The 57,671-nt window shown below is 61.5% G+C and carries 48 protein-coding genes (2 of these 48 running past the window's edge); 26 read left to right on the top strand and 22 right to left on the bottom strand.

All coding sequences use genetic code 11. From position 1 onward, the window contains the following. The 5 genes from ABH945_RS27300 to ABH945_RS27280 all read left to right on the top strand — a co-directional run. Nucleotides 1-2,245, top strand: part of the annotated coding region (locus ABH945_RS27300) for a YadA-like family protein (protein ID WP_429252610.1) (this coding region is incomplete at its 5' end). Its footprint begins 2,978 nt before the window's first position; 2,245 of its 5,223 annotated nt are in view. Between the two features lie 110 nt (nt 2,246-2,355). Then, complete coding sequence (locus ABH945_RS27295; RefSeq protein WP_429252609.1) at nt 2,356-3,516, top strand: DUF2827 domain-containing protein; 1,161 nt, start codon at nt 2,356-2,358, stop codon at nt 3,514-3,516. After that, on the top strand, nt 3,513-4,667 hold the full coding sequence (locus ABH945_RS27290) for a DUF2827 domain-containing protein (protein ID WP_429252608.1): 1,155 nt from the start codon (nt 3,513-3,515) through the stop codon (nt 4,665-4,667). Before ABH945_RS27295 ends, ABH945_RS27290 begins: the two co-directional genes overlap by 4 nt. After that, nucleotides 4,654-5,331: a hypothetical protein gene (locus tag ABH945_RS27285; RefSeq protein WP_429252607.1), complete on the top strand. Its 678-nt coding sequence runs from the start codon at nt 4,654-4,656 to the stop codon at nt 5,329-5,331. The genes ABH945_RS27290 and ABH945_RS27285 overlap by 14 nt, the downstream gene beginning before the upstream one ends. A gap of 152 nt (nt 5,332-5,483) precedes the next feature. Further along, complete coding sequence (locus tag ABH945_RS27280) at nt 5,484-6,611, top strand: DUF2827 domain-containing protein (protein WP_429252606.1); 1,128 nt, start codon at nt 5,484-5,486, stop codon at nt 6,609-6,611. Nucleotides 6,612-7,005: 394 nt separating this feature from the next. Here ABH945_RS27280 and ABH945_RS27275 read toward each other — a convergent pair whose 3' ends face one another. Further along, entirely contained in the window at nt 7,006-7,689 is a 684-nt protein-coding gene (locus ABH945_RS27275) for a response regulator transcription factor (protein WP_083380005.1), read from the bottom strand. 296 nt (nt 7,690-7,985) lie between these two features. Here ABH945_RS27275 and ABH945_RS27270 point away from each other — a divergent pair, with 296 nt between their 5' ends. Then, nucleotides 7,986-11,498, top strand: coding sequence for an ATP-binding protein (locus ABH945_RS27270; protein WP_429252605.1), 3,513 nt, complete (start codon nt 7,986-7,988; stop codon nt 11,496-11,498). Nucleotides 11,499-11,681: 183 nt separating this feature from the next. Here ABH945_RS27270 and ABH945_RS27265 read toward each other — a convergent pair whose 3' ends face one another. Continuing rightward, a complete protein-coding gene (locus ABH945_RS27265) occupies nt 11,682-12,401 on the bottom strand; it encodes a FadR/GntR family transcriptional regulator (protein WP_429252604.1) in 720 nt (239 codons plus the stop codon). Nucleotides 12,402-12,687: 286 nt separating this feature from the next. Between ABH945_RS27265 and ABH945_RS27260 the strand changes: the two genes are divergently transcribed. The 5 genes from ABH945_RS27260 (at nt 12,688) to ABH945_RS27240 (ending at nt 19,090) form a co-directional block, all read left to right on the top strand. Next, nucleotides 12,688-13,710 carry a zinc-binding alcohol dehydrogenase family protein gene (locus ABH945_RS27260; protein ID WP_429252603.1) on the top strand — a complete coding sequence of 341 codons (1,023 nt, stop codon included), beginning with the start codon at nt 12,688-12,690 and terminating at the stop codon, nt 13,708-13,710. A gap of 17 nt (nt 13,711-13,727) precedes the next feature. Then, the gene (locus ABH945_RS27255) at nt 13,728-14,849 is read left to right on the top strand and encodes a mannitol dehydrogenase family protein (RefSeq protein ID WP_429252602.1); all 1,122 of its coding nucleotides are present in this window, start codon (nt 13,728-13,730) and stop codon (nt 14,847-14,849) included. A gap of 90 nt (nt 14,850-14,939) precedes the next feature. Then, entirely contained in the window at nt 14,940-16,226 is a 1,287-nt protein-coding gene (locus ABH945_RS27250) for an MFS transporter (RefSeq protein WP_074767123.1), read from the top strand. A gap of 37 nt (nt 16,227-16,263) precedes the next feature. Continuing rightward, on the top strand, nt 16,264-17,811 hold the full coding sequence (locus ABH945_RS27245) for a UxaA family hydrolase (RefSeq protein WP_429252601.1): 1,548 nt from the start codon (nt 16,264-16,266) through the stop codon (nt 17,809-17,811). Between the two features lie 43 nt (nt 17,812-17,854). Continuing rightward, the gene (locus tag ABH945_RS27240; protein WP_429252600.1) at nt 17,855-19,090 is read left to right on the top strand and encodes an alpha-hydroxy acid oxidase; all 1,236 of its coding nucleotides are present in this window, start codon (nt 17,855-17,857) and stop codon (nt 19,088-19,090) included. A gap of 123 nt (nt 19,091-19,213) precedes the next feature. Here ABH945_RS27240 and ABH945_RS27235 read toward each other — a convergent pair whose 3' ends face one another. After that, nucleotides 19,214-20,341, bottom strand: a complete 1,128-nt coding sequence (locus ABH945_RS27235; protein ID WP_429252599.1) for an aminotransferase class V-fold PLP-dependent enzyme — start codon at nt 20,339-20,341, stop codon at nt 19,214-19,216. A 348-nt stretch (nt 20,342-20,689) separates the two neighbouring features. Between ABH945_RS27235 and ABH945_RS27230 the strand changes: the two genes are divergently transcribed. Both ABH945_RS27230 and ABH945_RS27225 read left to right on the top strand, forming a co-directional pair. Then, nucleotides 20,690-21,412 carry a helix-turn-helix transcriptional regulator gene (locus ABH945_RS27230; RefSeq protein ID WP_429252598.1) on the top strand — a complete coding sequence of 241 codons (723 nt, stop codon included), beginning with the start codon at nt 20,690-20,692 and terminating at the stop codon, nt 21,410-21,412. A gap of 32 nt (nt 21,413-21,444) precedes the next feature. Next, nucleotides 21,445-21,819 (top strand): VOC family protein, encoded by a 375-nt coding sequence (locus tag ABH945_RS27225; RefSeq protein ID WP_429252597.1) that lies wholly within the window; start codon nt 21,445-21,447, stop codon nt 21,817-21,819. Nucleotides 21,820-21,853: 34 nt separating this feature from the next. On the opposite strand, the gene ABH945_RS27220 is transcribed toward ABH945_RS27225, so the two are convergent. Next, complete coding sequence (locus ABH945_RS27220) at nt 21,854-22,750, bottom strand: LysR family transcriptional regulator (RefSeq protein WP_074767135.1); 897 nt, start codon at nt 22,748-22,750, stop codon at nt 21,854-21,856. 161 nt (nt 22,751-22,911) lie between these two features. Here ABH945_RS27220 and ABH945_RS27215 point away from each other — a divergent pair, with 161 nt between their 5' ends. From ABH945_RS27215 to ABH945_RS27205, 3 genes are all read left to right on the top strand, one after another. Beyond that, nucleotides 22,912-23,733 carry an enoyl-CoA hydratase/isomerase family protein gene (locus tag ABH945_RS27215; protein WP_429252596.1) on the top strand — a complete coding sequence of 274 codons (822 nt, stop codon included), beginning with the start codon at nt 22,912-22,914 and terminating at the stop codon, nt 23,731-23,733. Nucleotides 23,734-23,749: 16 nt separating this feature from the next. After that, nucleotides 23,750-24,646 carry an alpha/beta fold hydrolase gene (locus ABH945_RS27210; protein ID WP_429252595.1) on the top strand — a complete coding sequence of 299 codons (897 nt, stop codon included), beginning with the start codon at nt 23,750-23,752 and terminating at the stop codon, nt 24,644-24,646. Between the two features lie 65 nt (nt 24,647-24,711). Then, nucleotides 24,712-25,479: an alpha/beta hydrolase gene (locus ABH945_RS27205; protein ID WP_429252594.1), complete on the top strand. Its 768-nt coding sequence runs from the start codon at nt 24,712-24,714 to the stop codon at nt 25,477-25,479. Between the two features lie 151 nt (nt 25,480-25,630). On the opposite strand, the gene ABH945_RS27200 is transcribed toward ABH945_RS27205, so the two are convergent. Further along, nucleotides 25,631-26,452 (bottom strand): LytR/AlgR family response regulator transcription factor, encoded by an 822-nt coding sequence (locus ABH945_RS27200; protein WP_429252593.1) that lies wholly within the window; start codon nt 26,450-26,452, stop codon nt 25,631-25,633. Continuing rightward, nucleotides 26,449-27,540: a sensor histidine kinase gene (locus ABH945_RS27195; RefSeq protein WP_429252592.1), complete on the bottom strand. Its 1,092-nt coding sequence runs from the start codon at nt 27,538-27,540 to the stop codon at nt 26,449-26,451. The genes ABH945_RS27200 and ABH945_RS27195 overlap by 4 nt, the downstream gene beginning before the upstream one ends. A gap of 883 nt (nt 27,541-28,423) precedes the next feature. On the opposite strand from ABH945_RS27195, the gene ABH945_RS27190 reads away from it, so the two are divergent. From ABH945_RS27190 to ABH945_RS27180, 3 genes are all read left to right on the top strand, one after another. Beyond that, nucleotides 28,424-28,774 carry a DUF4148 domain-containing protein gene (locus tag ABH945_RS27190; protein ID WP_429252591.1) on the top strand — a complete coding sequence of 117 codons (351 nt, stop codon included), beginning with the start codon at nt 28,424-28,426 and terminating at the stop codon, nt 28,772-28,774. A gap of 149 nt (nt 28,775-28,923) precedes the next feature. After that, nucleotides 28,924-29,718 (top strand): alpha/beta hydrolase, encoded by a 795-nt coding sequence (locus ABH945_RS27185; RefSeq protein ID WP_429252590.1) that lies wholly within the window; start codon nt 28,924-28,926, stop codon nt 29,716-29,718. Nucleotides 29,719-29,830: 112 nt separating this feature from the next. Next, nucleotides 29,831-30,583: an alpha/beta fold hydrolase gene (locus ABH945_RS27180; protein WP_429252589.1), complete on the top strand. Its 753-nt coding sequence runs from the start codon at nt 29,831-29,833 to the stop codon at nt 30,581-30,583. Nucleotides 30,584-30,649: 66 nt separating this feature from the next. Here the strand turns inward: ABH945_RS27180 and ABH945_RS27175 are convergent, their stop codons facing one another. After that, complete coding sequence (locus ABH945_RS27175) at nt 30,650-32,542, bottom strand: ABC transporter ATP-binding protein (protein WP_429252588.1); 1,893 nt, start codon at nt 32,540-32,542, stop codon at nt 30,650-30,652. A gap of 433 nt (nt 32,543-32,975) precedes the next feature. On the opposite strand from ABH945_RS27175, the gene ABH945_RS27170 reads away from it, so the two are divergent. Further along, the gene (locus ABH945_RS27170; RefSeq protein ID WP_429252587.1) at nt 32,976-35,387 is read left to right on the top strand and encodes a sensor domain-containing protein; all 2,412 of its coding nucleotides are present in this window, start codon (nt 32,976-32,978) and stop codon (nt 35,385-35,387) included. Between the two features lie 85 nt (nt 35,388-35,472). Here the strand turns inward: ABH945_RS27170 and ABH945_RS27165 are convergent, their stop codons facing one another. The 10 genes from ABH945_RS27165 to ABH945_RS27120 all read right to left on the bottom strand — a co-directional run bounded on the left by ABH945_RS27165 (nt 35,473) and on the right by ABH945_RS27120 (nt 44,705). Continuing rightward, on the bottom strand, nt 35,473-35,751 hold the full coding sequence (locus tag ABH945_RS27165; protein WP_429252586.1) for a hypothetical protein: 279 nt from the start codon (nt 35,749-35,751) through the stop codon (nt 35,473-35,475). Nucleotides 35,752-35,956: 205 nt separating this feature from the next. Beyond that, the gene (locus ABH945_RS27160; RefSeq protein ID WP_429252585.1) at nt 35,957-37,360 is read right to left on the bottom strand and encodes an NAD-dependent succinate-semialdehyde dehydrogenase; all 1,404 of its coding nucleotides are present in this window, start codon (nt 37,358-37,360) and stop codon (nt 35,957-35,959) included. 93 nt (nt 37,361-37,453) lie between these two features. Further along, on the bottom strand, nt 37,454-38,323 hold the full coding sequence (locus tag ABH945_RS27155; RefSeq protein ID WP_429252584.1) for a helix-turn-helix transcriptional regulator: 870 nt from the start codon (nt 38,321-38,323) through the stop codon (nt 37,454-37,456). A gap of 323 nt (nt 38,324-38,646) precedes the next feature. Beyond that, nucleotides 38,647-39,387 (bottom strand): SDR family oxidoreductase, encoded by a 741-nt coding sequence (locus ABH945_RS27150; RefSeq protein WP_074767158.1) that lies wholly within the window; start codon nt 39,385-39,387, stop codon nt 38,647-38,649. After that, a complete protein-coding gene (locus ABH945_RS27145) occupies nt 39,384-40,547 on the bottom strand; it encodes an alkene reductase (protein WP_429252583.1) in 1,164 nt (387 codons plus the stop codon). Before ABH945_RS27145 ends, ABH945_RS27150 begins: the two co-directional genes overlap by 4 nt. Nucleotides 40,548-40,724: 177 nt before the next feature. Then, a complete protein-coding gene (locus ABH945_RS27140; protein ID WP_429252582.1) occupies nt 40,725-41,414 on the bottom strand; it encodes a type 1 glutamine amidotransferase domain-containing protein in 690 nt (229 codons plus the stop codon). Between the two features lie 118 nt (nt 41,415-41,532). Beyond that, nucleotides 41,533-42,138, bottom strand: coding sequence for a TetR/AcrR family transcriptional regulator (locus ABH945_RS27135; RefSeq protein WP_429252581.1), 606 nt, complete (start codon nt 42,136-42,138; stop codon nt 41,533-41,535). Between the two features lie 237 nt (nt 42,139-42,375). Continuing rightward, nucleotides 42,376-43,092, bottom strand: a complete 717-nt coding sequence (locus tag ABH945_RS27130; RefSeq protein ID WP_429252580.1) for an SDR family oxidoreductase — start codon at nt 43,090-43,092, stop codon at nt 42,376-42,378. A 41-nt stretch (nt 43,093-43,133) separates the two neighbouring features. Then, on the bottom strand, nt 43,134-44,015 hold the full coding sequence (locus tag ABH945_RS27125) for an NAD(P)H-binding protein (protein ID WP_429252579.1): 882 nt from the start codon (nt 44,013-44,015) through the stop codon (nt 43,134-43,136). Between the two features lie 117 nt (nt 44,016-44,132). Then, nucleotides 44,133-44,705 carry a TetR/AcrR family transcriptional regulator gene (locus tag ABH945_RS27120; protein ID WP_429252578.1) on the bottom strand — a complete coding sequence of 191 codons (573 nt, stop codon included), beginning with the start codon at nt 44,703-44,705 and terminating at the stop codon, nt 44,133-44,135. 285 nt (nt 44,706-44,990) lie between these two features. On the opposite strand from ABH945_RS27120, the gene ABH945_RS27115 reads away from it, so the two are divergent. Continuing rightward, nucleotides 44,991-47,519, top strand: a complete 2,529-nt coding sequence (locus ABH945_RS27115) for an ATP-binding protein (protein ID WP_429252577.1) — start codon at nt 44,991-44,993, stop codon at nt 47,517-47,519. A gap of 412 nt (nt 47,520-47,931) precedes the next feature. Here the strand turns inward: ABH945_RS27115 and ABH945_RS27110 are convergent, their stop codons facing one another. The 3 genes from ABH945_RS27110 to ABH945_RS27100 all read right to left on the bottom strand — a co-directional run bounded on the left by ABH945_RS27110 (nt 47,932) and on the right by ABH945_RS27100 (nt 50,730). Further along, nucleotides 47,932-48,534 (bottom strand): helix-turn-helix transcriptional regulator, encoded by a 603-nt coding sequence (locus ABH945_RS27110; RefSeq protein WP_074767182.1) that lies wholly within the window; start codon nt 48,532-48,534, stop codon nt 47,932-47,934. Nucleotides 48,535-48,743: 209 nt separating this feature from the next. Next, nucleotides 48,744-49,205, bottom strand: coding sequence for a response regulator (locus ABH945_RS27105; RefSeq protein ID WP_429252576.1), 462 nt, complete (start codon nt 49,203-49,205; stop codon nt 48,744-48,746). A gap of 262 nt (nt 49,206-49,467) precedes the next feature. Next, entirely contained in the window at nt 49,468-50,730 is a 1,263-nt protein-coding gene (locus ABH945_RS27100; RefSeq protein WP_429252575.1) for an MFS transporter, read from the bottom strand. A 317-nt stretch (nt 50,731-51,047) separates the two neighbouring features. On the opposite strand from ABH945_RS27100, the gene ABH945_RS27095 reads away from it, so the two are divergent. Next, nucleotides 51,048-51,608 (top strand): flavin reductase family protein, encoded by a 561-nt coding sequence (locus tag ABH945_RS27095; protein ID WP_429252574.1) that lies wholly within the window; start codon nt 51,048-51,050, stop codon nt 51,606-51,608. A 161-nt stretch (nt 51,609-51,769) separates the two neighbouring features. Here ABH945_RS27095 and ABH945_RS27090 read toward each other — a convergent pair whose 3' ends face one another. After that, nucleotides 51,770-51,904: a hypothetical protein gene (locus ABH945_RS27090; RefSeq protein ID WP_290439523.1), complete on the bottom strand. Its 135-nt coding sequence runs from the start codon at nt 51,902-51,904 to the stop codon at nt 51,770-51,772. A 177-nt stretch (nt 51,905-52,081) separates the two neighbouring features. Continuing rightward, the gene (locus tag ABH945_RS27085; RefSeq protein ID WP_429252573.1) at nt 52,082-52,870 is read right to left on the bottom strand and encodes a hypothetical protein; all 789 of its coding nucleotides are present in this window, start codon (nt 52,868-52,870) and stop codon (nt 52,082-52,084) included. A 548-nt stretch (nt 52,871-53,418) separates the two neighbouring features. Here ABH945_RS27085 and ABH945_RS27080 point away from each other — a divergent pair. The 4 genes from ABH945_RS27080 to ABH945_RS27065 all read left to right on the top strand — a co-directional run. Beyond that, nucleotides 53,419-53,973: an N-acetyltransferase family protein gene (locus ABH945_RS27080; protein WP_429252572.1), complete on the top strand. Its 555-nt coding sequence runs from the start codon at nt 53,419-53,421 to the stop codon at nt 53,971-53,973. Nucleotides 53,974-54,172: 199 nt separating this feature from the next. Continuing rightward, nucleotides 54,173-54,520 carry a DUF6916 family protein gene (locus tag ABH945_RS27075; RefSeq protein ID WP_074767191.1) on the top strand — a complete coding sequence of 116 codons (348 nt, stop codon included), beginning with the start codon at nt 54,173-54,175 and terminating at the stop codon, nt 54,518-54,520. Nucleotides 54,521-54,584: 64 nt separating this feature from the next. Beyond that, nucleotides 54,585-55,193 carry a phage tail protein gene (locus ABH945_RS27070; protein ID WP_074767194.1) on the top strand — a complete coding sequence of 203 codons (609 nt, stop codon included), beginning with the start codon at nt 54,585-54,587 and terminating at the stop codon, nt 55,191-55,193. A gap of 171 nt (nt 55,194-55,364) precedes the next feature. Beyond that, nucleotides 55,365-57,671, top strand: the 5' portion of a protein-coding gene (locus ABH945_RS27065; protein ID WP_429252571.1) for a DUF4347 domain-containing protein. It continues 5,571 nt past the right edge of the window; 2,307 of the gene's 7,878 nt are visible here — the first part of the coding sequence; it begins with the start codon at nt 55,365-55,367; its stop codon lies beyond the right edge, outside the window.

Below are 57,671 nucleotides of genomic sequence, written 5' to 3'. Positions count from 1 at the left end.
GGCGTCGCTGTCCACGGGTCTGGACGACACGAACAACAATGTCACGTCGCTGTCGACCTCGACCGAAACGGGCCTGAGTTCGCTGTCCACAGGAGTGGGCTCACTGTCGACGGGCCTGAGTACGGCCAGCAGCAGTGTGGTATCGCTGTCGACGGGTCTGGATGACACCAACAACAATGTCACGTCGCTGTCGACCTCGACCGCAACGGGTCTGAGCTCGCTGTCTACAGGAGTGGGTTCACTGTCGACCGGCCTGAGCACGACCAGCAGCAATGTGGCGTCGCTGTCGACGGGTCTGGATGACACGAACAACAATGTCACGTCGCTGTCGACTTCAACCGCGACGGGCCTGAGTTCGCTGTCTACGGGAGTGGGTTCGCTGTCCACAGGAGTAGGTTCCCTGTCGACGGGCCTGAGCACGGCTAACAGCAATGTGGAGTCGCTGTCCACGGGTCTCGATGACACGAACAACAATGTCACGTCGCTGTCGACCTCGACCGCGACGGGCCTGAGCTCGCTGTCCACAGGAGTGGGTTCGCTGTCGACCGGTCTGAGCACGGCTAACAGCAATGTGGAGTCGCTGTCCACGGGTCTGGACGACACGAACAACAATGTCACGTCGCTGTCGACCTCGACCGCAACAGGCCTGAGCTCGCTGTCCACAGGAGTGGGTTCCCTGTCGACCGGTCTGAGCACGACCAGCAGCAATGTGGCATCGCTGTCGACCTCGACCGCAACGGGCCTGGTCTCGCTGTCAACAGGTCTCAACACGACCGCCAGCAACATCGCATCGCTGTCCACCATAACGTCAACGAGCCTGAACTCGCTGTCGACCACGCTCAGCACAACCAGTAGCACTATGGCGTCGCTATCGACAGGCGCGAGCAACGGCTTGATGTACGACGATGCAGACCGCACCAGCATTACGCTTGGAGGTACCGGGTCGAACCCAGTCACGCTGACCAACGTCGCGAATGGCGTAAACCAGTACGACGCGGTGAACTTTGGTCAGTTGAGCTCGTTGTCGACCACGACCATGGCGGGCATCTCGTCGCTGCAGTCGGGTCTGAGCACGACCAACAACAATGTCGCGTCGCTGTCGACTGGCCTGAACACGACGGATAGCAACGTCGCCTCGTTGTCGACTAGCCTGACCAACGCCAGCGGCAACGTGACGGCACTGGCGAGCGGAATCGCCAACGGCTCGATCGGCCTTGTGCAACAAGTCGGCGGAGTACCGGGCAACGGCACGATCACGGTCGGTGCCAATACCGGCGGCAACACGGTCGACTTCACGGGCACGTCGGGCGCACGCCTGCTCACCGGCATCGCCGCAGGCGTCGCGGCGACTGATGCGGTGAACGTCAGCCAGTTGCAGTCGGTCGCTTCGCTGGCGAGCAACGCCGTGCAGTACGACAACGCCGCGCGTACGAGCGTCACGTTCGGAGGCACGGGCGCTGCCGCGGTGACGCTCACCAACGTCGCCGCAGGGGCGGTGACGGCAAGCAGTACCGATGCGGTCAACGGCAGCCAACTGTTCGCGATCGAGTCCAGGGTGGGTTCGATCGACCAGCAGTTCCAGCAATTCTTGCAGACACCCGTGAACAACGTGATGTCGCCGTCGTTCGATTCGACAAATTCGACCGGCAGCGGAGCTAAAGCGTCCGGCAGCGAATCGGTTGCGATGGGCGGCAATTCGCAGGCAAGCGGCGCCAATACAATCGCGATCGGCTCTGCCGCGCAGGCATCGGGGACGAACTCGACGGCGATCGGCGTCAACGCAGTCGTGTCCGCCGCGGACTCAACGGCGTTGGGCGCTAATACGGTGGTGTCGGGCGCGAACTCGGTGGCGCTGGGAGCGGGTTCTGTTGCAAGCGATCCGAACACGGTTTCGGTCGGCTCGCCAGGCAACGAGAGAACTATCTCCAACGTTGCGCCGGGCGTGAATCCGACCGATGCGGTGAACGTTTCACAATTGCAGGGTCTGCAGCAAAACGTGAACAACGTTGCACGCTACGCCTACTCGGGTGTCGCGATGGCCGGTGCACTGGCCGCGCTGCCGCAGGTCGAGCCGGGCAAGACGGTCCAGCTCAGCGCCGGCGTCGGTAACTACGCAGGGTATTCCGCACTTGCGATTGGCGGCAGTGCCAGAATCGCCCAGAACACGATCGTCAAGTTGGGCGTCAGCGCCACAAGCGGTGCCAATCGTGTGCTGGTCAACGCTGGTGTGGGCTATTCTTGGTGATACGCCGTCACGCGTCATAGCAGGGGTGTGCTAGGGCCGCCCGTCAGGGGCGGCTCACAAACGAACCCTCGTGATAAGCGAGGGTTCGTTTGCTTATCTGGTGAACAAACATGCGTATCGGAATTTCCGTTGTGACCCACGAGGGCCAGAATATCTGGCAGAACGGCCTGGGACAGAACGTCATTTTTCTTGCCGAGCTATTTCAGCGGTTGCCGTTCGTGCAGTCTGTCTCGTTGATTGACGTCGGCGACCAGCTTGCCATGCCGTCACAGGTCGACATGAGCTCGCGGAATCTGCGCATCATGAGGATTCCCGACGCAACCGACGAAGTCGACGTGATCGTCGAAATGGGCGGTGCGCTCGACATCCAGTGGCTCGACCTGATGCGTGCGCGCGGCAGGAAGGTGGTGTACTACTGCTGCGGCCAGCCGTTCGCCGGGCTTGCCGAGCCGGCCCTGTTCAACAGGTCCAACGTTTGCGCTCGTCCTGACAGTTTCGATGAAATCTGGTTGCTGCCGGAGTATCAGGACTTCGTTAGTTTTCAGCGAGTGATGTATCGCTGTCCGGTGCATGTGATTCCGTATTTATGGCATCCGCAATTTATCGAGCAGCGTGTGCAGGAAGTAGCCGGCGTGCTGGGGGTTCGATACGGTTACATACCCCGCGTCGCAGGTGATGCCGGCGAGCGGGCCGGCCTGCGTATTGCGATTTTCGAGCCGAACATTTCCGTTGCAAAGACCTCGATCATCCCGATGCTGGTCTGCGATGAGGCTTACCGGGCTGATCCCGCCACGGTAGCGGCCATCCACGTGCTCAACACGTTACACGTGAAAGATCATCCAACCATGCTCCATTTCGCCAACTCGCTCGATCTGGTGCGTGAGCACAAGGCGACCTTTCATGGACGGCACGATATTGTCGGCTTCATGACACAGTATGCGGACGCAGTGGTGTCGCATCAGTGGCAGAACAATCAGAACTACAGTTATATGGACGCGCTTTATGGCGACTACCCGTTGATCCACAATTCTCCGTGGCTTGGGGAGGCGGGCTACTACTATCCCGAGTTCGACGCGCAGCAGGGTGCGGCGCAACTACGCCGCGCGGCGGCCGAACACGACAGCAATCTCGACGATTACCGCGCCCGCGCGCGCCGCGTGTTCGATGCCGTCAATCCATTCGGCCAGCACAATCTCGACTCGTACGCCGCCAGGTTGTTGCACTTGTGCCGCGACGCGAATTTTACCGATCATGCTATGAGTCGCCCATGAACATCGAAAAAAACGTGGCGTCCCGCCCCCGCAAATTGCGCGTCGGCGTGTCGATTTATGTTCGCAAGGGCGAGCAGTCGGTGTGGGAAAACGGCATCTACCAGAACTGTATTTTTCTCGTGATGCTGCTTATGCGCTCGCCGCTTGTCGAGGCGACTTTCCTGGTGGCAGGCGGTGGTGACGGCGAACCCGCGGATGCGAAGAATTTTCTCGCCGACTCCCCCGTGCCGCTCATCGACATGAACGAAGCCGCCGCGACGCTCGACGTGATGATCGAGATGAGCGCGCAACTCGGACGCGAGTGGGTGGTGGCGTTTCGCGAACGTGGCGGCAAGATCGTGTCGATGCGGGTCGGCAATGACTATGTGATCGATATTGAGCGCATGGTGTTCGACAAGTCGCACGGACTGCTGATTACGAGTGCGCCCTATCACGAGGTATGGACGCTGGCGGAGTATGAAAACACCTGCGTGCCCTATTTCCGGAGCACATTCCGCTGTCCGGTACGGACGATGCCTCATTTGTGGAGTCCGCTCGTGTTGTTGCGCGAAGCGGCGCGTCTGCCGGATGGCGTCAGCTTCGGCTATCGCCCCGGACGCAGGCGCTGGCGCGCGGGCATCTTCGAGCCGAACATCTGTATGGTGAAGACGAGTTTCATCCCGCTGCTTGCCTGCGAGGCCGCACATCGCGCCAATCCCGACATGCTCGAACATGTATGGGCTTACAACACGTTCCATATGAAGGAGCACGTGGGCTTCAACGACTTCGCCCGCAAGCTGGATATCGTGAAGCATGGCCTGGCTTCGTTCGAGGGGCGCTTTCCGTTCTGCCGGGTCGTGGCCGCCGACGTCGACGTGGTGGTCAGCCATCATTGGGAAAACGCGCAGAACTATGTCTACTATGAAGCGCTGTACGGCGGCTATCCGCTTGTCCACAACTCGCACCTGATCGATAACTGCGGATATCGTTACCACGGATTCGATTGCGAGGAAGGGGGGCGCGCGTTGCAACAGGCGTATGCTGCGCACGACGCAAACTTCGACGCTTACAGGCAGAACGCGCAGACGTTCCTCGCGAAACTTGATCCCGAGAGCGACGCCAATGTGCGGATTTACACCGATGCGATTGCAGCGCTGTATGAAAACGCCTGAACGCATGCGGGTTTTACTGGCCGACTTCGAAGCTGCCGGTAGCGCGCACCTTATCGATGGCGTATCACCATTGGGCGCGAGTGCCGTGGTGAACCCCTTTCGTACATCAATACGCATGGCGTGCCAACTGGTTATAGCGGGCCTGGCTTTGCTGACGTCCAGCACTTATGCGCAAGGCGTGCTGGCTCCGCAGGCGCAGACTGGTTCAAGCAATTCGCTGGCGCTCGCTGCGACGGCGGCCGGGGTCAGGCAGTGTCTGCCGGCGCTGACCGCGCTCTCCGCGCTCGGCGTGCAGGGGGCGAGCCAAAACGATGTCCTGTTCGACTGGGACCGCACTCGAACGGGTAACAGCGTGGTTTTCTCGTTGATCGGTCTGGGGTTGCCGACCGGTAATGCCGCGCTGTCGATAACCGGCGTGCCGGAGGCGGACGGTTCCTGTTCGGTATCGGCGGAACGTATTTCGGTTGCGCCGATGGGCTGTCCGGCGGTCGCGAAAAAGGAACTGGCCGGCTATCAGTCGACCCGACTGCTGCCCCATATGACGGTCTACACCGACGCGAAACAGCCGGGCTCGTCGGTATCGCTTATCGATTCGCCGGCAAGCTGCCTGGTGATTCGCCGCTACGTGAAGTTTTCGGCGGGCAGTTCGGCGCCGGTGAGATAACTGGCTAGCCATGCCTGCCTGCGCAGGCTCCTCCGGTCCCGATGGACCTGACGGAATTCTCTGGAGACGATCACCCAAATGCCCCAAATGATTCCCCAACTGGCGACGCACTGCCCGCTTGCGGCCACCTCCATGATCCAGATCGGCTAACCATGAACGGACTACGCATCGGCATCACAATAGGGCTCCATCAGGAGGCCGAAACGTTGTGGAACAATGGGATAAAACAGAATGCCGCATTTCTCGCCGAAGCCTTGCGGCATTGTCCGCAAGTGGCTGGAGTCGTGCTGGTCAACACGACGCAGGTGCCGATTACGGCGGCGTTGCCGTGGGATCAGGCGCGCTTTCCGACGTTGTCCTTCGATGCAGCCAAAGACGCCATCGACGTACTGATCGAACTCGGCGGCCAGATTGACCCGATGCAGACTGCGTACCTCAAACTGCGTGGCGTGCGGCTCGTGTCGTATTGCTGTGGCGTCGAGTATGTTAATGCGATGGAGTCGGTGCTGTTCCGCAAGCCGATGTGGGGCGAGCATCTGTTCGTCAACCAGCGCTATGACGATATCTGGATCATTCCGCAGGTCGCGAATATCAGCCGCTCGTACTTCGAGGTCTTGCGCCGGATAACGGGGCGGGTTGTGCCATTTGTCTGGAGTCCGATGTTTCTCGATGAGCGCGTCAAGGACATGCCGGATGAAGGCGAGTACCGGCCGCGAGAAGGCGCAAAGCGCCTGAGCGTGATGGAGCCGAACATCAACGTCGTGAAGTTTTGCCTGTACCCGGCGCTCATCGCGGAGCTGGCATATCGTCAGCGGCCGGACAGCATCGCCATTCTGCAGGTGACCAACGCCGATCAGATCGCGCGTGACAGCCTCGACTTCGTCGCGCTGATGAACCAGCTCGATATCGTGCGCGCGCATAAAGCGGTTTTTTTGGGCCGTCATGAAACACCGCTTTTTTTGGCGCAAAACACGGATATTGTTATCTCGCATCAACTGGAAAACCCGCTCAACTATTTCTATCTCGAGGTGTGCTGGCAGGGTTACGCTCTCGTGCACAACGCGCATCTTTGCGCGGATCTCGGCTACTACTACGCGGACAACGACGCGCAAGATGGCGCGCGCCGCGTGATTGAAGTGATCGACACGCACGACGCGCAGGCGTCGTGGTATCGCGAGCGGCAACGCATGGAGATTGCGCGGTATCTTCCGGACAACCGGCAACTGGTGGCCGCTTATGTCGCGCTGCTCGACGATTTGATGGCGAGGTCTGTTCGCTAGAAGAGGCGCGCTGGTGCAATGCCTCCGTTCTGGCCGTCAACCCGTTGCGCGCCTTTCGGGCGACCGGGCTTTTTTCGAACAATATCCGTGTTCGAGGGGCGGGCTTCGATTATTTGCGGCGCCGGCTTTTGGCCATTTTCATGACCTTCCTGACTGTGACAAGCGGCTTGCGTTACCACTGGAACTGAACGCGAAGCATTTTCATTCGACGGTACTACCAGGTGTACCCGCTCGTCCCTGATGCTGGGCAAGCTGGCTGCGCATGCGGGAAAACTCCATGACGACCTGCCCGGTTCGGAAAGCTTCGTCGCGCGGCATCGAGATCCGGATGCGAATCAAATTGCCACGCGAGCGCGACCGAGCCGCGCAGGCACAAACGTGACGACTAGTCCAATCAGCCTTCCGGCTGCGACCCATCGGTTGTTACCCCGAGTCCCACTTCGAATGCAAAACGAAATAGATCGGCGTCCCGATCGATGCCGAGTTTTCGCATGGCGCGAGTCTTTTGGGCACTGATTGTCTGTTTGGTGCGATGCAGTCGCTCGGCTATTTCATTTATTGACAGCCCTGACACAAAAAGTCGAATGACTTCTGTCTCACGTGTGCTAAGGGTTTGTACGCGAACGTTTCTTGAAAGCGGGGCTGCGGGAACAGCGTCTTCGGCTCCGCGCGATGCCGCACGAAAGTACGTGGCGCCCGCGTAGACCGCATGAATCGCGGAGATCAAGTGGCTTGTGTCATGCGCTTTGCTCAACACCGAATGCACCCCAAGTTTCGACATTTCGCGGGCGATAGCGGGGTTCTCGATGGTCGTGAAGACCACGATTTTGAGTGCCGGATAGGTTCGCCTGAGATAGGAAAGAAGCGTCAAGCCATCTCCAAACTCGCCACCGGGCATCGCGTAATCGGTAATGAGGACATCACAAGGAACGCTCCTGAGCAGCTTGACAAGTTCACCGGAGTCCCCTGCTGTGCCCATGACTTCCAGCGTAGGCACTATGGAAAGATCATGCTTGATGCCTGAAATCAATGCGGGGTGGTCGTCGGCGAGCACGAGGCGAATTTTCAATTTGCTCATGCAAACCTCCGCGAAAATTAGATGACTCGGGGCGCGACGGCGAGCTGGATGTGTCCTGAATTTACCTGAAACTGGCTCAACTGAAAATACGGTCGCCAACCAGGACACAACTTCGAAGAAATGGTTGAATTTTTGACTGGTCCGATAGCCGCTGAATTTTTGTCGTATGCGTCCGATTCGTAGCGCTTATTTGCGTGAGGCCGCGTTCTCGCCGTGATAATGAGCTTTATCCAGTGCGCCGTGCCCGCGGCATATCTAGCGCGCTGCCAATTCACGGAAATGAACCTGGTGTCTCCATGTTGTCCAGCTCGCAACAAGATGTCTTGAGTCAGTTGCACCGCTACAAGAGACTCCTTGTGTTCGGCGGCGGAGTGGCCTCCACGCTCATGATGCTTTTGGCGTTTGCACTTGCATCGTTGTCGACGGTGCGCGAGTACCTTGCTCTGGAGCGGCAGACTTTCATCGTCGGCCGAACCCAGGTCATGGACGAAATCAACGCTAGCGAAGAATTGTTCCGCTCCGCGCTGGTCGGCGCGGAACAGACGTGGCTAGAGGGAGAGCGGGCTGCACCCGGACTCGTAGAACGCTATCGCAAGCAGGGATATGAACTGACGTATCCGCTGACACTTTCCCATACGCCACAGCATCGCTTGCTGTTCGGCATGCCTAACAATTCACCGTCGAACGACGAGTTGCGTCAATATTTCGGGCTTGCCGCACAACTCGGGCGTGTCAGCGCAGTAAATTCGCTGGTGCGCGGACGGCAGGCCACCCGCTATTTCTATGGCGCGCAGCGCAATATCGCCGGAATTCTGACTTTGCCTTCGTCTCAACAGGCGTTGACTCCTGGGACGCCCGCCGAGCGTGAGCTTCTGCTCGCGGCCTTGGGCGACGGGCTCGATATTTTGAGTGCGATTCATGCGGGCAGGCAACTCGATCAACCGCGATTGGTGTCCTGGATGCCGCCTGCCGTCAGTCCGCTGACAGGGGCGATGGCGATCCGTATCGCCGCGCCAGCGTTTCACGCCGGGGCGCCGTTTGCGATGCTGGTGACGGAGTATGGCCCGGAGATCCTGACTTCGCCTCTGGGCGAAGGTGGTTTTGACGGTACCTATATGGTCGTGTCGGACGCGGGGGAAGTCGTAGCGAGCACAGCCGGGCCTAAGGTGAATCCCGCACTGATTGAACGCATGCGGACGTTGGGCATTGAGCAGACGAGCGAGAAGGCGCGGCGCGAAATCTGGCGCGACGGCGTATTCACGATCTCTGATCGTTTGGGCGATACGGGCTGGGTGCTGGTCTACGCAGTCACATGGCGCGACGTCTTCGCGGGAATTGGCGCGCAGATTGGTATCAGTGCGCTGATCATCATGACGATAGTCGTGGTGATATGGACACTTTTAATCTATTTCAATCGCCACATATTCCGTCCGGTTCTTGAGCGCTCGCGTCGGGTCTTCGAGAGCGAGCACCTGAGTCGTACGCTGGTGGAGACCGCGCCGGTCGGGCTGGGTTTGATCGCGGTGCAGAACGGCGAACCGCTGCTGCGCAGTTCGGCGATGATCAAGGCGACCGAACAGATAGCCGTGCCGGCCCGAACCCTGTCGGAGGAGCTGGTCCGGCGTTACGGACCGCGCAGCGGGGCATCCGCGGAGCAAGGCGTGACCCGGGAGGAAGTGACTCTGCCCACGCGCGAAGGCGGGACGGTGGACCTCTCGGTAAGCGTGGTGCCGGCGCGCTATCAGGGCCATGACGTGCTGGTGACGGCATTCACGGATGTGACCGCGGAACGGCGTCTGGAGCGGCAGTGGCGGGAGGCGAAATGGGCGGCCGACAAGGCTAACGCGGCGAAATCGGCGTTTCTGGCGGCGATGAGCCATGAGATCCGCACGCCGATGAACGCGCTAATGGGAAATCTGGAGTTGCTGTCGCACACGCCGCTTGATGCGTTGCAGCAGGACCGGCTCAAGACCATCCGGAGTTCGTCGGATGGTCTGCTTGCGATCGTCAGCGACGTACTGGATTTTTCGAAGATCGAGGCCGGGGAGATGACGCTGGAGCGGCTCGTGTTCGACGCGCAGGCGGTGGCCGCGCGGGTGCTGAGGATGTTCGAGCCGGTGGCGCGGGCGAAGGGGTTGAGGCTGTGGGGGGAGTTCGGCACGTCGACGACGCAGCCGATGCAGGGCGACCCGACCCGGCTTGGCCAGGTGATGAACAATCTGCTGTCGAATGCGATCAAGTTTACGGAGCGCGGCGAGGTGACGCTGCGGCTGTCGGTGCAGCTGTCGGTGCAGGCGGGTCAGGGCGCTCAGGGCGCTGAGGGCAGCGAGCTGGTGATCGAGGTGGAAGACAGCGGGATCGGGATGTCTGCCGGACAGCAGGCGTTGCTGTTCCAGGCGTTCAGCCAGGCCGACGCAACGATCAGCCGGCGCTTTGGGGGGACCGGTCTGGGGCTGGCGTTGTGCGCGCGGCTGACGGAGGCGATGGGCGGCACGATCGCGGTGCGCAGTGAGCCAGGCGAGGGCAGTGTCTTTACGGTGCGGGTGCCGCAGGGGGATTGTGGAAGCGAGCCGGGCGCGCCCGGGGCGCAATTCGCGGGGGAACGGGTGCTGTTCGTGGCGGCATCACCAGCATGGCACGCGTATGCGGTGGCGGCGCTGGAGGGCTGGGGGCTGCAGGTGCAGGCGTACCGGCATCCGGCGCAACTCGATCAGGCGATGCTGGAGGAGGCGGACACGCTGATCCTGTGTGGCGAGCGCAATACCTGGCATGCTGATGATGAGGCGCGTCTGGTGGAAGAGTCGTCGTGGGTGATCGACTGCAGTCCGGAAGGCCCGGCGACACCTGTGGCGACGGGCCGGGTGGTGAGGGTCTCTGGCTACGGGCTGAAGGGGCTGGAGGCGGCGCTGCGCTACACGTTGCAGGCCGAGCCGCTGGAGGTGGGCCATGAGGCGCAGGGGGTGTTGTCGCGCCGGTTGAAAGTGCTGGTGGCGGAAGACAACGAGGTGAACCGGCAGCTGTTCGAGGAGCAGTTGAAGCTGCTGGATTGCGAGGTGCGGTCGGCGCAGGACGGGCAGGAAGCGCTGGCGTGTCTGTCGCAGGAGCGTTTCGACGTGCTGGTGACGGATCTGGCGATGCCGGTGCTGGATGGCTACGGACTGGCGCGCGAGGCGCGGGCGCGCTGGCCGGAGATGCCGATCGTGGCGGCGACGGCGAGCGCGACGCTGGAGGAGCGCACGCGGTGCGAGGCGGCGGGGATCACGCGGGTGGTGACCAAGCCGCTGCAACTGGATGATCTGCTGACGACGCTGTCGGAGGTGAGCGGGGTGCCGCGCATGGCGGCGGAAGCGGCGGGTCCCGAAGGTCCGCGTGATGGCGTCCTTGGCGGGCGGGACGTGCCGGAGCACGTGCGAGCGGCGTTTCTGCGCTCGTGCGAGAGGTCGCTGGGGGTGCTCCATGCGGCGTCACGCGATACCGATGGAGCGGCACGGGTACTGGCGGAACTGCATTCGCTGCGGGGGGCGCTGGCTGTGTTCGGCTATCAAGCGCTCGCGGATCGGTGCGCTCAAATGCAGGTCGCGATATCGACGAATGGTGTCCAGAGAGCACAGCACATGATTGATGCGTTCGACATCCATCTGCGCGCAGAAGTCTTGGCCGACACGACTAGTTTGCGTGAAATCCTCGCGCGAATTGTCGAGCTTGCGGAGCGTGCAGACGTACTCCCGGAAATCGTCCGTCTCGTGCGCATGAGGTTGCCGCTGGCCGATCTACGCGACGCGGAAGACGCGGCGAGTACCGGTGCGTGAGTGCGACGGCAACGTGTCAAGCATAGGACAACCGATTGACTGTTCAGCGCGGGTCAAGACAATTGATGAACATCGACAAGCAGATGTGCACAGAAGATAAATCGTGCGCAGCTTCCGCGCGTCTGAAAGACGAAGACTTCACGACGCGCAGGCACCCGGCACTCGCGTGCATCCGCCGTATCGTCAGCGCGGCTGTGCGCTGCGCAGGCCGCCCGCGATGACCCGTTCCAGCGACATCTTCAGATGGCGCTGCATGCTCGCCTGAGCCTGGATAGGGTCATGCGCCTCGAGCGCTTCGAGGATCACCAGATGCTCATCCGGGACCGCGCCCCATGTGCTCTCGTTCTCGAAATGTCCGCGCAGCTTTTCCGACAGCGGACTGTGCCGCGCGTCGAAAAGCGTACTGACGGTACGCACCAGCACCTCGTTGCCGCTCATCTGCGCGATCGCGAGATGGAAGGCGCGGTCGGCAGCGACCGGGATTTTCCCCGCGGCGACTTCGCGCTGCATCTCGTTGAACAACTCACGCAGTAGCTTCAGGTCCTTCGCTTTGCAAAAAGGCGCGACGCTCGCGGCGATCGAACCTTCGATCACGCAGCGCGCGCCCATGATGTCGAGCAGGCTGTCGCCGAGTTCGGCGTGCGACAGCGATGCCTCGCCGTGAGTCTGCGGCGTTGCGCACACGTAGACGCCGGAGCCCATGCGAATTTCAACCAGCCCCTCCAGTTCGAGCGCGACCAGCGCCTCGCGGACCGACGGCCGCGACACCGCGAGCGTCGCCGCGAGCGCGCGCTCCGAAGGCAAGCGGCCGTTCGGTGCGAAATCCGGTTGCGCGATCAGACCGCGCAGCTTTTCCGCGATCTGCAGATACAGGCGGCGAGGGTCCGCGGGTTTGTCGTTCACAAGCGTTCCTGGCGAGATGGCGCGGTCAGGCGCAATGGTTGCGAGCGCCGATTGTAGATCGAAGCAGGCCGCCCGCAAACAGCGCGGCTCGGCGCAATAGCGAGCCGTCGATGCCTTCCGCGCGTCCCGGGGATTTCCCGAATATACCTAAAATTGGCTTGACCAATATCGACTGGCATTTTAATTTGGCGAACTGGTAAGGCCAGATGGTAAGGCCAGACAAATGCGGCGCACGGCTGTGTCCGTCGCGTCGACCGCTTCCACCCCACGTCCCCAACCACCATCGATGAAGACCGTCATTTGCGAACAACCCGGCCGGCTGGCCGTTGCCGAGCGCGCGATGCCGAGCGCCGGTCCCGACGACGTGCTGATCCGCATCAAGCGGGTCGGCGTTTGCGGCACCGATCTGCACATCTTCACAGGCAATCAGCCGTACCTCGCTTATCCGCGCGTGATGGGCCATGAACTGGCCGGCATCGTTGAAGCCGCGCCGGAGGGAGCGCGCGTGAAGGCGGGCGACCAGGTGTATGTGATGCCGTATCTGTCGTGCGGGCACTGCATTGCCTGCCGCAAGGGCAAGAGCAACTGCTGCATGAACATTCGCGTGCTGGGCGTCCATACCGACGGCGGGATGGCCGAATATCTGGCGGTGCCGCAAGACTTCGTCTTCAGCGCCGCAGGCGTCACGCTCGACGAGGCCGCGATGATCGAGTTCCTCGCGATCGGCGCGCACGCGGTTCGCCGCGCGGACGTGCAGTCCGGTGAGCGCGTGCTGGTCGTCGGCGCCGGGCCGATCGGGATGGCCGCGATCATCTTCGCGAAGCTGCGCGGCGCGGAGGTCAGCGTGCTCGACGGCCGGTCCGACCGGCTCGCGGTATGCGCGAACGAGTTGCACGCGGATCACACGGTGCTGCTCGACACCACCGCCGCGGGAACCGATGCGGCGCAACTCGCAAGCCTGACCAACAACGAGTTTTTCGACGCGGTGTTCGACGCAACGGGCAACGTCAAGGCGATGGAGCGCGGCCTGCAGTTCGTCGCGCACGGCGGCAAGTACATCCTGATCTCGATCGTCAGTGACCGCATTTCATTCGCCGACCCCGAATTTCACAAGCGCGAAACGACCTTGCTGGCGAGTCGCAACGCGACGGTCGCCGATTTCGAAACCGTGCTGGATGCGATGCGCGCGGGCAAGATCCCGACCGCCGCGCTGAACACGCACGTACTCGAACTCGGCAATCTGCCGGCCGAATTCCCACGTCTTCTCGATCCGGATGCGGGCGTCATCAAGGCGCTCGTCGCGTGCTGAGCGAGGAGAAAAGAGCGATGACGACGGGCAACCCGATTCTCCAGTTCGGCACGAGCCGCTTTCTGCAGGCGCACGCCGACCTGTTCGTCTCCGAAGCGCTCGCGGCCGGCCGCGCACTCGGGCACGTGACGGTCGTGCAGACCACGGCCAACCCGGAAAGCGTCGCGCGTATCGCGGCTCTGCGCGAGTCGAGCCATTACGACGTGCGGATTCGCGGCGTGCGCCGCAAAGAGGTGATCGACACGACGACGCAATGTCATGCGATCAGCGAGGCGCTGAACGCCGACACCGACTGGCCGATGGTCGTCGAACGCTTTGCGCGCCACGCGCGCACGGTGATCTCGAACACCGGCGACCGCGGCTACGAGTGTTTCGCCGACGACACCGCCGAGTTGCTGCAAGACGCAGCGCGGGTGCCGCGCGGCTTCGCGGCGAAGCTCGTGGTGCTGCTGCACGCACGCTTCGACGCCGGAGCCGCGCCGCTGACATTGATGCCATGCGAACTCGTATCGCGTAACGGCGATACGCTGCGCTCGCTCGTGGCTCAACTTGCGCGCGATTGGGGAACCGGTCCCGCTTTTGTCAGCTATATCGAGCACACGTGCATCTGGGTGAATTCGCTGGTGGACCGCATAGTGTCCGAGCCGATTCAACCGATTGGCGCTTACGCCGAGCCTTACGCGTTGTGGGCGATCGAGCGGCGCGCGGGCATGGTGTTGCCGTGCGAGCACGAAGCGATGACCGTCACCGACGACCTGCCGCGCTACGAGCGCCTGAAGCTGCTTCTGCTGAATCTCGGCCACACCTGGCTCGCCGAGCGCTGGCAGGCCGATGCCCGCGCGGCGGACGAAAACGTAGTGCATGCGATGCGCGATCCGGTGCTGCGCGACGGTCTCGAAACGCTTTGGCGCGACGAGGTACTGCCGGTCTTCGATGCGCTCGGCCACGGCAACGAAGCACGCGCATATCTCGACGACGTACGCGAGCGCTTCGAAAACCCGTTCCTCGATCATCGACTCGCCGATATCGCCCGCAATCATGAGCAGAAGAAAGAGCGGCGCTTCAGGCCGGTGATCGAGCTGGCGCGAGAACTGGGGCTGGCCATCGCGCAGCCGCGGCTCAAGGCGGCGCTCGGCTGACACGAAGCGGTGCCACGGAGTCCGCCTGCCAGGCATCGGGCTGGACCGATACATCAATACGACAGATGCCGGAAACGGAGGAGACGAGTGATGCGCAAGATGCGTTGGGTGGTGATCTTTCTGTGCTTTCTGGCTATCGCGGTGAATTACATCGATCGTGCGAATCTTGCGGTCGCCGCGCCGCAGATCGAAAAAGCGCTGGGCATCGGGCCAGCCGAAATGGGCTTCATCCTGAGCGGCTTTTTCTGGACCTACGCGTTGATGCAGATGCCGTTCGGCTGGTTCGTCGATCGCGTCGGCGCGCGTATCGCGTTGCCGCTAGCGGTCGGCTGGTGGTCCGTGTTCACCGCGATGACCGCGGTGACCAGCAGCGTCGCCGGGATGTTCGGCTGCCGGCTGCTGCTGGGCGTCGGCGAGGCGGGCGCGTATCCGTCGTGCACGAAGCTCGTGAGTCAGTGGTTCCCCGTCAAGGAGCGCGCGATTGCGACCAGCATCTTCGATAGCGGTTCGCGGGTCGGCTCCGCCCTGTCGATTCCGGTCGTCGCGCTGATCATCAGCTCGGTCGGCTGGAAAGCGGCGTTCGTCGTGACCGGCCTGCTTGGCCTGGTGTGGATTCTCGGCTGGTTCGTGATTTACCGGAACCCGCAGCCCGTCGAGCCGAATAGCGCGACAGCCGCCGCAGCCGCGTCGCGCGCGAAAGAAGAACGCAATCGCGTGACATGGGGCTCGCTGTTTCGTCACCGCACACTGTGGGGCATGATGCTCGGCTTCTTTTGCCTGAACTTCGTGATCTATTTCTTCATCACGTGGTTTCCGAGCTATCTCGTGCAGACGCGCGGCTTCTCGCTGAAATCGCTCGGCACGCTCGGGATGATCCCGGCGCTGATTTCAATACCGGGCGGCTGGCTCGGCGGCTATGTATCGGACGCACTGTTCCGGCGCGGCTGGAGTCTGACGGCTGCCCGCAAGACCTGCATGGTCGGCGGCATGCTGCTGTCGTCGGTGATTACATTGTCGGCATTCACGTCGGACATCTACCTGATGCTCGCTTTCTTCGGCATCGCTTACGGCAGTCTCGCGTTCGCTGCGGCCAGCATCTGGTCGCTGCCGGCCGATGTCGCACCGACGCCGGACCATGTCGCGTCGATCGGCGGCATTCAGAACTTTGCGTCGAACCTCGCCGGCATCGTCATCACGACTTTCACCGGTGTGATGGTCGCGATGAGCAAAGGCTCGTTCACGATTCCGCTCGTCGTCGCCGGCGGCTTCTGCTTTCTCGGCGCGTTCAGCTATCTCGTGATCGTGGGCCGCATCGAGCCGCTGCCGATCGCACCCGATACGGGCAAAGTGCCGGCGCGCGCCGGCTCGGCGATCTGATGCATCGCCACTCATTCCGACCTTCGAGGCATTTTTCATGTTGACTCAAACTGGCAGCGCGCCCACGGTGATTCGCCTGCATCCGAACGACGATGTGATCATCGCGACCCGGCAGTTGATGCCGGGCACGCGTATCGACGCGGAACAACTGGTGGTGACCGGCCTCGTTCCGCCCGGCCACAAGGTCGCGACCCGCGACATCGCGAAGGGCGAGGCGGTCAAACGTTATAACCAGATCATCGGCGTTGCGCGCGAAGCGATCGCGCGTGGGCAGCATGTGCACGTTCACAATCTCGGCATGTCCGAGTTTGCGCGGGAACATGCGTTTGGCGTCGATACCCATCCGACCGACTACGTCGACGAGCCCGCGCATTTCATGGGCATTCGCCGCGATGACGGGCGTGTAGCCACGCGTAATTACATCGGCATCCTGACCAGTGTGAACTGCTCCGCGACAGTCGCGCGCGCAATTGCCGATCACTTCAGGCGCGACGTGCGTCCCGAAGCGCTGGCCGACTTTCCGAACGTGGACGGCGTCGTCGCACTGACTCACGGGCTCGGCTGCGGGATCGACACGCTGGGTGAGGGCATCGCCGTGTTGCGTCGCACGCTGGCGGGCTACGCGGTGCATCCGAACTTTGCATCGGTGTTGTTCGTCGGTCTCGGTTGCGAGACGAACCAGATCGACGGCGTGCTCGACGCTGCCGGCCCGGCCGGCAGCAAGTTGAAACTGCGCAGTTTTACGATTCAGGACAGCGGCGGCACCCGCAAGACGATCGACCGCGGCATCGAGATGGTGAAAGAGATGCTCGCCGATGCAAACCGCGTCCAACGCGAGCCGGTGCCCGCGTCGCATCTGTGCGTCGGCTTGCAGTGCGGCGGCTCGGACGGCTATTCGGGGATCTCCGCGAATCCCGCGCTCGGCGCTGCGGTGGACCGGCTGGTGCGGCACGGAGGCACCGCGATTCTTTCGGAAACGCCCGAAATCTACGGTGCCGAGCATTTGCTGACGCGCCGTGCGGCGAGCCAGGCCGTCGGCGACAAGCTGCTCGCACGAATCCAGTGGTGGCAGGACTATTGCACGCGCAACGGCGGCGCGCTCGACAACAACCCGTCGGCCGGCAACAAGGCGGGCGGCTTGACGACGATCCTCGAAAAATCGCTCGGCGCGGTGGCGAAGGGCGGCACGACGAACCTCGTCGAAGTGTACGAATACGCGCAGCCGATCAATGCCAAAGGCTTCGTGTTCATGGACTCGCCGGGCTACGACCCGGTGTCCGCGACCGGTCAGGTCGCTTCGGGCGCCAATCTGATCTGCTTCACGACAGGACGAGGCTCCGCCTACGGTTGCGCGCCGTCGCCGTCGCTGAAGCTCGCGACCAACACCGCGCTGTGGGAACGTCAGGAGGACGATATCGACCTCAACTGCGGCGGCGTTGTCGACGGGACCGCGAGCATCGACGAACTGGGCGAAGCGATCTTCCGCATGATGCTCGACTGCGCGTCCGGCACGCGCTCGAAGAGCGAACTGCATGGCTATGGACAAAGCGAATTCGTGCCCTGGCAGGTCGGCGTCGTGACCTGAGAACGGCATGTGATAAACGGACAGATAGAACAGGAGAATTGCATTGAAACGCCGCCTTTATTCCGGCCGTGACGTGAACCGCGCGCACAGCATCGACGATCTACGCGCGATGGCGCGCAGGCGGCTGCCCAATTTCTGTTTCGAGTACGTCGAAGGCGGCGCGGAGGACGAGGCGACGCTGGGCCGCAATCGCAACGTATTCAATGAAATCGCGTTCCTGCCGCGCACGCTCGTCAATGTCGAACATCGTAACCAGAGCCGGATGCTGTTCGGTCAGCGCATTGCGTCGCCGTTCATGATCGGCCCGACCGGCTACAGCGGACTGATGTTTCGCGAGGGCGATGTGAAGCTCGCGAGCGCGGCGGCCGCGGCCGGTGTTCCGTTCGTGCTGAGCAACGTGTCGACGGTCGCGCTGGAGGATGTCGTGCGCCGCGCGGGCGGTCGCGTGTGGATGCAGGTCTACATGTATCGCACGCGCGAGTTCCTCGCGAAACTCGCGCAACGCTCGCAGGCGGCGGGTATCGAGGCACTGGTCGTCACGACGGACAGCGCGGTGTTCGGCAAGCGCGAATGGGATCTGCGCAACTACATCAAGCCGCTGATGCTCGACTGGCGCAATAAATTCGACGTGCTGCGCCATCCGCGCTGGATGAGCAACGTGCTGTGGCCCAGCGGAATGCCGCGCTTCGCGAATCTCGGCGACCTGTTGCCGCCGGGGCAGAACAGCGTGAAGGGCGCGTCGATCACGTTGGGCCAGCAGCTGGACCCCTCGCTGTCGTGGGACGACATCCGCTGGCTGCGCGATCTGTGGCCGAACCGGTTGATCGTCAAGGGCGTGCTCGGCGCGCAGGATGCGGTGCGGGCGGTCGAGGCGGGCGTCGACGGGATCGTGCTGTCGAACCACGGCGGGCGGCAACTGGACGGCGCGGTGTCCGCGATGGACGTGCTGCCGGACGTCGTCGACCAGGTGCGCGGCAGGCTCAGTGTGATGCTCGATGGCGGATTTCGACGCGGCACGGACATCCTGAAGGCCGTGGCGTTAGGTGCCGATGCGGTGCTGCTCGGCCGGGCGACGACTTACGGTTTAAGTGCTGGCGGCCAGCCCGGCGCGGCGCGTGCGCTGCAGATTTTGCAAACCGAGGTCGATCGCGCGTTGGGCTTGCTCGGTTGCAGCGACATTGCCGCGCTCGACCGCAGTTATCTGCGCTGGCCGACGCTGAGTCCGGCGTTTGCGCGCTCGCACGCAGAAGGCGAGCAGGACGCCGTATCGCTCGTTTAATCACGACGAGTCCTTCGATGCAGCAAGGCGCTGCTGGAAGGACGCGCCGCGCACAGCGTGTCCGTCAGATGCCGGGTTCCGCGATGACAAGCGGCACGCGCTTCCGCAAACAGAAATAACGCTTCAGACGATACTGTCCAGTGCTTTCGCGAGCCTGGCCACCGCACCTTCAACGTCATGCAGTTTGTCCAGGCCGAATAACCCGATGCGGAAGGTCCTGAAATCGTCAGGCTCGTCGCACTGAAGCGGAACGCCAGCCGCGATCTGCAAACCGGCCTCGGCGAACTTCTTGCCGGATCGAATTCCGTCATCGTCCGTATAGCTGACGACGACACCCGGTGCCTCGAAACCTTCGGCCGCCACGCTTCTGATGCCGTGTTCCGCGAGAAGTGAGCGAACCCGCTTGCCGAGTTCAAGCTGCTCCGCTCTCACTTTATCGAAGCCATATGCTTCGGTTTCCTTGATGACGTCGCGCAACGTCGCGAGACCGTCCGTTGGCATCGTTGCATGGTAGGCGAAGCCGCCGTTCTCGTAGGCTTCCATGATCTGCAGCCACTTGCGAAGGTCGCAGGCAAAACTGGTGCTGGTGGTATCGTCGATTTTTTTGCGGGCAAGCGGGCTGAGCATGACCAACCCGCAGCACGGTGATGCACTCCATCCCTTTTGCGGCGCGGTGATCAGGACGTCAACGCCGCTCGCTTGCATGTCGACCCAGACCGTGCCCGAGGCTACGCAATCCAGTACAAACATGCCGCCGACGGCGTGCACGGCGTCGGCCACTGCGCGCAAATAGGCGTCGGGGAGCATGATTCCCGATGCGGTTTCGACATGCGGCGCGAAGACCAGATCCGGTTTTGTTTCCGTGATCGCGGCGACCACCTCTTCGATCGGCGGCGGTGCATAGGCGGCCTGTCTCCCTGGTTCGACGGGGCGGGCTTTCAGCACGATCGATTCAGACGGAATGTCGCCCATGTCGAAAATCTGCGACCAGCGAAAGCTGAACCAGCCATTGCGGATCACAAGACACTTCCTGTTCGTTGCGAACTGCCGGGCGACGGCTTCCATGCCGAACGTCCCGCTGCCGGGGACGACAATGGCCGAGTTCGCGTTGTAGACCTTTTTCAGCGAATCGGAAATATCGCGCATGACGCCCTGGAAGCGCTGCGACATGTGATTGATTGATCGGTCGGTGTAGACGACTGAATATTCGAGAAGTCCATCGGGGTCGACATCGGGAAGTAAGCCTGGCATGTTTGTCTCCGGTTATGGATCCAATTAAGGATTGGAGACATTCTAACGAAACCACCTGGGGCCGATGCAGGACATCAAGGGCTACTGCTGCGAGCCGCAGCATTCCGGTAACGCGGCTTGAACGAAACACCGATGTGAATTGTTCGATCACATGCCGTCACGGCGCTAGTGTGAGCCTCACACATCTTCGCCTCAGGCACCTCGCTCGTCACCGTGTGCGCCAGGCTGCCGTCGTCAGCAGCGAGCGAATCATCAATACAATGTCCGACTAACCACCATCCCCTCACCCGGATCGGAATAACCGACAACCTCGTCGATTCAATCCAGTGTCGATATCAGGATTCACGTATGTCCCGCTCCGAACGTCTCCTTCATCTGCTGCAAGTGCTACGCCGTTATCGCCGTCCCGTAAGCGGTCAAGCTTTGGCCGACGAACTCGGTGTGAGTATCCGCACGCTGTATCGGGACATTGCCAGTTTGCAGGCGCAAGGGGCAATGATCGAGGGGGAGCCGGGCATTGGCTACGTGATGAAACCGGGTTTCATGCTGCCGCCAATGATGTTCCGCTCAGAAGAACTCGACGCTCTGGTTCTCGGTATGCGCTGGGTGGCTGATCGCTGCGACAGGACGCTATCGGCCGGTGCGCTGAGCACGCTTGCGAAGATCGCCGCCGTCCTGCCCGCTGAACTGCGTCGCGAGCTGGAGGAGTCGTCGCTGCTGGTTGGCGCGCCGTTGAAGAGACCTGTCCACACAGTCTCGCCGGACCTTCTACGTGCTGCAGTCCGGGCAGAGCAAAAGCTGAATATTAGTTACGTGGACGGCAGCGGTATCCACACGCAACGTGTAGTTTGGCCCTTTGCGTTGGTGTATTTCGACCAGGCCAGGGTGCTGATGTGCTGGTGCGAGCATCGGGCGGCTTTTCGAAATTTCCGTTCGGACCGGATCTCGAATGTCGAGCAGCTGGAACAGCGTTACCCCAAAAGACGCTCGACCCTGCTTCGTGAGTGGCGTGCCCTCAATGGTGCAGCCAGTCGCACCATACTGCCAGAAACTGACAGTATCGATCATTAGACTGAGCTTCTTTTTACTGGCGAGGAGCTCAAATGAAGTTTGCATCGGTTCGTATTGTTACGCGGGATCTCGACAGGCTCATCGAGTTCTATCAGAGGCTTTCCGGCATCGAGGCTGCACGTCCGGCCGACGGCTTTGCCGAATTGCGATTCGAAGGCGCAACGCTGGCGATCTCGTCCGAGCGTCTTGTCGAGCTTTTCAATGCCGGTGCTGCCACCGCAGCCGCAAATCACTCTGCGATTCTGGAGCTGGAGGTGGAGGACGTCGACGCAATTTTCGAACGGATGAATGCCTTCGGGACGAACATCGCAATGGTCCCGACATTGATGCCGTGGGGTAATCGTTCACTGTTGCTGCGCGATCCCGATGGGAATCTGGTCAACCTGTTTTCGCGACCCAGGCGCTGAGGAAAACCGCCGTCACGACTGCCGGCCGCACCGGCTATCCGGCGAGTCGCGCCTTCAACCTCGGGGCCGCAAAGTCCAGAAAGACCCGCAACTTGAGCGGCACCTGACGTTGCCCTGGATAGATCAAGGTCACCGGCGAGGTGCCCAGTTCATATTCATCGAGCAGCGTCACCAGCGAGCCCGTCTTCACCTGCTGATCGATCTGGTACGACAGCACCCGCGCGATACCGGCGCCTTGTTCGGCAGCCACGACGGCGCCCTCGATGGAATTGACCATCATCCGCCAGGCCACCGCAATGCTGTGCAACGCGCCGTCACGGCGGAAGTCCCACTTCGTGCCGATAGCCACTCCCTCATATCCCACGCAGTGATGGGACGCGAGGTCAGCAGGCGTGGCGGGGGTGCCCCGGGCAGCCAGATAGTCGGGGCTCGCGCAGAGCACCTGGCGCACCTGTCCGACTCGCACCGCAATCATGCTGCTGTCCGGCAACTCGCCGGTGCGCAGCGTCACGTCGACATGCTCGTCGAGCAGGCTCACATTCCTGTCGGTCAGTTGAACCCGCGCGCGGATGTCCGGGTACGCGCGCAAAAACTCCGCAATCACCGGCAGCCCGTGAATCCGTCCCATCACCAGCGGCAGGCCAATCACCAGTTCGCCCTGAGGCGCGTGATATTCGCCCGTGGCCGTGCGCTCGACATCGGCGAGGTCTTCGATGATGCGACGGCATGAATCTGCATAGGCGCGGCCCGCGTCGGTCAGCGCGAGCCCGCGGCTACTGCGTAGCAGCAGCCGGATTTTCAGATGCGCCTCCAGCTCGGCCACGCGCCGGCTGACGGTCGCCAGCGGAATCCCCAGTTGGCGGCTCGCCGCGGAAAGGCTGCCGTGGTCCACGGCGGCCAGCAGGATGGTCATTGCTTCAAGTCGGTCCAAGCCTCTCTCCTATGGAAGGACGCCTCCCGAATTTACCGTCTATTCGTCGAATTCGGAAGGGGATAAATTTTGTCCCAAGCCGGGCTGATGTTGTTCGAACGGCCCGGAGCGCGGCGATCGACGCCGCGCCTAATCCTTTCACTTTCCTGCAGAGGCGTTCCATGGATATGAAAACCCTCACGGTTCAGCGCGAAGGCGCCGTGCTGTTCGCAACCATCATGGCCCCGCCCATGAACCTTCTCGGACCGGAACTCGTTCGCGATCTGGTGTCGTTTGTCTCCGAAGCAGAGGCCGACGAGGCGATCCGCGTGATCGTCTTCAAAAGTGCCGACCCCGACTTTTTCATCCCTCACGTCGACGTTGGGCAGATCAAGGCCTATCGGGACGAAGCCGCGAAATTGACCGGCGAGGCGTCCATCGCGGTGCTGTTTCGCTACCTCAGCGAAAGCCGCCTGGTGAGCATTGCGCAGGTCGAAGGCCGCGTGCGCGGCGCCGGCAGCGAATTCGTCATGGGATGCGACATGTGTTTCGCGGCCACAGAGACGGCGATCTTCGCGCAGATGGAGGCCGCCTTCGGCGTCGTTCCCGGCGGCGGCGGTGCGCAGCACCTGGTGCGACTGATGGGCCGCTCGCGCGCTCTCGAAGTCATGTTGAGCGCCGACGACTACAACGCCGAGCTGGCCGAACGCTACGGCTGGATCAACCGCGCGTTGCCGGCGGCCGCGCTGGATGACTTCGTCCGGTCGCTGGCTCATCGGATCGCACAGTTTCCGGGCAGCGGCCACGTCGCCGTGAAGCGCCGTGTCAATGCAATCGCGCTCGCCCCGATCGAGGACTTTCGCCGCGACTCGGATCTCTTCGGCGAAGGCGTTCGTGAACCGGGCGTGCAGAAGCGGATTCAGGACGCTATCAAGCGCGGCTTTCAGACCCGCGACGCCGAAATGGATCTCGCCCGCCTGCTGGGCCAACTGACTAACGACTGAATCGAACGAGGACATCATGACATTTAGCAAACAGGACATTCGCTTCCCCGTCGAGGGTGGTATCGAACTGGCTGCATGGCTGTTCGTACCGGAGCAGCGTAGTGCACCGCTGCCCGCCATCACCATGGCTCACGGCTACGGCGGCACGCGCTATCACGGCATCGAAAAGATGGCCACGTTCTTCGCCGAAGCAGGATTCGTGGTGCTGTTGCACGATCACCGCGGATTCGGCGATAGCGGCGGCCAACCGCGGCAGGACATCAACCCGTGGCAGCAGATCACCGACTGGCGTCGCGCGATTTCGTACTTGCAGACCCGGCCCGAAGTGGACGAAGCACGCATCGGACTGTGGGGAACCAGTTATGCCGGTGGCCACGCGATCGTGCTCGGCGCCACCGACAGGCGGCTCAAAGCGATCGTGTCGCAGGTGCCGACGATCGACGGCCATGCGGCGAGTCTGCGGCGCATCACGCCCGATGCCGTTGCGGCCCTGGAGGCCCGCTTTGATGCGGACGAACGTGCGCAACTTCGCGGCGAAGCACCGGCGACCCAGCAGATCGTAAGCGAAGACGCGAGCCGTCCTTCGACCTATCAGGCAGCGGACGTCGTGAGCTTTTACCTGCAACCCGTACCCGAAGGCGTGTGGGAAAACCGCGTCACGCTGCGTTCGACCCGATGGGCCCGGATGTACTCGCCGGGGGAATTCATCCGGCGCGTATCGCCGACGCCGTTGCTGATGGTGGTCGCTGAACACGATCACACGGCAGCGACCGACCTCGCGCTCCAAGCCTACGAAAACGCGTTGCAGCCGAAGCAGTTGCTCATGATCAAGGGAGGGCATTTCGACCCCTACCTGAGCGAGTTCGAAAACGCATCACGCGCCGCAGCCGACTGGTTCAAAGCGCATCTTTGATTGACACGCAAACGACAGCGGTCACGCCGTGGCCGCACTCAAACTGAAATAACGGGAGATTAACCATGAAAACCGCTTCGAAACTCGGCCGCGTGGCCGCCGCACTTGCCCTCTCCGCTGCCGTGTTCGGCTCTGCTGCAGCAGTAGCAGCGCCTGTGAAGAACGTCGTTCTCGTGCACGGCTATTTCGCCGATGGCTCGGGATGGCAGAAAGTCGCGAAAATTTTGACGCACGACGGCTACAACGTGTCGGTTGTGCAGGAACCCGAAACATCTTTCGCCGACGATGTTAAGGCGACCACCCGCGTCGTCGATTCCCAGAACGGGCCATCGATTCTCGTGGGTCATAGTTACGGTGGCGCTGTGATCACGGAGGCGGGCAACGATGCCAAGGTCGCAGGACTGGTTTATGTTGCTGCGTTCCAGCCGGATTCAGGCGAAAGCCCGATGGATCTGGCCAAAAAGATCCCGTCGGCGTCCACGGCGATCAAGGCGACCGCCGACGGCTTCCTCTATCTCGACGCGGCACACTTCCATGCCGATTTCGCGGCCGATTTGCCGGCTGCCGAGGCCGCGTTCATGTCCACGGCCCAGGTCATGCCCGCTGCGGCATCCTTCGGCACCCCGGTTTCTACAGCCGCATGGAGAACCAAACCGAGCTGGGCCGTCGTTGCGACCGCCGATCGCGCAATCAATCCCGATCTCGAACGGTACATGACGAAACGCGCCGGCAGCACCACCATCGAACTCGATTCGAGCCACGTCGCGTACATGTCGCATCCTCGCGAAGTTGCGAAACTGATCGAGCAGGCGGCGGAGAAGTCGGTCCAATAAAGGTGCGGCTGCCTGGGATGGGAGTCGCGAGGCGCGGTTGCTCATACCCCTTCCCAGGCGCGAACGGAAATTGTCAATATGGCTTGTTCGGCACGCGCAGTCGATCGTGCTGAACCGACCGGTCGATTGAGCAAAGCCGACCGTCACTGCGTCACATTCCCCTGAACAGTTCAGCGTACACCCGGCTCACGACCAGTCGCGCGGGATTGCCGCGCAGGGTCAGCGTGAGCTTTCCGGCCTCGTCGCGCTCGGCGGTATCGATAGCGTCGCATCGCACGATCGTGCCGCGATGAATCTGCCAGAAGCGTTGCGAATCGAGTTGTTGTAGCAGCTCGCGCAACGACATTCGTATCAGGTGCTCACGGTTCGCCGTGACGACCCGAACATATTTGTCGGCAGCTTCGAAGTAGCAGACCTCGTCGACCGGGACCATCGTGATCGTGTTGCCGGCGCTAGCCTGAATCACGCGTAACGGCGTGCTGATAACCGGCGGGGGCGTCGTGTCGCGGCGTCCGGCAGCCAGCAGTTCGCGCATCTGATCGACCACCTTGCCGAGCGACGCCTCGTCCGGTGGCGGCGCGTTGTCGTCCGCGAGACGCGCCTTGAGCCGCGCGCACGTCTTTGCAAGCCGCTCGGGTTGCACCGGTTTCAGAACATAGTCGAACGCGGCCCGTTCGAAGGCCTGAAGGGCGTACTCGTCGTAAGCGGTCACGAACACGATCAACGGAAAATGCCTGCCATGCGCGGGCCAGTCTTCGGCGAGCGCCTGAGCGCATTCGAGGCCCGTCATGCCGGGCATCCGGATGTCGAGGAACATCACGTCGGGCTGTACGCCCAACGCGGATTCGACCGCGGTTTCGCCATCGCCGACGCTCGCGACAATGTGCAATTCAGGCCACAACTTCAGTAACTCGGCTTGCAGGTTAGCTGCGAGTAGCGGTTCGTCTTCGGCAATCAATGCGGTGATTTTCATGGCGTGGAAGATCGGGAATAGGGCAGGGTGACGGTGACGAGCGTGCCGCCTTCGTCGTCGGCGGCGGGCGAAAGGTCGAGGTGGCCGGCCGCGCCGTACAGCGTCGCGAGCCGCTCGCGAACCTGCTGCAAGCCGAAGCGCGCGCCATGTTCGGGCCGTGCGTCGAGGCCGACGCCGGTGTCGCGCACGCTTAGCGTCAGCGTGCCGGGACCGCGTGTCGCGGCGACATGCACGCGGCCGCCGCGCACTTTCGGTTCGAGCCCGTGCTTGATCGCGTTTTCGACCAGCGGCTGCAGCAGTAGCGGTGGCAGGGGGGCATCGGCGAGACTTGCGGGCAGGTCCAGTTGAATATGCAGACGGCTGCCCATGCGGATCTGCATCAACTGGAGATAGTCGGAAATGCGTTCGAATTCCGACGCCAGCGGGTGCGAGCCCGAGCGCGACGCCGCGAGCGTGGCGCGCAGATAAGCGATCAGATGATCGAGCATGCCTTGCGCGCGCAACGGGTCGCTGCCGATCAGCACGCGCAGATTCGCGAGCGTGTTGAACAGCATGTGCGGCTCGAGTTGCGCCTCCAGCAGCTTGAGCTGATTCTCGGCGGCACTGCGCAACGCCGCCTGCGTGCGCGTTTCCATCGACGCCATCCTGCTGCGCGCATAGAAAAAGTAGGTGATGCAGATTGCGGGCACCACGGCGACCGTCACGCTCAGAAGCAGTGTGCGCAGATTCGGTTCGATGACGATCGGCGTGTGCGGTGTCTGGGTCAGCAGGTCGACGAGCGTCACGCCCGCAAGGTAGCCGATGACCACCGAGACGATCACCCACGGCGCCATCAGGCCCCAGCCTGGCCAGTTGCGCCGGGCATCGAGATTGTCGGGATAACGCCTGCGCAGCCAGAACGCCAGGCCGTGGCGACCGGCGGCGATCAGCGTCTGCGTCAGGCAGACGACGACCAGCGCATAGACGAGATCTTTGGCGAACGACTCACGGTAGATCGTGCTGTAAAGCCACGCGCAGCCGATGGTCGTCAATACGGTGACTCTGAGAGGGCGCCAGAGCCGTCGGGCGAGTATCTGAATGGAAGGCATGGGCGGCATCGTCGGTCGGAATCCAGGGTGAGGGCGAAGTGAACTGCCATGCCGCTATCTTCAGCGCGGGCGCGACCGGTCGCCAGTGCATTGCGACGAAATGGCGGCGATGTTCGCGAATCGACGCTGGGAAGGTGCGAACCGTATGCGTCCCCAGGTTCCTCGCGCGCCATCACAGAAAGCTTCCAATTCAATTACGAAATGGCTCTCCCTGCGGGTTCTCCGTAAACATCGCCGGCTGCGTGCATCGTACCTCGTAGTGTCGCCATGACCGATTTGATTCTTTTTCCCTATTTTCCCTATTTTCCCTTTTGGGAGCGGCTCGCATCAAAGGGTGCTAGAGCATTTTCGACGCTCCAGGCCTCTAGAGAACACAGTTTCGCCATTCTGAAAGGCGCACAGCCGGATTTCGCAGGATGTGCCGCATGGAGCGGCGACGCAGCCCGGCGCATTTCGCGACCGGTCTGATGCATTTCACGCCGCGTGGAGTCGATTGGTCGCAAACCGCTGGAGACGCAGACCCGACCGGGCGAATATTTGCCTGTCGCAAGAAATTGATGCCGGTCCTGCTCAGTCAGGCATGACCGGGATGCGAACAAAACTTTTCGGGCAATTTGAATGGAGCCTGGAATAAACACCGAAGTCCGGTGTTCGCCTTCATGTAGACAGAAGCAGAGATATTGAGCCGCTGCCGGATACGAGAGTAACGAGATTGATCTCACATCCAGTCGCGACAATGAAGTGTTGTTAAGTTAGGAATCCAATTAAATTAAAGCAGTGTTCGGCGATAACGAATCGTCGTGATCTGCTGATTGGTTTTCATCCCGTACCGCTAGCCGCTCGTGTGGCCTGGCACCCTGAATTTACTTATGGAGTTTTAATCATGTCGAAGATTCTTGCTGGTCTCGCTCTCGCCGTTGTCACCCTTGGTGCTCCGGTTCTCAGTTTCGCCCAGTCGAATGCTCCGTTGACGCGCGCAGAAGTGCGGGCCGATCTGGTTCGTGTCGAACACGCAGGGTACAACCCGGCACGCGGCGGCGACGTCGACTATCCGGCTGATATCCAGGCGGCCGAAGCAAAGGTCGCGGCACAGAACGATCAGCCGCTGAGCACGCAAGCTTTTGGCGGTGTCGCACAGAACGGTACTTCTGCATCGGGTGCGCCAGCGCATATGGCGATGTCCTCGAACTGCGTTGGGCCGGTTAGCTTCTGCAACCTTTACTTCGGTAGCTAAGTGACGCATGGCGGATTCCGCGCGCGTTACGCCGATGCGCGGAATCCCATTCAATTCGATTCGCAGAAGTAGGCGGCTTGATCGACGAGTGAATCGCACATCAAGCCAGCTATCTCTCATACCTCTATTCTTATCAAGTGAGTTTCATCATGAAAATTTTGCCCTTCGCAGCATCGGTTCTCGCCTTGTCGGCTTCAGTGTTCGTCTCCACGAACGTCATGGCGCAAGATGTCCAACCTGCCACGACGCCGATCAAAAATATTGTTCTGGTTCATGGCGCATGGGTCGACGGATCGGGCTGGAAGCCGGTCTACGACATCCTCACTAAAGACGGCTATCACGTCACGATGGTGCAGGAGCCGCTGACCTCGCTCGACGATGACGTCGCCGCGGCAAAGCGCACAATCGATCTGCAGGACGGCCCCGCCATTCTCGTGGCGCACAGCTACGGCGGCTCCGTAATTACGGAAGCAGGCGTCGATCCGAAGGTGGCAGGTCTCGTGTACGTCGCGGCACATGCGCCGGCGGTCGGCGAAGACGAGAGCGATCTGGGCAAGAAAATGCCCAGCTATACGTCGCAGCAGGCGGGTGCCATCAAGAAAACGGATGACGGCTATACCTACCTGAATCCTGCGGATTTTCCGAAAGATTTTGCGGCCGACCTGCCGCTGAAGCAGGCGCAATTCGAAGCCCGCTCACAGATCCTCACGGCGGCGAAAGTCTTTTCCGCACCGATGACGGTCGCGGCCTGGACCACCAAGCCGAGTTGGGGCATCGTGGCAGCGGACGACAAGATCATCAACCCGGATCTCGAGCGCTTCTATTACCAACGTGCGCATAGCCATACCACGGTATTGGCGGGCGCGAGCCATTCGGTTTATGAGTCGCGTCCGAAAGAAGTTGCGGCGGTGATCGAAGATGCGGCGAAGCACGCACAGCAATAACGCGTGTGGGAGCGGCACCGCTGGCGCGTTTTGTCACGTTCGCCGTGCAGCAATGCCGGCGGCGACTTAGAATTGGCTACCGTTCTCCGTCTCAACTCTCACCAATTTCAGAATGCGCGTTGTCCCCTTAACTACAGGTCGATCGGATTCACCGACACTGGTGTGTCTACCCGGCGCAATGTGCAGTCCGCTCGTCTACGCGAGAACTGCCTCGGAAGCTGGCCTCAATGCATTTGCTTTGGCGTGGATGGAAGACGAGGGTCCGTTCGACCTGCATTCGATTGCAAACCGTATCGTCGACGCCATCGCCGGCGAAGGCAACGTTATCCTCGTCGGACACTCTCTCGGCACTCCGCTGTCGGTCATCGCGACTCTTGCGGCGAGCCGGCGACCGGATGTGCGCATCAGCGGCCTTGTTCTGGCTAATAGTGGAGCAAACACGAAAGGCCATGGCGATGCTTCGGCCATCGTCAGGCGCATCGAGGAGGATTGGGGAGATTCGATGTGGCGTGCGTTTGCCGCACGTTGCTTTTACACGCCGCCGTCGGGCGCACTGCTTGACGAGGTACTCGGATATCCCGGTCGCATTCGAAGCAGCGCCGTCGCGGCGGCAATCCGCAGTCAGATGGAAACCGACCTGCTTCCGCTGCTGGGACAATTGCCGGCCATCCCGGTCGCCGTCGTGCACGGGAAGCACGACGTGGCCCGAACTCTGGCGCATGCGGAAGAACTGGCCGGCGCCATATCGGGAGCGACATTGCATGTTCTTGATACGGGCCACACGAGTTGTGCCGAAGACCCCGTCGCATTCGCCGCGATACTGCGCGCCGTCGCTGAGCGCAAAGCTGGTGAACAGGAGCGGTGAAGGGGTTACACGCACGATTGCGGAGTATCTGCGCCGCTCCAGCAGCATCGCGTCGCAGACTCCGACTTACTTATAGCCTTGTGCCTGCAAATCAAAAAGATGCGCGTAGCGCCCATTTTGTTGCAGCAATTGCTCATGACTGCCGCGCTCGAGAATCCGCCCCTGGTCCAGCACGATGATGTGGTTTGCGCCTCGCACACTGGAAAATCGATGCGATATCAGGATCGACATGCGCGAGCCTGCATGGGCCTGGAACTGCTCGAATACACCTGCTTCAGCCTCGGGGTCCAATGCGGCCGTGGGCTCATCGAGAATAAGAATGTCAGCGTTCTGCCGCATATAGGCTCTCGATAACGCAATCTTCTGCCACTGCCCGCCCGATAGATCCTGGCCACCCGCGAACCATCGTCCGAGCTGGGTTTCATAGCCGTTTTCCATCCGCTCGATGAAAGCAGCCGCCATCCCTTTTGTCGCTGCTTCAGTCCAGCGTGTCCTGTCCGAAAACGCTTCGATGTCGCCCACGCCGAGGTTCTCGCCGGCCTTGAACTGATACCGGATAAAGTCCTGGAAGATGACGCCAATGCGGCGTCGTAGAGCGTACTCGTCCCATTCCTGAAGGTCCGAGCCATCAAGCAGGATGCGGCCCGATGACGGGGTGTATAGACGCGTCAGAAGTTTGATGAGCGTAGTCTTGCCCGAACCGTTCTCGCCTACCAGCGCCAACGTTTGCCCGTGCATCAGATGGAAGCTGACATCGGATAAAGCAGGCCGTCTCGCGCCGGGATAAGAAAATGAAACGAGTTCGAAACGGAGTCCGTCCCCGGGTTGCGTGCCGGTTGTCAGGTGTCCCGTACTCGTCGTTTCAGGCTGCGCCAGATACTCGAAAAGGTCGCTCAGATACAGGCCGTCTTCGTAAAGTCCGCCTATCGACGACAGGCTGCTGCTCACCGCGCTTTGTCCCTGCTTGAAAAGTACAAGGTACATGGTCATCTGGCCGAGAGAGATAGTGCCGCTGACGGTCTCCAGCACGATCCACGCATAGGCCGCATAGAACGCAACTGTGCCAACCACGCCCAGCAGAAAGCCCCAACCGTCACGTCGCAATGTCAGTGCGCGATCTTCTGCATAGAGCTTTTCAAACGTGTCGCGATAGCGTTGCAGAAGAAGCGGCGCAAAGCCGAACAGCTTGACTTCCTTGATGTGCGCTTCATGCGAAAGGAGCGATTCGATGTAGTTCTGCTGGCGACTTTCCGGCGTCCTTTTTCCGAATAGACGGAATGCACTGCCGGAAAAACGCGCTTCTGAAATAAAACTTGGAATAGCTCCCACGACGAGAATCACGAGCGCCCACGGCGAAAACCGCACGAGCAGTACGGCAAAGGTTGTCACGGAAATGAGGTTCTGAATAAGCCCGAGTGACTTCATCACCAGCGACAGCGGTCGCGATGATGCGTCACGCCTTACTCGTACGAGGCGGTCATAAAACTCCGAGTCCTCGAACTGCAACAGACTCAGCTTTTGGGCCTTCTCCAGAATCAGCAGATTGACCTTCTGTCCAAGACGCGCGCGCAGCAAAGTTTGCAGCAACGACAGCGCCCGCTGGCAGGCGGCCAGCGCAATGAGAACCAGGGCCTCGAGCAGAAGATATCGTGCAACTGACCAATGCAAACCGTCTGCGGGGTGACGAGCCGCAACCACGACGGTATCGACGATGCGTTGACCGATGAACGCGGCGACCGCCGGAAGGACGCCGGCAATAACGGTTGCCGCCAGAAGGCCGATAAGAAAGAGGGGAGACGTGCCCCAGACGAGCCCGAGAGCGCGGGCAGCTCGTCCGAAGAATTCGCGGCACTGACGCAGTATTTCCATGACGATGGCGTTTGGGGAGTGAGGTGTTTCGTTGTTGGCACCTGTCGTGCATACAGCAGACAAATAAAGTGAAGAGCGCAAAGTATACATGCGCGACATCGTGCACAACTTGTGTTGAAACCGGCGGGGACGGTGGAACGCGTTGCTTCATCGAGCCGACTCTACAACGGAGACTTAACGGCCATGCGCTCCACGCAACGCGAAACATCAAACAACGGAACGGTATTCACTTTATTCGTTGCGCCTCGATTCGCAATCGTTAGCGTCCCGGTAAGAATCGGGAATGCTGGAGAGCATTGGACGCCTGTAGGGTTTCTGGACCCGATGCGGATTTGTATTGGGCACATAAAACCGAACCGGTTTTCGCCGCTACATCACTCGCTACTCATTCCTCATATCTGCTCGCCGTCCGACCATGGTCGGGTTTTCGCGCATTAAAGATTCGTGAATCCAGACCGTAATAACAAAGATGTAGTGACAGACAGCGGTCGAGAGGTCACTCAACAGGGAGTCGGAGAGCAGCGTGAGATTCAAGGCCATATGGCACCCTAAAAAATTCAATCCGAATCGATCTGAGAGCGATCCGGACACCGACGGCGGCGTACGACCAGCCAGGAACCAGCGGTTCCTTTCCTATTTCCTTTCCAGATATGGTCAGCGAAAGGCCTTGCCTATTGCCGCCCTGTCGATTGCCATGGCGGCCGGGCTTGGCGTAGCTGCTCTGGTGCATTACGCGACCAGCGAAGCGGTGATGACCTTACGGTTCGCACTGTCCATTGCGGCAGGCGCGGCCGGTTTCGCGGCGGTTCGTCAAAAGCTTCGCTCTGATCACGCTCGTCAATGCGCCGCCACCGCGCTGGCAAGTGGGCTTCTGAATTCGAATCGCGACTGTCTCAAGGTGCTCTCTGCCGATGGAAAAATACTCCGGGTGTCGGAGTACGGCGCTGAGTTGATGGAAGCGAGATCTCCGGAGCAACTCGCCGGCGCGGACTGGCTGAGTTTCTGGACCGGAGACGCCGGTGCCGCAGCCGAAAACGCATTGACGGGCGCTCTTGAAGGCGCGAGCACATCGTTCACCGGAAGCTGCGCCACGACGAAGGGGCACAACAAATGGTGGAATTCCACGCTCACTCCGGTGACAGGAGAAAGCGGCGCAGTGGTCGCGCTTCTTTGCGCTTCCGAGGACGTCACCCAGCAATGTGAGTTATTGAAGACCCTACGCGATCGCGACGAGCTGATGCACGAGATGGAATCACACGTACATCTCGTGTTCTATTCATATAGCTCGGATTTCGAGCGTATTCATCACGTAAGTGCAGGGGTCGAGCGCGTGTTCGGCATTACGCCGCAGGTGCTTGCGAGAGAGCCTTCAGCATGGCTCGAACTGGTGGTCCCTGAAGACGCGGAGCCTTTGCGCGCCGAGATGCGCCGCATCGTGTCGGAATCGGCCGAGGGTCGCTTCGAATATCGCATCCGGCGCGCCGATGGTTCGCTGCGCTGGATTCGCAGCACCGCCTACCCGGTGCGCGACGAGTCTGGGAACGTGGTGCGCATCGTTGGCGTCAGCGAGGACATTACGCTGGAACAGGAGCGCCTCGCAGCGCTCGACCGTTTAGCTCACACGGACGGATTGACGGGCCTGGCCAACCGCAGCGCGGTCGTCCGGCGCATGAAGTCGCTTTGCAGCCGTAACGTCCCGTTCGGTCTCATGTTTATCGACCTGGACCGGTTCAAGGTACTCAACGATACGCTGGGCCATACGGCTGCCGACCGGCTGTTGAAAGGCATCGCGGAAGCGATCCGGGAAGCCCTTCCTCCCGATGCCTGTGTGGCCCGCCTTGGTGGAGACGAGTTCGCGGTAATCATCAGCGATGAGACCGACAAGCACGTGTTGGCGACGTTGGCGCAATCTCTGCTCGACGTGTTTTCGAGCGACGTCAGGAGAGATCACAGCGAGCCATTCGTCACGGCGTCTATCGGCATATCCATGTGTCCCGAGCACGGGCGGGACCACGAGACGCTACTCACGAGCGCCGACATCGCGATGTATGAGGCCAAACGGGGAGGCCGCAACGGTTTCCGTTTCGCCGACAAGGCATCCAGCGATGTACTCGGCGATTTCGAACTCGAACGCAGTCTGCCCATGGCGCTGGCGTCGGGGCAATTCGTGCTGCATTTCCAGGGGATTCACGAGCCGGCTTCGCTCGCGATGAAAGGCGTTGAAGCGCTCATGCGGTGGAATCATCCGACGCGAGGCATGGTGGGACCCGGCAGTTTCATCCCGATCCTGGAAGAAAGCGGGTTCATCGTCGAAGTCGGTGCATGGGTGGTGGATGCGGCCCTCGCGCAACTGGCGAACTGGCGGACAGCGGGAAAAACAGGGCTTTGCGTGTCGGTGAACGTGTCGGCGCGTCAGCTCAGGGACGACACCATCGTCGCCGTCGTCGACCAGGCATTGCGCAAGCATAAGCTGCCGCCACGCTGCCTTGAAATCGAACTCACTGAAAGCGCGCTGATGGATAACCCGTCGCTTGCACAGGAAACGCTGATGGCGCTCAAGCGGCTGGGCGTACGCATTGCCATCGACGATTTCGGAACCGGCTATTCGAGTCTGCGCTATCTGGCCGATTTTTCGCCGGACATCGTAAAGATAGACCGTTCGTTCACGGCGAAACTCGGTCGCGATGCGGCAACGGCGTCGATAGTGCGAGGCATCATTCAGATGTCGCACGAACTCGGGATGAAGGTGACCGCCGAAGGTGTCGAGACCGAGCAGCAATTACATACCTTGCGCGATGCAAGTTGTGACTACGTTCAAGGGTATTTTCTGACGAAGCCCACTGAAGCAGGGAAGCTCATGGACGCGAGCCGCTCTGTTCTGATGCAGCACGACCAGGGTTCTCTGTCACTGCTGGCGACGGATGCTCCCGATTAATTGGTGCAACCGGTTCGGGTGTGAGAGACAACATTAGCGTGGGTCAACCGGCGAGGACGCGAGGTCCGCTGAAGCGGCGGACTCGCTAGCCTCCACGGAACTGCGGAGAAATACTGTCGCGTTCACGCCCGTGGTCGATTTGCGGCTGTGACTTTGACGGGTGTCCTTGTACGGGATTGTTCAGTTTCACAATCCCGCTTCCGCGCTGCGAAGATGACGGCGATTTGCCGATTGCGGGCTTTGTCGCCGCCGTTTTTTGCGCGCAGAACGTGCCCGCTTTTTTGCAGGACGCCGCCTCGCCAGATGAACTTAACATGGCCGCGCCGACGACCAGCAGGCCAATAGCCACATTCCTCGCGCTCATGATGACCTCCGCGTTCCCGTTGGGTTGACGTCGCGAGCGGGAGGCGTGTCGTGTTTGCTGTCCCGGTCGTGCTGACGTGATGACGAACATCAGAAAGACGGGGCAGGCTGTTCATTTTGAATTCGATTCAGACGCGACGTGATGCGCGGCGTTAGCTGCTATGAAAGCCAGCTAACGTTCGTTGCCTGAAAGGCAAACCGGCAGATCAATCGACCGTCTTCGCCCACACGGCCTGTGCATTGGTGAACTCGCGCAGACCGAAATGCGACAGCTCACGTCCGTAGCCGCTCTTCTTCACGCCGCCGACCGGAATACGCGGGTTCGAAGCCGGGAATCCGTTGATGAACACACCGCCCGTTTCGAGACGGCGTGCGACTCGCTGGGCACGCGCAACGTCGCTGGTCCAGAGGCTGCCGCCGAGGCCGTAGTCGCTGGTATTGGCGAGTTCGATCGCGTGTTCGGCGTTATCGGCAACGGTGATTGCCGCGACCGGACCGAAGGTTTCTTCATCGAACGCGGCCATGCCGGGGGCGACATCGGCGAGTACGGTCGGCTCGTAATAGTTGCCGACACCCTCGACCTTGTTGCCGCCGAGCAGCAGCGTCGCGCCAGCCTTTATCGTGCGTTGCACCTGGTTGTGCAGTTCGTCGCGCAAGTCGGGACGCGCCATCGGTCCGATCGTGCTGACCGGATCGAGCGGATCGCCTGCCTTGATCTGCGCGGCAGCGGCGACGAACTTGCGCGTGAACTCTTCCGCAATCGGTCGTTCGAGGATGAAGCGCTTCGCCGCCAGGCAAACCTGACCCGCGTTCTGGAAACGCGCCTCGATGGCCGCCTTGACGGCGAGGTCGACATTCGCGTCGGCCAGCACGATGAACGCGTCGGCGCCGCCGAGTTCCAGCAGGGTCTTCTTCAGCGCCTTGCCCGCCGTCGCCGCCACAGCCGACCCTGCACGCATGCTGCCCGTCAGCGTGACCGCCGCGACCCGGGGATCTTCGATCACGTGCGCCACGGTTTCGTTGTCCGCGTTCAGGTTCGTGAACAGGCCGGCCGGAAAGCCTGCGGTTTCGTACACGTCCTGCAATGCATACGCCGATCCCATCACGTTGGTCGCGTGCTTGAGGATGAATCCGTTGCCCGACAGCATGATCGGCCCCGACGCGCGAATCACCTGCCACAGCGGGAAATTCCACGGCATCACCGCGAGGATCGAGCCGATCGGCAGGTAGGAAACGTGAACTTCGTCATCGCCATCGACGGGGGCGGCTTCATCGGCGAGGAACGCGGGGCCGTGCTCGGCGATCCATTCGACCGTGGCCGCGCACTTTTCGACTTCGGCACGCGCGGCGGCGAGCGTCTTGCCCATCTCGGCGGTGATTACCGAGGCCAGTTCTTCGGAGCGTTCGCGCAACACGGCGGCGAGGCGGCGGTAAGTCGCGACGCGCTCCGTCATCGGCGTGGCGCGCCACAGGCGGAAGGCTGCGGCGTTGTTCTCGAGCATGCGTTCCACTTCGTCGGCGGTCTGGAACGGATAGTGGGCGATCAGCTCGCCGGTGGCAGGATTACGCGACGTTGCGCCGACGGTGAAGGGAGTGTTCAGGTTCGACATGATTGCCTCGGTGACGTGAAAGACAGTGGGAAAGTTGCTGCACTGGGGTCACTTTAGGCAAATCGAACCGGGTGAAGAAGGCGTGTTGTGATCCTATGAGTGGGAGTCACTGGCAGACATTCGCGGAATATATGTCACGAGCGACAGGTCCGGCCGGCCCGTGGGCGTCAGCGCCACGTAGGTGAACTCGATGTGGCCGCCCTCGGGGTGGCGCAGCCGCTTGTCGCCCTCGTCGAAGCCTTTGACGTCGGTGTCCTGCCACCACGCACGAAACTCGGGGCTCAGCTCAGTGAGTTCGTCGACGAGGCTGTCGAACGGCGCTTTGTCCTGCGCCTGCGCACGTGCGGCGCGAAACGCGGAAATCATGCCCCGTGTCATCTGTTCCCAATCGAGAATTCGCGTGCGGTAGGGCTTGTAGAGAAACAGCAGGCGCAGCGTGTTGCGCTCGTGCGGCTCCAGCGATCCGTAATCGACGAACAGGTCGGCAATCGCGTCGTTCCACGCGAGGATGTCGAGCCGCGTGTTGCGCACGTAAGCGGGCACGTTGATCGACCGGACGAGCAGTTCGAGTCCTTCACTGACGCCGCTGCCGGTCGCGACCTGCGAAAGCTCGCGCGACGACAGCGCGAACAGGTGCGCCGACTCCACGGTGTCGAGCTTGAGCACGCCTGCGATTCTGCGCAGCGCATCGGCGGACGGTTGAATGTCGCGTCCCTGTTCGAGCCACGTGTACCAGCTGACGCTGACGCCCGCGAGCACGGCGACTTCCTCCCGCCGCAAGCCTGGGGTGCGGCGAGCGCCTTCTGGCAGGCCGAAATCGGCGGGCTGCAAACGGGCGCGGCGGCTGGAAAGAAACTTGCCCAGCTCGCGTCTTTGTTCAGGAGAGGGTCTTCTCGACATAGGGTCTTGGGTAACGAAAAAATCGACGGGCTGGCCGACAAAATGGGCATCGCCGGAAGTCATGAAGATCACGACCGATGCAAAGGAAGATAGCGCCGAGTTGGCTCAACCGTGAATCCGAACGCTATCACGGCGAGAATTTCGATGCTGGGTGGGGCGAGTATCGCCTGATGGAAACGAAGGCGTTATTGCGATGCGGGCGGTCGATACAGCCGCCACGCGGCACCGGGTGCAATGCCTGTGGTTGGCGCTAGCGGATCGCAGCATGGCGACCGCGAGTATGTCGGGCCGCTGAAAGAATCGTGAGACGAGACAGGGCAGGCAGGACGAGATAGGGCGACGCGGGGCGACTGGATCCGGTCACACGATTCCAGCCGCCCGATCTTTCAGAATTCCTGACTGGTCGGACGCAGCACGATCTCGTTGATGTCCACATCGTCGGGTTGCTCGATCGCAAACGCGATGGCTCGCGCCACCGAGGCCGCCGGAATGGCTTGCCGGTAGAAGTCGAGCACGGTCTCTTTCGCGGTGCCGGACGTGCTGAACTTGAGGTCGCTGTCCACGGCGCCCGGCTCAATGGACGTCACGCGAATCTTCTCGCCGACCTCCTGCCGCAGCCCTTCCGAAATCGCCCTGACCGCGAACTTGGTGCCCGAATAAACCGTGCCGCCCGGCGCGAACACCTTCACGCCGGCAACCGAGCTGAGATTGATGATGTGGCCGCTCCCTTGCGCAATGAAGCGTGGCAGCGCGGCGGCGATGCCGTACAGCGTGCCCTTCAGGTTGACGTCGATCATCGCGTCCCACTCATCGGTATTGACCTCGGACATCGGCCGGATCGGCATCAGCCCGGCGTTGTTGATCAGCACGTCGATCCTGCCGAAATCGGCGACCACCGCCGCGGCAACCGACTCCATCTGCTTCTTGTCCGTGACGTCCAGCGTGTATGCGCTAGCGATGCCGCCCGCAGCCTCGATACCGGCGACGACCTCGGCAAGCTTGTCCTTGCGACGCGCGGCGACCGCCACTTTTGCGCCACGGGCCGCGAGGTGGCGCGCCACTTCTGCGCCGATGCCCGTGCTGGCTCCCGTGATCAAAACGACCTTGTTCTCGATACCTTTGCTCATGACAACACCTCGCTGGATGGATTGGAAACCGTTTCTGCTTCTGCGTACACGGGATAGTCCGTCAGTCCTTCTGCTCCACCGCCGTACACGGTGGCGGGATTCACTGCATTGAGCGGCCAGCCGTTGGCAATGCGCTCCGGCAAGTCCGGATTGGCAATGTAGGGGCGGCCGAACGCGATCAGGTCCGCGAGATCCGCTTCGATCAGTCGTGCGCCGCGTTCCGCCGTATAACGTCCCGCATAGATGATGCGTCCGCTAAACGTGCGCCGCACTTCGCGGCGAAATGATTCGGGCAGATCGGGAGCGTTGTCCCAGTCTGCTTCCGCGATCGATACATAGGCGGCACCCGCTTCCTCGAGTACCTTGATCGCCTCGATATAAGTTTCATGCGGATCGTCTTCGACCAGGCCGATATACACGCGGTCCTGATCGGTGCCGGTGAACAACGGAGTGAAACGGACCCCGAGCCGGTCCGGGCCGACCGCTTCGCTGACCGCGTCGACGATTTCACGCAGGAAACGCAGGCGGTTCTGCAGCGAGCCGCCGTATTCGTCAGAGCGCATGTTCGCATGCGCCGAGATGAACTGGTTCACCAGGTATCCATTGGCCGCGTGAATCTCGACGCCGTCGAAGCCCGCGCGCAGCGCATTTTTCGCTGCCTGTGCATAGAGGTCGACGAGTTCTGCGATCTCGGCAACGCTCAGTTCGCGCGGCACGGAAGGGGCGACCAGGGTGCCGGTGCCCGGCCCGGTCTGGATGAACGCCTTGACCTTCTGCGCCTGAATCGCGGATGGCGCGACCGGCGCTGCGCCACCCGGCTGCAACGCGGTATGCGACACGCGGCCAACATGCCATAGCTGCGCGAAGATCACGCCACCTTCGGCATGCACCGCATCGGTCACGTGGCGCCAGCCATCGATCTGCTCGTCGCTATAGATGCCGGGTGTCCACGCGTAACCTTGCCCACGCGGCTCGATCTGCGTGCCCTCGGTGACCATGAAGCCCGCGCCGGCGCGCTGCTGGTAGTAGAGCGCGCTGAGTGCGGTGGAGACATCGCCGGGCTGCGCGCTTCTCTGGCGCGTCAGTGGCGGCAGCACGATACGGTTTCGCAGCGTGTGCCGGCCGAGTTGGAGCGGTGTGAAGAGATAAGGGTGGTGCATGTTCAGTCTGCTCCCTGGAGCCAGCCGGTTTGTTCGATGCAGTTGCCGGCGAGAAGAAATGGTGGACGGTTTTCGCGCGCGTGCGCTGAGCCATCTAGCTGCGATCGGCTACCCGATGCGTGTGCGGTCCGGCTGCCGGCGCGGCTTTCCGCGCCGGCAGCCCAGGCCCACAGTGCGTTATTGCCCGGCGAGTGCGGGGTGCTTCATCAAAGTGGCAGCAGCCGAGGACGACGAAGCCGGGTTCTGACCGGTAATCAGCAGACCGTCGGTGACGACGTACGGCGCCCAGTCTTCGGTCTTCGAGTAGATGCCGCCCTTGGCCTTGAGTTCGTCTTCGACGAGGAAGGGCACGATGTCGGTCAGACCCACCGCGGCTTCCTCGGAATTCGTGAAGCCCGTGACCTGCTTGCCTTCCACCAGCGGCTTGCCGTCCGGCGTAGTGACGTGACGCAGCACGCCCGGTGCATGGCACACCAGCGCCACCGGCTTGCCCGCGCCGATGAACGATTGAATCAGCGCGATGGAATGCGCGTCTTCCGCGAGATCCCACAGAGGGCCGTGACCGCCAGGATAGAAGACCGTGTCGAAATCTGCCTGCGAGACGCTGTCCAGGCGCACCGTGGCCGCAAGTTGCGCGGTCGCGGCGGCATCGTTCTCGAAGCGACGGGTCTGGTCGGTTTGATTGGCCGGTTCGTTGCTCTTCGGATCGAGCGGCGGCTGGCCGCCTTGCGGCGATGCCAGCACGATATCCGCGCCCGCATCCTTGAACGTGTAGTAGGGAGCAGCGAGTTCTTCGAGCCAGAAACCCGTCTTGCGGCCCGTGTTGCCCAATTGATCGTGCGAAGTCAGAACCATCAGAACTTTCATGCTGTTTCTCCTTGAGTTGACGTCCAAGCTAAAAGTAGACCAGTCGTCTAGTAAAGTTGCCAAAAAAAGCACTTCGTCAGAAGTGCTGCTTGCTGCCTGCTCGCGTACTGCTTGCGTGTCAGGGTACGAGATGAAGCATTTGCCGCGTTGTCGTCATGGCGGTCTCGAACGGTTGCGGATTGCGCACGATCTTGACCATGATGCTGGCGCCCAGCCAAAGCTGATACAGGCTCTGGGCGACGACGGAAGCGTCTTCGCTGACCGAAAGTGAACCGTCTTCCACGCCGGCCTCGATAGCGCGCGCCAGTCGCTCGATGATGCCGGACGTACCGCGCTTCAGCGCTGCACGCATGGCTTCCGAAATGTCCGCGACTTCCGCGCCCAGCTTGACGGCGAGGCACTTGCCCTGGCAGTCGAAAAACGACTGGGTGTCCTGCCAGATCTGCCAGTATTTCATGAGGCGTTGCGCGGCGGTCAGATCAGGCTGGGCCAATGTGCTGTCCATATCGGCCAGGTATTCGGCGAAGTAGCTTTCGAGCAATTCCACACCGAACGCGTCTTTCGAACCGAAGTAATGGTAGAACGACCCCTTCGGCACGCCTGCGGCCGACAGAATCTCGTTCAACCCTACGGCTGAGAAGCCTTTGGCGCCGATGATTCGTTGCCCGACAGCAATGATGCTTTCTCGAATATCGACCGGTTCGGATGTGTTTGCGGTAACCATGGCGAGACTTTAATTGAAAGTAGACCAGTCGTCTAGTGCTAATCTGGATTTTTTTGAAGTGCCGCCAAAACCTGCCGCAGTTCAGTGTTTTGCCGGAGCCTGCTGGATCGATGAATGCAACCGCATATCGTCAGAAAACTGACGCTGGCCAGCGCGGTAGCGCAACCGAACAAAATTCAGCGGGGCGGGCCGGTTCCATCCGCGATGGCAAACCGGCCAGACAACCGCGCGATATTTCTACGCTTCAAGCACTTCGGGGGCGATATAACCCGAGCGGGCAGACGAGAGCGTCTGCTTCAACTCGCGACTGCCGGCGTCTGCCAGAACTTCGCTTTCACCTGCCTCGAGCGCGTCGTAAGTCTGGCGGACGACGTCGAGCGGATCGGCTTTCGGAACATCGAAGCCTTGGGTGAGGTCGGTATCGACGAAGCCCACGTGCACGCCGACCACGCCGATATTCCGATTCCTGAGATGAGCGCGGACGTTGTTGGTATAGCTCCATGCCGCCGCCTTCGACGCCGAATAGGGCGTCAGGATCGGAACGACTCGCCAGGTGACGTCGGAGAGAACGTTGATCACTCCGCCGTTTCCATCGCTGGGAAGCGAGGGCTGGAAAGCGCTGGTTGTCCGCATCACGCCGTAATAGTTGGTTTCGAAAATACGCCGGGCCTGTTCTTCGACGTTGTCCGCAAACGGCGACTCGCTGACTTCAGCAATGCCTGCGTTGTTGACGAGCAAAGTCACATCGGACGCGATTTTCGCCGCCGCCTTGACCGATTCGGAATCCGTAACATCGAGCTTAACCGGAATGATGCCGGGCTCGTTAAAGTTCTCCGGGCGACGCACGCCTGCGTAGACTTTCGCGGCTCCGCGCGCGAGCGCCTCACGTGCAAAGGCCAGTCCGAGGCCACGGCTTGCTCCCGTCACGAAAACGGTGGAATTCCTGATCTTCATTTTGCAACTCCTCAATGGATACAACACAGTGAATGATCGAATCAGGCCTGAAAAAGCCTGCGATTTGCGCGGACGAATTCCCCGACGGTTTGCGGCGCCTTTCCGGTGATCTTCTCGATCACGCTGTCGGTGCCTGCAAATACGCCGTTTTGATAATCGATGGCGACTTCAATGAAATGCTGGATCATGAATTCCGGCAGCCCGTACTTCTTCAGATGTTCGCGGTATTCGTCGAGCGTCGCCGGGCTGTAGACGATCTTGCGATCGATAACCTCGCTGATTTCGTCCGCGATACCGTGATGATCGAGTTCGCGCGGACCACAAAGCTCATAAGTCTTGCCGATGTGCCCGGACGGCTGCATGAGAACGTTGGCAATAAAACGCGCCTGGTCTTCCGCGGCAATCGGCGCGTGGCGTCCCGCGCCGTAGGGCAGCGTGATCTTGCTTTCCTTGACGATGGTGTCGAGCACCCACGGAAAAATCAACCATTCGGAGAAGAACGTGGGGCGGATGTGAACAGTCGGCACACCTGACCAGTCGAGAACGCGTTCGGCGATCCAATGATCCCGTGCCGCGTGGCTTTTCGAATCTTCGCGCGCTGAAATCTGCGACATCTCGACGACGACATCAAGACCCGCGCGGTGCGCGGCATCCGCGAAATAAGCGGTTCCCTGGATGAACCCCGGCCGCACCGGATAGCACAGATACGCGCCCGACATTCCCGCCGCGGCACGAATCAGGTCGTCGTGATCGAGCAGATCGCCAACCACGACTTCCGCACCGGCGGCGCGCAGCGCTGCGCTGCGTTCGTCCTCCTTGTGCACCATCGCGCGCACGGCGTGACCGGCTTCAAGAAGATAGTTCACCGTATAAACACCGGTCTTGCCCGTGGCACCGGTGATCAGGAATTTACGCTGTTGCATGATGAATCCTCCAACTCGTGAATGGGCGCACTCGTACCGAATGCTGCAAACCGCTCATTGTGTGTATATGCACAATTCAGGGTGAAAAAGACGGCGAGATCTGATCGCCGATACCGTTTACATCGCTTCGATGTGTTGCCTGACGTCGTCCAGCAGAGAGGCGGACGTGACGGGGTCTGCAATGATGCGCGACAGGGTGAGCGCGCCGATCATTGCCGCCAACGCAAAGGTAGCGCGTGAGCGATCCGCTGCGCCGTCCTCGTCGGTGATGCGACTCGCCAGCATGTCGACCAGCGCGTCGAATCCTCGAGACGCTACCGCTCGAGTATTGTCGTCGGCGCGTGCCAACTCGCTGCCCATGCCGGCAAACGGGCAGCCGCGCTCCGGCGCATCGCGATGGCCGGTGGACAGGTAGGCGTCGACGATGGCCCTGAAGCCGTCCTCGTCGTTGCATCCGTTGGCGGAGGCTTCCAGCGCTTCGATGATTCCAGTCAGACCCGCGTCGCAGGCTTCGGCAACGAGCTGGTCTTTCGACTCGAAATGGCGATAAAAGCCGCCGTGCGACAGTCCGGCGGCGGCCATCAAATCGGCGAGGCCGGTCGCATGAATGCCGTTGGCCCGAAATTCCCCGGCGGCGACTTCGACGATACGCCGGCGTGTCTCGGTAGTTTCGACCCTTGATTTCCGCATGATCTGTGCTGCTCCGCGATTCGGTGATTTAGATGTTAGTCATCATCTAAATGGAAATCAAGCGATGTCTGGATTATTTTTGCTTCCAGCGATTGTCGCGGGTCGAGGCTTTCAATCTTTTTGCAGAAGGCAATCATCAGGAAAAAGCCTGCCCATTTCATCAACCGTTTTCGTCCGCACAATCAGCAGGCGCACCCTGTGTTATGTTTTATCCGCGCCCTCAGCGCAGCACTGACAACCGCCGCCGCGCGGCGTCAGATCGAACAATGAACAAGAATCAGCCGGATGAACAAGCCCCTGGATTTCGAAAGCCGCCGCCTGTCCGCTCTCGCCGGATTTGACGTGCTGGACACCCCCCGAGAACGAGCCTTCGACGAAATCGCGAGCCTGGCGGCGGCGCTGTGCCGCGCGCCCATCGCGGTGGTGAATTTCATCGGCGATCAACGGCAATTTTTCAAGGCGGAGGTCGGACTCGGCGTCCGCGAAACGCCGTTTGAAAGCTCGTTTTGTGCGAAGGCGTTGCTGGAGGAAGAATTTCTCCATGTGCCCGACGCGACCACCGACCCGCGTTTCAACGGCAATCCGCTCGTCACCGGTGAGCCGCATCTGCGCTTTTACGCCGGTGCGTTGCTGAAAACGGATGAAGGCTTGCCGATCGGCACACTCTGCGTGCTCGACTATGAGACGCGCAGTCTCGACGCCGTGCAGGAGCAGGCGCTGCGCGTTCTCGCGCGGCAAACCATGGCCGCGCTCGAATTGCGCCGCGTGGCGAAGTCGGCGGAGGCCGAGCGGGCACGTTATCGCGCGCTCTTCAATGCGATCGACGACGGCTTTTGCATCATCGAATTTTTCGACGGCCCGCATGGTCCGCTCAGCGACTACGTTCATGTCGAAGCGAATCCCGGATACGAGCGCCATACCGGCATTTCGAACATCGTGGGCAAGACCTTGCGGGAGCTCGATCCGACCGAGGCGGATCGCTGGATCGAGCTTTACGGCGGCGTGCTGCGCACTGGAGAACCCGCGCGTTTCGAGCGATATTTTCTGACTGCCGGCCGTCACATCGAAGTGTCGGCGGCGCGTGTCGAGCCGCCGGACCTGCGACGGGTATCGGTGCTGTTCCGCGATATTTCGGCGCGGAAAAAAGCGGACGAAGCACTGCGCACGAGCGAAGCGCTCGCCCGCGAAAACAGCCAGCGCGTGCAGCTTGCGCTCGCGGCCGGGGCGATTATCGGCACCTGGTTCTGGGACTTGCCGAACGATCGTTTTACCGTCGACGAAGCCTTCGCGCACGTGTTCGGCCTCGATCCCGCGCAAGGCCGCGACGGCCTGAGCCTCGCGCAGGTGATCGCGAACGTCCACCCCGACGACCGCGACGGCCTCACGGCGGCGATCAGCGAGGTGATCGAACGTGGCGGGAACTACGCGCATCAATACCGCGTGCGTCGCGCGGACGGGCGCTATTACTGGATCGAAGCGAACGGTCGCGTCGATCATGCGCCGGACGGCACGCCGCTGAGTTTTCCGGGCGTGCTGCTCGATGTCGAAAAACGCCGGGTCGTCGAAGAAGAGCGGGATCGCGCCGCCGCGTCGCTGCGCGCGCTCAACGACACGCTGGAGCAACGCGTGATCGAACGCACCGGCGAATTGATGCGCGCCGAAGAGCAATTGCGCCAGGCGCAGAAGATGGAAGCCGTCGGCCAGTTGACCGGCGGGCTCGCGCACGACTTCAACAATCTTCTCGCGGGCGTGTCGGGCTCGCTGCAATTGCTGAGTATCCGGCTGAGCCAGGGTCGCGTTGCGGAGGTCGACAAATACGTCGTGGCCGCGCAAGGCGCGGTGCGTCGTGCGGCGGCGTTGACGCATCGGCTGCTCGCGTTTTCCCGCCGACAAACCCTCGACCCGCGGCCGACCGATGTCAACGCGCTGGTCAACGGAATGACCGATCTCATTCAACGTACTGTCGGGCCTGGAATCAGGCTCGAGGCGGTCGGCGTGGCCGGGCTGTGGCCCGCTCTGGTCGACTCGGGACAGCTTGAAAACGCGTTGCTGAACCTGTGCATCAACGCCCGCGACGCGATGCCCAACGGCGGCCGCATCACGATCGAAACGGCCAACAAGTGGATCGACGGCAGCGCGGCCCGCAGCCACGACATGCCCGAAGGCCAGTATCTGTCGTTGTGCGTCACGGATACGGGAACCGGCATGACGGCCGACGTGATCGGCAAGGCGTTCGATCCGTTCTTCACCACCAAGCCGATCGGCATGGGCACGGGCCTGGGGCTGTCGATGATCTACGGTTTCGCCAAACAGTCCGGCGGCCAGGTGCGGATCTATTCGGAAGTCGGGCAGGGCACGACGGTGTGCATCTACCTGCCGCGTTTTTATGGCGATGTCGGCGGCGAGGGCGTGGATCATTTTGCGTCGCCGGTCCCGGGCACCGAAGCGGGCGAGACAGTGGTCGTCGTCGACGATGAGCCGAGCGTGCGCATGCTGATCACCGACGTGCTGGAAGAACTCGGCTACACGGTGATCGAAGCAGCCGACAGCGTGGCCGGCCTGAAGCTGCTGCAGTCGAATATCCGGGTCGATCTGCTGGTCAGCGACGTGGGCCTGCCGGGCGGAATGAACGGACGTCAGATGGCGGACGCCGCGCGGCAGACGCGGCCTGATCTGAAAGTGCTTTTCATCACCGGCTATGCGGAGAATTCGGTGATCAGTAACGGACATCTCGAACCCGGCATGCAGGTCATGACCAAGCCGTTCGCTCTCGAAACGTTTGCGGCAAGAGTCCGGCAAATGGTCGACGGGTGATGCAGGCGAGGGCGGAGCAACGCGTGACATTTGTTGCAGGAGCCACGCGTTTCCCGTTGAATCCGCCGACCACCCCTCTGATTAGCAGGGTATGGCCGATATGTCATTTCGCGTAACATCCGCCGCTGCATGCGGACTTGACTGTGCCCAAAACGATTGAAGCTAGCGCCTGAGAGACCTAAAAACGAGCCGGACAATCGCATGCGAAAACAGTGGACCTCACTTCGGTGAGGCCATCCACAATGCCCGCTCCATGAGAAGCGGGTGCAGTCGTGTTTGAGAGGCGCGTGGGCGAGTTTGTTGGCTCACGTAAGGAGGTCTGAATGCGTCTGCCCGTCTGGAGCATTCAGCCTCCTGCCCGTCTATCGCTCACTGACGCCGTTTTGCACCGCGCGCGTGACAGCTAACGTGTCTATTTGTTGCCTGTCTGCGCAATCCCGTTAGAGAAATGCTTGAGCCACAGGCTCATCAAACCGGCACGTCCCCGCACGCCATATTTGCGAAAAATTCCGGTGATATAGGAATGCGTGGTGGAGGCGGCCAACCCGAGTCTTTCCGCGATCTGCTTTTCAGTCGCTTCGGTCAGCAGCAGTTCGAGAACCTTGCGCTCGTACGGCGCAAGCATGGACAGCAGCGCCGCAGGCACGGGGTCCCGCCGGCGCAGTTCCGTCACGTCGCGCGCGACACCCACACGCAATTGCTCGTTCTCCAGCCAGCGGGCCGCCCATGTGATGTAGACGTCGCTGCCATTCTTGTGCCGGTAACGATTCTCGAAACCAACCCGCTTGCGACCGGCCAGCACCTCTTTCGCTTCCTTGCGCGTGGCGTCCTGATCGGCCGGCACGACGAAATCGATGATGAACTGATCGACGAAATCGCCCGGCAGATAACCGAAAATGTCTTCGCACGCAGCGCTGACGTGGCGGATCCGCCCCTGCTCATTCACGAGGAAGATGGCGTCCGGCGAGAGGTCCGTGGAAACGGTGACGAGGTCTTCGATGAGTTCGCTTTTCATTGCTGTGCACTAAGTTTCGCGCGTCCAGAACGCGCTGGCGATGCCGCGTTGCGTTGGGTCCCCGGAGACCGGAAGCAACTGGAGTTTGGGGCGGGAGAGCGTAACGCGGTCCCATTGACGGTCAATTTCGCCGGCAGCCGATGAGCCGGTCTGTCGGTAAGGTGCGAGCAACCAGACGTTCGCTCATTAACCCGCACGGCGCACTTCAGCTAACGACCGGATAAATGACTGTATTCCAGGAACGTGACAAGAACGTCGATCACCCGCCACGTTTCGCACGGGCGTCTGAAGTGACCGTCGAAACCCGCGCGCCGGAGATCTTCGATCGGCTCGCTAGGAGCGAAATTGCTCATGGCAACGAGCAGCAGATCGTCGCAGGACGTTTCGGCGCGCAACCGCCGCGTCAATTCATAGCCGGGGCCTTCGTCCAGCCGTGTGTCCAGCAGGATCACCGCCGGGACCTCGGACTGGATCAGCTGATCGATGCGCTCGCGGTCGTTGGCAAACGTGGCCTTTAGTCCTTTCAGGCGAAGCAGCATCGAAATCGATTCGCCCACTGCCCTGTCCTTGTGTGCCACGAGCACGCGCCGGTTGGCGCGCGGGCCGTGACCACGGTTAAACGTCCAGAGCGCAAACTGTGTCTCATCCTCACTCGGCAATCGGCGGGTCATGATGCTCCTGATTGATAGCGCTTTTGTTGTTGTAGTTTTGTCGTCGAAGCGAAAACGCTTCCGCCGGATGACCGGAGTTCCCGCGCACATTATGCGTCCTGCGGACTGTCGACTTCCGCTGAAAGCTTTCAATATGCCGACCCTTGGCTCAGCTAGTACAACGGCCTTTCGCGCGGAAAGTTAAGATCGATTTACGCATAACCGTACTTTTGGCGCGGGCCGGACGGCGTGTCGTCGAGCGAAAAACAGACCAGCCATGCGATCAGTCGGGATGCCGCAGCGCGACTTCGCGCGTCGCCGACGGCTCCGCCGTTTGAGTTTCGGCGCGGCACGCGTGCCTCACCGAGCGGCTGAAAATCAGCCACAGTGCGAGCGATCCCAGCGAAACCGCGCCGAGTGCGACGAAGGCGGTCGCGTAGCCGAAGCGCTGCGCCAGCACGCCGCCCAACGCGGGGCTGAGCGCCGCGCCGATCCCCGTGACCGTCATCACGGCACCCAGGCCGACGTTCACCCGGCCGGTGCCCTGCAACAGCCGCACGACCAGCGCCGGCACGGCGACGCTCTGCAGTCCCGCCGCGATGCCGTCGAGAATCTGCACCGGCCATACGCCCCACGCGCTCATCAGTGCAGCCGCGACCATCCCGCGAACCGGCATCGCCAGATACGTGATGAAGATCGTCGTCCAGTAACCGCGCCATTGAATCAGGCGGGGCGCCAGCCACGCCGCGCCGATCATCACCAGTTGCGCAATCACGATCGTTTCGGCGGTGAATGCGCTCGGGTCGCCCTGATGAGCGGTGACGACAGCCATGCCGTAGAGCGGCAGCATCGCCGCGTTGCCGAGATGGAACAGCGCCAGCGACGCGGCCAGCAGCAACAACGGCCGGTTCCCGAGCACGATGCGCAGGCCACCGGGTCGTTGAGCGTCTGCAGCATTGTCAGCGGATGGCGGCGCGAGTCCGCGAGCGCTGTCGTGGTCGATCGCGCGGGCCGGGATCATCAGGACCGTGAGCACGGTCAGCGCGCCGAAAAGCGCGGCGAGCGCGAACACCGCGCCGAATCCGAAGCGCCAGCCGAGCCAGCCGGAAAGCGCCGCGCCCGTGACGTTGCCGGCGTGATTGGCCATCTGATTGCGGCCGAACTGCCGGTCGAAACCTCGCTGACGCATTATCCCCAGCGTGATCCCGGCCACCGCAGGACCGAGCGCCGCGCCGGTGACCGCGCCCGCAACCTGCGACGCGGCGATCATCCAGTAGCCGTGCGAGACCCACAGCGCGAGCGACGCGAACGTGGTCATCAACCCGGCTGCGACGACGACGGCCCGCTTATGCCTGGTGGCATCGACCAGCGCGCCGGACGGGGCCGTCGCGATCATGCCCGCGATTCCGCCGAGCATCATGACGGAGCCGATGGCGTCGGCGGCCCATCCGCGAGATAGAAGGAATACGCCAATGAACGGTCCGAGACCCGCCTGGACGTCGGCCATGAAGAAGTTGAGCGCCTCGAGCGCGCGAGTGGATTCCACGGCGGGGAGCCTGTCGCGGGGTCAGGGAAATTGTCCACGCAGATCGGGCGCCGGGCGGTTGCGCGAATCATGCAATCTGGTTTCTGGATGCGACGCTATACCGATTTCGAGTCGGTGCATGGTGCAAATCCTCCCGTCAACGCAACGTGCAAAACGACGTTGCGGCCGCGCTGAGTGCCGCAGCAGTTCTCAGCAAGCGGTGTGCCTTGCGTGGACGTGGTTCAGCATCAGGTTGCGGGCCCGGGAGTTGCATGGAGAGGTGCTGATGCGAAGCGGGTTCCAATCGTTCTTATTGCCCATCACGTGAGCTTTCAACCATGCCCCAGACCTCGACCAAACAGAACCTTCCCGTCGAACGCGTACGCCGCTATCTCGAACCTGGCCCGATCGTGCTCGTGTCGTCCCGCTGGCGCGACAGGACCAACATCATGACGATGGGCTGGCATCTGGTGATGGAGTTTTCGCCGTCGCTCGTAGGCTGTGTGATCGCCGCAGGCAACCATAGCTTCGAGATGATTCGTCAAAGCCGCGAATGCGTCATCAATCTGCCGACCACGCATCTGACCGATACCGTCGTGAAGATCGGCAATACATCGGGGGCGGAGATCGACAAATTCGCGGAATTCGGGCTGACGGCGCTCGACGCCGACGGTGTGAGTGCGCCGCTGATCGCCGAGTGTCACGCCAATTTCGCGTGCCGCCTTTACGACGATGCGTTGATCGACAAATACAATTTCTTCGTTTTCGAAGTCGTGAGCGCGCAGGTAGCCATGCGGCCGGATTTCCCGGAAACGATCCACTACACCGGGGATGGCGTCTTCACGGTATCCGGCAAAACGATCAGCCGCCGACACCTGTTTCGCCCCGGCATGCTGTGAAAGCGCGGCGATTCAACGATGGGGCAACGAAGACGAGAGGGGTTTGTCGGCGCGAGTCGAAACCGTGAAGGGCAGAGCCTTCAGGTGATTCACGCGTTGGTGCAGGGTAAAACAAATACGGCGGCTGCATTGCGCAACCGCCGATCAGCCAGCGACGATACTCAGAACAGATCGCGGCGCGACTCGGCGACCATTTCGCAGGTACGCAGGTGCAATTGCCACGCGTGAGCGCATTGAGCGCGGAAACGTGCAAACCAGTTCGATTGGGTCAGAAGTGCGGCAACGGCGCTGCTCATGGTGGTATCTCTCGGGTAATTGCCTAGGTATTAACCCGGATTATACATTTGCCATGCTGCGACGCAACGAAAACAAAAATACCGGATCGATTAGGAGCGGTCGGAGCGTGACGCAAAAACAACGGGCGGTAGGCGTGCGCGATGGAGTCAGGCGACGGTAGCCACGGCGAAGGTGCGTCAGACTTGGGACACGTCGTTGTCGTCCGGATGATGCGAGGAACCGTGCGCCAGCGAACCTGCGCCTCCCATGCCACCGCCACCGCCACCGCCACCGCCACCGCCACCGCCACCGCCACCTCCCATGCCTCCACCCCCGCCGCCCGTTTTTCCACCTTCGCCGCCTCCACCCCCGCCGTCTTTCCCTTTCGCGCCGCCGGAAGGTCGCGCGGGACCCTGAGCCGGAATCGGCATGCCACGCGGAACCGGATCGAGATCGAGCACTTTGCGGATGAAATTTCGCAACGACACCACCAGCTCCGCCGTATGAATCGTTCGCCCCTGCGTCATCTCGACGGCGGCTTGCGTGGCGAGTCGCACCTGCTCCTCGGTGCCGAGGAGAATGACATCCGCGAGGGCCGCTTCGACGGCGTCGCGGATGCGCCGCGACCGGTCCGAGCCTCCCGGATCGCTTGCCTCCGACGACGGCTCGCTATGCAGCGCGGCGGTGTCGGCGGCGGCATCGAGGGCGGCTTGCGCGGGTGCGGGCACCGCCATCGACGCTCGCCGCAGGTCGCGCAGATGAGTGGGATCGACGGCAAGGTTGCCGGTGAACGAACCGCCGAGCGTTTTATAGGCGGCGATCAGCGTGCGCAGCCGTTCGTTGATCTGCCGGTTTTCGCGCTCGCGCCGTTGTTGCACGGTTTGCATCAACAGCAGGCGGACGCCGACGCCGATCAGCGTGATCACAGCGAGGCCGAGGAGTGTGGAGAGCAGGGCTTGCCAGGAACTGAAATCGAGATTGCGCATGGACGTTGTTGTTGAGTGGCGATTTGTCGGAAGACTGTAGCAATCAACGCACACCGGTTATCCGACCGTGCGCGACAGACGCGGCCATGTCATTCGCAAACGCCAGACCCGCCCGGAACGAAGCATCTGGCTAAACGGGGAATTGTCGAGTTAGCCATTACCGATGGACTCGTATTCGATTTGCATTTATAGGTGCGGAGTTTTTGGTTCAGTCACTCAGCATATTAAACCGGTCGTGCTTCTTTAATTGCGCCGTATTGGACGTTGTATTAATCGTGCATGACACGGCAAATATGCGTTTTTACATAAAAGAAACGGCTTTTTTAAAAGATTCGTGGTGCACGCAACGTGCCCAATCAAGATAAAACTTTCTATATGCTTTCGGTCATTATTTCGTCATTCGAGTATTTTCCTCTCCTCGACTTCAATAATTATCGATTCGCCAGGGTAATCCCTCGCGCAAAAGCTTTAATTAGTGATTGCGTCGATAAAGCCAACCCGTTACGATCGGCTCGACATTTATCTAATCAATAACCTGTAAGATTTTCATGAACATTGCATATGCTGACTCGCTCAATCGCGACTCGGCGATGGAGTGCGAATTGTTGCGCCTGCGTCCCGCCACGCCAGAAGACCGTGAGTTTCTGCGGGAAGTATTCATTAGCACGCGGACCGAGGAGTTTTCCCGCTCTGGCTGGGGCGAAGCGGAGATTCTCGCATTGCTCTCCAGTCAGTTTGACATGCAGGACAGCTATTACAGACGTCACTATCCCGGTGCGCGTTTCGACATTGTGACAAAGGCGGATGTTGCGGTTGGGCGGCTTTATCACTATACGGGCGCCGATGAATTACGCATTATTGATATTGCATTGTTACCGGCTTTTCGTGGCGCGGGAATCGGCTCACACATAATGCGGGCCATGGTGACGCAGGCGGCGAAAAACGGATTGACGGCAACGCTTTACGTCGAGACGGCCAATCCGGTGAAAACGCTTTACCAGCGACTGGGTTTCATCGAAACGGGTAAAAACGGCATATACGAGAGAATGTGCCGCAAGGCCGCACCATTCGACGGCGAACCGGCGAACATTGCCGGTTTATAAGTGCCGGAAGAGCGGGCGGCCATAGAAAACGCAATTTGGCAGGGTGAATCAAGCCCGCCAAAATGTGCTCAAAAAAGCATCAAGTTTTAACGGCATGCGCCGTATATGCGTATTGAAGGCCAAAAACACTCAGTCGACGGGGCACGGCGATTAATGCGCCGGCATTACGAGCGATCTGGACTAACTGCCGGGGGGCGGGTTGTCAGTCATACCAAGTCACGCCGAATTGACCGAGGCGGTCGGTCGCACGTTTACGTTCGCCAGCGCGAGCGTGGGCACCGTTGAATCCCGGTTGATCTCGGCGCCCGCCGGGACGCCGATGGACGACGATTTCCTCTGCTATTCCGCCCACTTCGAATTACCGGCCGGTGTCCGGCTCCCTCAAGACACGTACCGCGTCAGCGCGCCGAACGGCGCCGCCTGGGATCTGCTCGCGACGCCCACGCGTCCCGCCGCCAGTGGCGTCGGCACGATGTGCATCGTGATTCATTGCGCGAAGCCGCGCGAAACCGCGTCTCCCGAGACCATCGATCCAGGCCGCGCATGAGACCGATGGCGGGCAGTCACAACCTCGTTCCCCTCTCTCACGGCTGTTTCTTCAGGAGTTGTACATGAGCGATCCGTATATGGGCGAAATCCGCATGGTGGCGTTCAGTTTTGCGCCCTATGGCTGGGCATTGTGCCAGGGCCAACTGTTGCCGCTGGCGCAAAACCAGGCGCTGTTCTCGCTGCTCGGCACGGTCTACGGCGGTAACGGCGTGGCGACGTTCGGCCTGCCGAACCTCGCCGGCCGCTCGCCGGTCGGCACGGGCACGGGTGCGGGACTGTCGTCGATCGAGCTGGGTCAGTTCGCCGGTGCTGAAAGCTTCACGATGACGGGCGCGCAGTTGCCGATGCATACCCACCCGGCCGTGATTCCGCCGATGTCACTGACGACGTCGGTGTCCGTTCCGGCCTCGACGGCGGCGACGGGCGGCGTGGTGGCGCCGGGGCCCACGACTGTGCTGGGCGAAGTCAGCACGGGCGGCCGCACTTCCGATCTTTACAACACGACCACGCCGAATACGACGCTCGCGCCGTTCAACGCCACCGTGCCGTTTCCGCAGACGACGGTGCCGGTCGGGATGGCCGGCTCCGGCCTCCCGATGCCGCTGCGTAATCCGTACGTCGGTCTGAACTTCTGCATCGCGCTACAGGGCGTTTTCCCGACGCGCGGGTAATCCGGGCGGTAAGCGGCGAAGCAATGCCGCAGGCAGCAGCACGAAAGCGTAGTCGTGGTCCCGGCCGCCGCATCGCCCCCCAACCGGCGACGATCTGGCGGCCGCAGTAGAAACCGGTTAGGACAACCGGTCAACAGTAGGGCGCAACGGCGGCCCGGTGGAGCGTGTGTCATGAAGATCATCCAGCAGCTTTTCAAACGTTTTGATGACGCGCGTAACGCGTGCAATGCGGGCGACACTCGCGTCGGCATGCGTGGCAAATCCTCCGGTGTCACAGTGAAACCGGCGCCGTTGCTGATGGCGCTCGAACCGCGCGTGGTCTACGACGCGTCGGTTGCTGTGGTGGCTTCGCATCACCATGGCGCCGAGGCGCAAACGCATGCGGGCGCCGCCGCATCGACCGATGCGACCGTGCACGCCGCGCCGAAGACGATCGCCGAACATGACGTGCAGCATGCCAAACCAGGCGGCGACGGCGCGGCCCGCAACAGCAAGCCGTCGACTTCGTCCGACGCTGCAGGCACGCAGTCGACCACCCAGACCGGCACCGACGTCGCCGTGCAGAAAACGGTTCAGACCGACGCCGCCGCCGCTGCGGTGACCGATCCGAGCGCCGCAGCCGCCGCGCATGCCGTCGTGTTCATCGACCCGAGTGTCACCGACTACCAGGCGCTGATCGCGGGCTTACCGGCCGGCACCCAGTATGTCGTGCTGAATGCCGACACGGACGGCTTCGCGCAGATCGCGCAGTATCTGCAAACGCATCAGGGCATTCAGTCGATTCATCTGATTTCTCACGGCTCCGACGGCGAGATTCAAGCCGGTGCCGCGTGGCTCAATAGCAGCAACATTGCGGAATATAGCGGCGACCTCGCGGCCATCGGCGCGGCCATGGCGCCCGGCGGCGACTTCCTGATTTATGGCTGCGACGTCGCCGAACAGGCCGACGGTCAGGCGCTCGTGCAGCAGGTCGCCGCGCTCACTCATCTGAACGTCGCGGCGTCGACCGATCTGACCGGCTCGACAGCGGTGGGCGGCGACTGGACGCTCGAGTACCAGGTCGGCGACGTGCATACGTCGGTGCTGCTGTCGGCGGCGAGCGAGCAGGCTTACGACCACGTGCTGGGCACCACGATCGAGAACTACACCGGTGTGAACGCGGTGGGCTTCTCCACGGGTGACGTCAACGGGGGCGTCTCGTCGTTTACGCTCGATGGCCTGATCTACACGTTCAAGGATGCGAGCGGCAACCCGATCAACATCAACACGTTTGTCACGACGGATGATTACCTGCGGCTGCTCACGGATGAAGGCGGCGCCGGCAACGCGTTGCAGATCAACCAGGACGGGATACTCGGGCTAGCCTCGGTCACCATCACCCGCGTGGGTAATACGCCGTTCAATTTCCAGAGCATCGATCTGGACATCGAATCCGATACCGGCGCGCAAGGTATCGTCACGATCGTCGCGGACAACAATACGGCTAACGCCGTGACGCTCGAGACGGACAATATCATGACGGCGGTCACGATGACGCTGTCGGCCACGAATGCGTCGTTCGCGGACGCCCACAGCATCACGATTTCCGGCGGAGATCTGCTCGCCGACTTCGGTCACCTGGTCTATGCCGACGTGGGTCCGTCGCTGACGACGACCTCCACCAACGCCACCTTCACCGCTGGCGACAACACGGCTTCGACGCCGGTCGCGGTGGATGCGGGTATTACGCTGACGGACTCGACCTCCGCCACGGCGCAGTCCGCCACGATTACGATCAGCAACTTCAAAACCGGCGACGAACTCCTGTACACGGCCATGAACGGCATCTCAGGGGCGTACAGCAACGGCGTGCTGACGCTGACCGGCTCTGCGACGATCGCGCAATGGCAGAGCGCGCTCGAATCGGTCACTTTCACCAATACCCAGATCACGCCGGATGCCACCATCCGCACGATCAACTTCTCGATCACCGACGTCGCGGGCGTGACCAGCACCGCCACGCGCAACGTCACGGTAGTCGATACCGATCAGACGCCGATCGTCAGCACCACTGGCGGCTCGACCAGCTATGTGGCGGGCGCAGCCTCCGTCACGATCGACAGCGGCTTGAGCATCTCCGACAGCGACTCGACCCATCAGGCCATCGCCACGGTGACGATCGGCAACGCCAGCACCAGCGACATACTGAATTTCACCGCCAACGCGACTCTGTACGGCAACATCAGCGGGGCATACCTCAGCAGTACCCATACGCTGACGCTGACCGGCTCGGCCACCGACGCGCAATGGCAGGCGGCGCTCGACTCAATCGGGTTCTCGTCCAGCGTCAGCAGCCCTGGCGGTGCGCGCACCATCAGTTTTTCGATCAACGACGGCACCAAAACCAGCGCAATTGCGACCAAAACCGTCGCCGTGATCGGAGTGCCGGTCGTGACCACGGACACTGGTTCGGCTGCGTTTGTCGCGGGCAACAATGTT

It is taken from the genome of Paraburkholderia sp. GAS333, from assembly GCF_050435665.1.
GTDB classification, from domain to species: Bacteria; Pseudomonadota; Gammaproteobacteria; order Burkholderiales; family Burkholderiaceae; genus Paraburkholderia; species Paraburkholderia fungorum_A.
Note: the sequence above shows the minus strand (reverse complement) of the source record. Positions and strands in the feature narration are given on the sequence as shown.

Bases quoted from the DNA above. Each gene is read 5' to 3' on its own strand.
- ABH945_RS27295 (WP_429252609.1), top strand. From the start codon at position 2,356: ATGCGTATCGGAATTTCCGTTGTGACCCACGAGGGCCAGAATATCTGG.
- ABH945_RS27290 (WP_429252608.1), top strand. From the start codon at position 3,513: ATGAACATCGAAAAAAACGTGGCGTCCCGCCCCCGCAAATTGCGCGTC.
- ABH945_RS27285 (WP_429252607.1), top strand. From the start codon at position 4,654: ATGAAAACGCCTGAACGCATGCGGGTTTTACTGGCCGACTTCGAAGCT.
- ABH945_RS27280 (WP_429252606.1), top strand. From the start codon at position 5,484: ATGAACGGACTACGCATCGGCATCACAATAGGGCTCCATCAGGAGGCC.
- ABH945_RS27275 (WP_083380005.1), bottom strand. From the start codon at position 7,689: ATGAGCAAATTGAAAATTCGCCTCGTGCTCGCCGACGACCACCCCGCA.
- ABH945_RS27270 (WP_429252605.1), top strand. From the start codon at position 7,986: ATGTTGTCCAGCTCGCAACAAGATGTCTTGAGTCAGTTGCACCGCTAC.
- ABH945_RS27260 (WP_429252603.1), top strand. From the start codon at position 12,688: ATGAAGACCGTCATTTGCGAACAACCCGGCCGGCTGGCCGTTGCCGAG.
- ABH945_RS27255 (WP_429252602.1), top strand. From the start codon at position 13,728: ATGACGACGGGCAACCCGATTCTCCAGTTCGGCACGAGCCGCTTTCTG.
- ABH945_RS27250 (WP_074767123.1), top strand. From the start codon at position 14,940: ATGCGCAAGATGCGTTGGGTGGTGATCTTTCTGTGCTTTCTGGCTATC.
- ABH945_RS27245 (WP_429252601.1), top strand. From the start codon at position 16,264: ATGTTGACTCAAACTGGCAGCGCGCCCACGGTGATTCGCCTGCATCCG.
- ABH945_RS27235 (WP_429252599.1), bottom strand. From the start codon at position 20,341: ATGCCAGGCTTACTTCCCGATGTCGACCCCGATGGACTTCTCGAATAT.
- ABH945_RS27230 (WP_429252598.1), top strand. From the start codon at position 20,690: ATGTCCCGCTCCGAACGTCTCCTTCATCTGCTGCAAGTGCTACGCCGT.
- ABH945_RS27225 (WP_429252597.1), top strand. From the start codon at position 21,445: ATGAAGTTTGCATCGGTTCGTATTGTTACGCGGGATCTCGACAGGCTC.
- ABH945_RS27215 (WP_429252596.1), top strand. From the start codon at position 22,912: ATGGATATGAAAACCCTCACGGTTCAGCGCGAAGGCGCCGTGCTGTTC.
- ABH945_RS27210 (WP_429252595.1), top strand. From the start codon at position 23,750: ATGACATTTAGCAAACAGGACATTCGCTTCCCCGTCGAGGGTGGTATC.
- ABH945_RS27205 (WP_429252594.1), top strand. From the start codon at position 24,712: ATGAAAACCGCTTCGAAACTCGGCCGCGTGGCCGCCGCACTTGCCCTC.
- ABH945_RS27200 (WP_429252593.1), bottom strand. From the start codon at position 26,452: ATGAAAATCACCGCATTGATTGCCGAAGACGAACCGCTACTCGCAGCT.
- ABH945_RS27195 (WP_429252592.1), bottom strand. From the start codon at position 27,540: ATGCCTTCCATTCAGATACTCGCCCGACGGCTCTGGCGCCCTCTCAGA.
- ABH945_RS27190 (WP_429252591.1), top strand. From the start codon at position 28,424: ATGTCGAAGATTCTTGCTGGTCTCGCTCTCGCCGTTGTCACCCTTGGT.
- ABH945_RS27185 (WP_429252590.1), top strand. From the start codon at position 28,924: ATGAAAATTTTGCCCTTCGCAGCATCGGTTCTCGCCTTGTCGGCTTCA.
- ABH945_RS27180 (WP_429252589.1), top strand. From the start codon at position 29,831: ATGCGCGTTGTCCCCTTAACTACAGGTCGATCGGATTCACCGACACTG.
- ABH945_RS27175 (WP_429252588.1), bottom strand. From the start codon at position 32,542: ATGTATACTTTGCGCTCTTCACTTTATTTGTCTGCTGTATGCACGACA.
- ABH945_RS27165 (WP_429252586.1), bottom strand. From the start codon at position 35,751: ATGAGCGCGAGGAATGTGGCTATTGGCCTGCTGGTCGTCGGCGCGGCC.
- ABH945_RS27160 (WP_429252585.1), bottom strand. From the start codon at position 37,360: ATGTCGAACCTGAACACTCCCTTCACCGTCGGCGCAACGTCGCGTAAT.
- ABH945_RS27155 (WP_429252584.1), bottom strand. From the start codon at position 38,323: ATGACTTCCGGCGATGCCCATTTTGTCGGCCAGCCCGTCGATTTTTTC.
- ABH945_RS27150 (WP_074767158.1), bottom strand. From the start codon at position 39,387: ATGAGCAAAGGTATCGAGAACAAGGTCGTTTTGATCACGGGAGCCAGC.
- ABH945_RS27145 (WP_429252583.1), bottom strand. From the start codon at position 40,547: ATGCACCACCCTTATCTCTTCACACCGCTCCAACTCGGCCGGCACACG.
- ABH945_RS27140 (WP_429252582.1), bottom strand. From the start codon at position 41,414: ATGAAAGTTCTGATGGTTCTGACTTCGCACGATCAATTGGGCAACACG.
- ABH945_RS27135 (WP_429252581.1), bottom strand. From the start codon at position 42,138: ATGGTTACCGCAAACACATCCGAACCGGTCGATATTCGAGAAAGCATC.
- ABH945_RS27130 (WP_429252580.1), bottom strand. From the start codon at position 43,092: ATGAAGATCAGGAATTCCACCGTTTTCGTGACGGGAGCAAGCCGTGGC.
- ABH945_RS27125 (WP_429252579.1), bottom strand. From the start codon at position 44,015: ATGCAACAGCGTAAATTCCTGATCACCGGTGCCACGGGCAAGACCGGT.
- ABH945_RS27120 (WP_429252578.1), bottom strand. From the start codon at position 44,705: ATGCGGAAATCAAGGGTCGAAACTACCGAGACACGCCGGCGTATCGTC.
- ABH945_RS27115 (WP_429252577.1), top strand. From the start codon at position 44,991: ATGAACAAGCCCCTGGATTTCGAAAGCCGCCGCCTGTCCGCTCTCGCC.
- ABH945_RS27110 (WP_074767182.1), bottom strand. From the start codon at position 48,534: ATGAAAAGCGAACTCATCGAAGACCTCGTCACCGTTTCCACGGACCTC.
- ABH945_RS27105 (WP_429252576.1), bottom strand. From the start codon at position 49,205: ATGACCCGCCGATTGCCGAGTGAGGATGAGACACAGTTTGCGCTCTGG.
- ABH945_RS27095 (WP_429252574.1), top strand. From the start codon at position 51,048: ATGCCCCAGACCTCGACCAAACAGAACCTTCCCGTCGAACGCGTACGC.
- ABH945_RS27090 (WP_290439523.1), bottom strand. From the start codon at position 51,904: ATGAGCAGCGCCGTTGCCGCACTTCTGACCCAATCGAACTGGTTTGCA.
- ABH945_RS27085 (WP_429252573.1), bottom strand. From the start codon at position 52,870: ATGCGCAATCTCGATTTCAGTTCCTGGCAAGCCCTGCTCTCCACACTC.
- ABH945_RS27080 (WP_429252572.1), top strand. From the start codon at position 53,419: ATGAACATTGCATATGCTGACTCGCTCAATCGCGACTCGGCGATGGAG.
- ABH945_RS27070 (WP_074767194.1), top strand. From the start codon at position 54,585: ATGAGCGATCCGTATATGGGCGAAATCCGCATGGTGGCGTTCAGTTTT.